Source organism: Streptomyces sp. MAI_2237 (genome assembly GCF_054189285.1).
Genome location: NZ_JAJPGQ010000002.1, coordinates 853,576 through 911,246 on the forward strand (window position 1 = coordinate 853,576; position 57,671 = coordinate 911,246).

At 71.1% G+C, this 57,671-nt stretch carries 47 protein-coding genes and 1 pseudogene (2 of these 48 only partly in view); 21 read left to right on the plus strand and 27 right to left on the minus strand.

From position 1 onward, the window contains the following. The 4 genes from LN251_RS08635 to LN251_RS08650 form a co-directional block, all read right to left on the minus strand. A protein-coding gene (locus LN251_RS08635) for a glycosyltransferase family 2 protein (RefSeq protein ID WP_458243883.1) crosses the window boundary here: on the minus strand, window positions 1–886 show its 5' portion. 602 nt of this gene lie to the left of the window's left edge; only the first 886 of its 1,488 coding nucleotides appear in the window; its start codon is at window positions 884–886; its stop codon lies off the left edge, out of view. Further along, window positions 883–1,983, minus strand: coding sequence for a HEAT repeat domain-containing protein (locus tag LN251_RS08640; RefSeq protein ID WP_458243884.1), 1,101 nt, complete (start codon window positions 1,981–1,983; stop codon window positions 883–885). The genes LN251_RS08635 and LN251_RS08640 overlap by 4 nt, the downstream gene beginning before the upstream one ends. Next, window positions 1,980–2,354, minus strand: a complete 375-nt coding sequence (locus LN251_RS08645) for a response regulator transcription factor (RefSeq protein ID WP_142152091.1) — start codon at window positions 2,352–2,354, stop codon at window positions 1,980–1,982. The genes LN251_RS08640 and LN251_RS08645 overlap by 4 nt, the downstream gene beginning before the upstream one ends. Window positions 2,355–2,521: 167 nt before the next feature. Continuing rightward, complete coding sequence (locus LN251_RS08650) at window positions 2,522–3,712, minus strand: MFS transporter (RefSeq protein ID WP_458243885.1); 1,191 nt, start codon at window positions 3,710–3,712, stop codon at window positions 2,522–2,524. A 387-nt stretch (window positions 3,713–4,099) separates the two neighbouring features. Between LN251_RS08650 and LN251_RS08655 the strand changes: the two genes are divergently transcribed. The 3 genes from LN251_RS08655 to LN251_RS08665 all read left to right on the plus strand — a co-directional run bounded on the left by LN251_RS08655 (window position 4,100) and on the right by LN251_RS08665 (window position 11,419). Further along, the gene (locus LN251_RS08655; RefSeq protein WP_458243886.1) at window positions 4,100–7,276 is read left to right on the plus strand and encodes a putative bifunctional diguanylate cyclase/phosphodiesterase; all 3,177 of its coding nucleotides are present in this window, start codon (window positions 4,100–4,102) and stop codon (window positions 7,274–7,276) included. A gap of 70 nt (window positions 7,277–7,346) precedes the next feature. Continuing rightward, window positions 7,347–10,640: an amino acid adenylation domain-containing protein gene (locus LN251_RS08660; protein ID WP_458243887.1), complete on the plus strand. Its 3,294-nt coding sequence runs from the start codon at window positions 7,347–7,349 to the stop codon at window positions 10,638–10,640. Continuing rightward, window positions 10,637–11,419 (plus strand): leucyl/phenylalanyl-tRNA--protein transferase, encoded by a 783-nt coding sequence (locus tag LN251_RS08665; protein ID WP_458243888.1) that lies wholly within the window; start codon window positions 10,637–10,639, stop codon window positions 11,417–11,419. Before LN251_RS08660 ends, LN251_RS08665 begins: the two co-directional genes overlap by 4 nt. An 865-nt stretch (window positions 11,420–12,284) precedes the next feature. Here LN251_RS08665 and LN251_RS08670 read toward each other — a convergent pair. From LN251_RS08670 to iolC, 6 genes are all read right to left on the minus strand, one after another. Then, window positions 12,285–13,685: an APC family permease gene (locus LN251_RS08670; RefSeq protein WP_458243889.1), complete on the minus strand. Its 1,401-nt coding sequence runs from the start codon at window positions 13,683–13,685 to the stop codon at window positions 12,285–12,287. Window positions 13,686–13,927: 242 nt separating this feature from the next. Beyond that, complete coding sequence (gene mmsA, locus LN251_RS08675; protein WP_458243890.1) at window positions 13,928–15,430, minus strand: CoA-acylating methylmalonate-semialdehyde dehydrogenase; 1,503 nt, start codon at window positions 15,428–15,430, stop codon at window positions 13,928–13,930. 14 nt (window positions 15,431–15,444) lie between these two features. Further along, complete coding sequence (iolD, locus tag LN251_RS08680; RefSeq protein WP_458243891.1) at window positions 15,445–17,340, minus strand: 3D-(3,5/4)-trihydroxycyclohexane-1,2-dione acylhydrolase (decyclizing); 1,896 nt, start codon at window positions 17,338–17,340, stop codon at window positions 15,445–15,447. After that, window positions 17,337–18,152, minus strand: a complete 816-nt coding sequence (gene iolB, locus LN251_RS08685; RefSeq protein WP_458243892.1) for a 5-deoxy-glucuronate isomerase — start codon at window positions 18,150–18,152, stop codon at window positions 17,337–17,339. Before iolB ends, iolD begins: the two co-directional genes overlap by 4 nt. 7 nt (window positions 18,153–18,159) lie before the next feature. Beyond that, window positions 18,160–19,044 (minus strand): Cgl0159 family (beta/alpha)8-fold protein, encoded by an 885-nt coding sequence (locus tag LN251_RS08690; protein ID WP_058928403.1) that lies wholly within the window; start codon window positions 19,042–19,044, stop codon window positions 18,160–18,162. A 65-nt stretch (window positions 19,045–19,109) separates the two neighbouring features. Further along, the gene (iolC, locus tag LN251_RS08695) at window positions 19,110–20,060 is read right to left on the minus strand and encodes a 5-dehydro-2-deoxygluconokinase (RefSeq protein ID WP_458243893.1); all 951 of its coding nucleotides are present in this window, start codon (window positions 20,058–20,060) and stop codon (window positions 19,110–19,112) included. A 126-nt stretch (window positions 20,061–20,186) separates the two neighbouring features. On the opposite strand from iolC, the gene LN251_RS08700 reads away from it, so the two are divergent. Then, complete coding sequence (locus tag LN251_RS08700; RefSeq protein ID WP_458243894.1) at window positions 20,187–21,104, plus strand: sugar phosphate isomerase/epimerase family protein; 918 nt, start codon at window positions 20,187–20,189, stop codon at window positions 21,102–21,104. Between the two features lie 268 nt (window positions 21,105–21,372). Next, window positions 21,373–21,576: a helix-turn-helix transcriptional regulator gene (locus LN251_RS08705; RefSeq protein WP_458243895.1), complete on the plus strand. Its 204-nt coding sequence runs from the start codon at window positions 21,373–21,375 to the stop codon at window positions 21,574–21,576. Window positions 21,577–21,594: 18 nt separating this feature from the next. On the opposite strand, the gene LN251_RS08710 is transcribed toward LN251_RS08705, so the two are convergent. After that, window positions 21,595–22,647: a zinc-dependent alcohol dehydrogenase family protein gene (locus tag LN251_RS08710; RefSeq protein WP_458243896.1), complete on the minus strand. Its 1,053-nt coding sequence runs from the start codon at window positions 22,645–22,647 to the stop codon at window positions 21,595–21,597. 172 nt (window positions 22,648–22,819) lie between these two features. Between LN251_RS08710 and LN251_RS08715 the strand changes: the two genes are divergently transcribed. The 3 genes from LN251_RS08715 (at window position 22,820) to LN251_RS08725 (ending at window position 25,727) form a co-directional block, all read left to right on the plus strand. Continuing rightward, complete coding sequence (locus LN251_RS08715; protein ID WP_458243897.1) at window positions 22,820–22,987, plus strand: hypothetical protein; 168 nt, start codon at window positions 22,820–22,822, stop codon at window positions 22,985–22,987. Between the two features lie 129 nt (window positions 22,988–23,116). After that, the gene (locus tag LN251_RS08720; RefSeq protein ID WP_058925188.1) at window positions 23,117–23,356 is read left to right on the plus strand and encodes a heavy-metal-associated domain-containing protein; all 240 of its coding nucleotides are present in this window, start codon (window positions 23,117–23,119) and stop codon (window positions 23,354–23,356) included. Between the two features lie 91 nt (window positions 23,357–23,447). Beyond that, window positions 23,448–25,727: a heavy metal translocating P-type ATPase gene (locus LN251_RS08725; RefSeq protein ID WP_458243898.1), complete on the plus strand. Its 2,280-nt coding sequence runs from the start codon at window positions 23,448–23,450 to the stop codon at window positions 25,725–25,727. A gap of 696 nt (window positions 25,728–26,423) precedes the next feature. On the opposite strand, the gene LN251_RS08730 is transcribed toward LN251_RS08725, so the two are convergent. From LN251_RS08730 to LN251_RS08745, 4 genes are all read right to left on the minus strand, one after another. Next, window positions 26,424–27,713, minus strand: coding sequence for a citrate synthase (locus LN251_RS08730; protein ID WP_362989399.1), 1,290 nt, complete (start codon window positions 27,711–27,713; stop codon window positions 26,424–26,426). Between the two features lie 232 nt (window positions 27,714–27,945). Beyond that, window positions 27,946–30,177: an SF1B family DNA helicase RecD2 gene (recD2, locus tag LN251_RS08735; RefSeq protein ID WP_458243899.1), complete on the minus strand. Its 2,232-nt coding sequence runs from the start codon at window positions 30,175–30,177 to the stop codon at window positions 27,946–27,948. Between the two features lie 29 nt (window positions 30,178–30,206). Further along, window positions 30,207–30,392, minus strand: coding sequence for a DUF397 domain-containing protein (locus tag LN251_RS08740; RefSeq protein WP_458243900.1), 186 nt, complete (start codon window positions 30,390–30,392; stop codon window positions 30,207–30,209). A gap of 8 nt (window positions 30,393–30,400) precedes the next feature. Next, on the minus strand, window positions 30,401–31,237 hold the full coding sequence (locus LN251_RS08745; protein WP_458243901.1) for a helix-turn-helix domain-containing protein: 837 nt from the start codon (window positions 31,235–31,237) through the stop codon (window positions 30,401–30,403). Between the two features lie 175 nt (window positions 31,238–31,412). Between LN251_RS08745 and LN251_RS08750 the strand changes: the two genes are divergently transcribed. The 7 genes from LN251_RS08750 to rbsD all read left to right on the plus strand — a co-directional run bounded on the left by LN251_RS08750 (window position 31,413) and on the right by rbsD (window position 38,872). Beyond that, window positions 31,413–31,829 carry an ATP-binding protein gene (locus tag LN251_RS08750; RefSeq protein ID WP_458243902.1) on the plus strand — a complete coding sequence of 139 codons (417 nt, stop codon included), beginning with the start codon at window positions 31,413–31,415 and terminating at the stop codon, window positions 31,827–31,829. Between the two features lie 32 nt (window positions 31,830–31,861). Next, entirely contained in the window at window positions 31,862–32,734 is an 873-nt protein-coding gene (locus LN251_RS08755) for a hypothetical protein (protein WP_458243903.1), read from the plus strand. Window positions 32,735–32,943: 209 nt separating this feature from the next. Further along, complete coding sequence (locus tag LN251_RS08760; protein ID WP_458243904.1) at window positions 32,944–33,963, plus strand: LacI family DNA-binding transcriptional regulator; 1,020 nt, start codon at window positions 32,944–32,946, stop codon at window positions 33,961–33,963. Beyond that, window positions 33,960–35,489, plus strand: a complete 1,530-nt coding sequence (locus tag LN251_RS08765; RefSeq protein ID WP_458243905.1) for a sugar ABC transporter ATP-binding protein — start codon at window positions 33,960–33,962, stop codon at window positions 35,487–35,489. Before LN251_RS08760 ends, LN251_RS08765 begins: the two co-directional genes overlap by 4 nt. Continuing rightward, on the plus strand, window positions 35,479–37,428 hold the full coding sequence (locus LN251_RS08770; RefSeq protein WP_458243906.1) for an ABC transporter permease/substrate-binding protein: 1,950 nt from the start codon (window positions 35,479–35,481) through the stop codon (window positions 37,426–37,428). Before LN251_RS08765 ends, LN251_RS08770 begins: the two co-directional genes overlap by 11 nt. Before the next feature lie 68 nt (window positions 37,429–37,496). After that, on the plus strand, window positions 37,497–38,486 hold the full coding sequence (locus LN251_RS08775) for a ribokinase (RefSeq protein ID WP_458243907.1): 990 nt from the start codon (window positions 37,497–37,499) through the stop codon (window positions 38,484–38,486). Next, on the plus strand, window positions 38,483–38,872 hold the full coding sequence (gene rbsD / locus LN251_RS08780) for a D-ribose pyranase (RefSeq protein WP_362989421.1): 390 nt from the start codon (window positions 38,483–38,485) through the stop codon (window positions 38,870–38,872). Before LN251_RS08775 ends, rbsD begins: the two co-directional genes overlap by 4 nt. A 207-nt stretch (window positions 38,873–39,079) precedes the next feature. Here the strand turns inward: rbsD and LN251_RS08785 are convergent, their stop codons facing one another. From LN251_RS08785 to LN251_RS08795, 3 genes are read right to left on the minus strand one after another with little or no spacing between them, the layout of a single operon-like run. Beyond that, window positions 39,080–39,877, minus strand: coding sequence for a sugar phosphate isomerase/epimerase family protein (locus tag LN251_RS08785; RefSeq protein ID WP_458244156.1), 798 nt, complete (start codon window positions 39,875–39,877; stop codon window positions 39,080–39,082). Window positions 39,878–39,912: 35 nt separating this feature from the next. Beyond that, the gene (locus LN251_RS08790) at window positions 39,913–41,064 is read right to left on the minus strand and encodes a dihydrodipicolinate synthase family protein (RefSeq protein WP_458243908.1); all 1,152 of its coding nucleotides are present in this window, start codon (window positions 41,062–41,064) and stop codon (window positions 39,913–39,915) included. Further along, window positions 41,061–42,218 (minus strand): Gfo/Idh/MocA family protein, encoded by a 1,158-nt coding sequence (locus LN251_RS08795; protein WP_458243909.1) that lies wholly within the window; start codon window positions 42,216–42,218, stop codon window positions 41,061–41,063. Before LN251_RS08795 ends, LN251_RS08790 begins: the two co-directional genes overlap by 4 nt. A gap of 277 nt (window positions 42,219–42,495) precedes the next feature. Here LN251_RS08795 and LN251_RS08800 point away from each other — a divergent pair, with 277 nt between their 5' ends. The 3 genes from LN251_RS08800 to LN251_RS08810 all read left to right on the plus strand — a co-directional run bounded on the left by LN251_RS08800 (window position 42,496) and on the right by LN251_RS08810 (window position 45,517). After that, window positions 42,496–43,545, plus strand: coding sequence for a LacI family DNA-binding transcriptional regulator (locus LN251_RS08800; protein WP_058925172.1), 1,050 nt, complete (start codon window positions 42,496–42,498; stop codon window positions 43,543–43,545). Window positions 43,546–43,740: 195 nt separating this feature from the next. Next, the gene (locus LN251_RS08805) at window positions 43,741–44,673 is read left to right on the plus strand and encodes a bifunctional helix-turn-helix transcriptional regulator/GNAT family N-acetyltransferase (protein WP_458243910.1); all 933 of its coding nucleotides are present in this window, start codon (window positions 43,741–43,743) and stop codon (window positions 44,671–44,673) included. A gap of 43 nt (window positions 44,674–44,716) precedes the next feature. Then, window positions 44,717–45,517: a sugar phosphate isomerase/epimerase family protein gene (locus LN251_RS08810; RefSeq protein WP_458243911.1), complete on the plus strand. Its 801-nt coding sequence runs from the start codon at window positions 44,717–44,719 to the stop codon at window positions 45,515–45,517. Here the strand turns inward: LN251_RS08810 and LN251_RS08815 are convergent. From LN251_RS08815 to LN251_RS08840, 6 genes and pseudogenes are all read right to left on the minus strand, one after another. After that, on the minus strand, window positions 45,501–46,082 hold the full coding sequence (locus tag LN251_RS08815) for an RBBP9/YdeN family alpha/beta hydrolase (protein ID WP_458243912.1): 582 nt from the start codon (window positions 46,080–46,082) through the stop codon (window positions 45,501–45,503). The two genes, LN251_RS08810 and LN251_RS08815, sit on opposite strands and share 17 nt — an antisense overlap. A gap of 31 nt (window positions 46,083–46,113) precedes the next feature. After that, window positions 46,114–46,743: a GNAT family N-acetyltransferase gene (locus LN251_RS08820; protein ID WP_458243913.1), complete on the minus strand. Its 630-nt coding sequence runs from the start codon at window positions 46,741–46,743 to the stop codon at window positions 46,114–46,116. A 14-nt stretch (window positions 46,744–46,757) separates the two neighbouring features. Continuing rightward, entirely contained in the window at window positions 46,758–47,438 is a 681-nt protein-coding gene (locus LN251_RS08825; RefSeq protein ID WP_458243914.1) for an HAD family hydrolase, read from the minus strand. Then, window positions 47,428–47,832, minus strand: a pseudogene (locus LN251_RS08830) (3-phosphoshikimate 1-carboxyvinyltransferase); the annotation flags it as partial. The gene LN251_RS08825 and the pseudogene LN251_RS08830, both read right to left, overlap by 11 nt. Beyond that, window positions 47,823–47,990, minus strand: a complete 168-nt coding sequence (locus tag LN251_RS08835; RefSeq protein WP_458243915.1) for a hypothetical protein — start codon at window positions 47,988–47,990, stop codon at window positions 47,823–47,825. The pseudogene LN251_RS08830 and the gene LN251_RS08835, both read right to left, overlap by 10 nt. A 3-nt stretch (window positions 47,991–47,993) precedes the next feature. Beyond that, window positions 47,994–48,908 (minus strand): EamA family transporter, encoded by a 915-nt coding sequence (locus LN251_RS08840; protein ID WP_458243916.1) that lies wholly within the window; start codon window positions 48,906–48,908, stop codon window positions 47,994–47,996. Window positions 48,909–48,996: 88 nt separating this feature from the next. Between LN251_RS08840 and LN251_RS08845 the strand changes: the two genes are divergently transcribed. The 3 genes from LN251_RS08845 (at window position 48,997) to LN251_RS08855 (ending at window position 52,882) form a co-directional block, all read left to right on the plus strand. Next, window positions 48,997–49,914: a LysR family transcriptional regulator gene (locus LN251_RS08845; RefSeq protein WP_458243917.1), complete on the plus strand. Its 918-nt coding sequence runs from the start codon at window positions 48,997–48,999 to the stop codon at window positions 49,912–49,914. Between the two features lie 409 nt (window positions 49,915–50,323). Continuing rightward, the gene (locus tag LN251_RS08850) at window positions 50,324–52,108 is read left to right on the plus strand and encodes a glycoside hydrolase family 3 protein (protein WP_458243918.1); all 1,785 of its coding nucleotides are present in this window, start codon (window positions 50,324–50,326) and stop codon (window positions 52,106–52,108) included. A gap of 129 nt (window positions 52,109–52,237) precedes the next feature. Then, a complete protein-coding gene (locus tag LN251_RS08855; protein WP_458243919.1) occupies window positions 52,238–52,882 on the plus strand; it encodes a hypothetical protein in 645 nt (214 codons plus the stop codon). A gap of 24 nt (window positions 52,883–52,906) precedes the next feature. Here the strand turns inward: LN251_RS08855 and LN251_RS08860 are convergent, their stop codons facing one another. The 3 genes from LN251_RS08860 to LN251_RS08870 form a co-directional block, all read right to left on the minus strand. Further along, window positions 52,907–54,334: a S28 family serine protease gene (locus LN251_RS08860; RefSeq protein WP_458243920.1), complete on the minus strand. Its 1,428-nt coding sequence runs from the start codon at window positions 54,332–54,334 to the stop codon at window positions 52,907–52,909. 99 nt (window positions 54,335–54,433) lie between these two features. Then, window positions 54,434–54,823: a hypothetical protein gene (locus tag LN251_RS08865; protein ID WP_249838346.1), complete on the minus strand. Its 390-nt coding sequence runs from the start codon at window positions 54,821–54,823 to the stop codon at window positions 54,434–54,436. Window positions 54,824–54,901: 78 nt separating this feature from the next. After that, window positions 54,902–57,671: the 3' portion of an ABC transporter ATP-binding protein gene (locus LN251_RS08870; protein WP_458243921.1), read on the minus strand. 950 nt of this gene lie beyond the right edge of the window; the window shows 2,770 of its 3,720 coding nt (coding positions 951–3,720); its start codon lies off the right edge, out of view; the stop codon is at window positions 54,902–54,904.

The window sequence follows — 57,671 nt, forward strand, 5'->3', positions numbered from 1 at the left end:
CCAGTTCGGCGTCCTCCCCGATGCAGTCCCGGTCCATCCCGCCGACCGCCACGACCGCGTCCCGGCGGAAGAGACCGAAGGCGCCGGCGATGATCAGCAGGCTGCCGACCTTGGACCATCCGGTGCGGCCGAGGAAGAAGGCGCGCAGATACTCGACGACCTGAACCCGTCCGAGGAGGTCCCGGGGCACATGCGGCTCGACGACCCGTCCGGCCACGACGGTGCAGCCGTTGGCGAGACCCACCACGCCGCCCGTGGCCACCACCCGCATGGGGTCGTCGCTGAAGGGTCTGGCAACCGCGAGCAGCGCCTGCGAGTCGAGGATCGAGTCGGCGTCCACCATGCACAGCAGCGGATAGCGTGCCAGGTTGATCCCCACGTTGAGCGCGTCGGACTTGCCTCCGTTCTCCTTGCGGGCCACCACCAGGGGCACCGGCCCGCCTCTGGGCAGATGGACCGAGGTGATCCTGCCGCGTACGGGGACATCGTCGGGCACCACGTACTCCACCTCAACCAGGTCGAAGGCGTCCCGCAGAGCGTCCAGCGTGCCGTCGGTGGAGCCGTCGTCGACCACGACCACCTCGAACATGGGGTAGCGCAGCAGCAGCATGGCCCGGATCGCTTCGACGATGCCGACCGCCTCGTTGTGGGCGGGCACGATCACGGAGACGGGCGGGGTGAAGGGGCTGCTGGAGGCGTCGTCATACCCGGCGAAGGACGCCCGCCGCAGCCGTCCGACGAACTCCACGACTGCAATCAGGATCAGCACCAGGTAGGAGGTGTTGATGGCCAGGAAGTAGACGATCACCACTTCGTCGCAGACGGCGATCAGGCTGTGCGCCGGGCCGGTCAGCCACGCCCACGGATCCGCGGCGACTGTACTCACAGCGCCACCTCCGCACGGACGTCGTGGTGTGCCCCACCGACCGCCGATTCGGCCAGGACGGCCCTGGCCTGGGCGGCGGCCGGACCACCGGAGGGATCGTCCGCCGCCGCGCGCAGCGCCGCACGCCCTGTCGGGCCGAGCCGTAGCAGCGCTCGGGCTGCGGTGCCCGCCACATGTGGGTCGGGGTCGTCGAGCAGGTCCGCGAGCGGGCCGGTCGCGGCGACGGCGCCCAGATTGCCGAGTGCCCCGGCGGCCACCATGCGCAGGGCGACCGGCCGTCCCGGCCGGACGGCCGCGAGCAGCGGCCCCAGGCCCTCGGGCATGCCCAGCCTGCCCAGCGCCCGCGCAGCTTTGATCCGCACCTCGATGGAGGGGTCCTGGTGCTGCGCGCGAGCGATCCGGGAGGTGTGGGAAACCGCGCCGGTCGCGCCGAGAACCTCGATCGCCACGGCCCTGACGAGCGGCTCCCGGTGCTCCAGTCCAGCCGCGACATTCCGCTGTGCCTCCGGTCCCAGGGAGACCAGCGCCATGGTGATCACGCCGGGGGGTTGCCTCCGCGCTCCGCAGAGGGACTCCAGAAGGTGCGGGACGGCCGCCGGTCCCCCGCACCGGCCCAGCGCCCGTGCGGCGGCCAGGCGTACATCCGGGTCACGGTCGGTCAGCAGTCGGCACAGCGACTCGGCCGCCGGGCGGTGGGAGAGTTGCCCGAGCACCTGTGCTGCGCGTCCCCGCCGAACCGCGCTGCGGCTTCCCAGGTCGGCGACTGCGTCCACGGCGGCCCCACGCAGCTCGTACAGCCGGATCAGCGCGGTGCGGGCTCCTCCGGAGACTTTCTCCAGCAGCGCCGTCAAAGTCGGCTCCAGAGCGATCCAGGTCCTTTTGTCGATCCCCGCCAGCAGGTGCAGCAGCTCGGTCTGCTCGTCCTCCTCGGCGCACAGGAACTGCAGCAGGGGACCGCGCACAGGTGCCACGATCCGCTGGCGTCTGGCCTGCCGGTGCTTGCGGAAGCCGCGGGCACAGACGATCAGCAGGCACATCGTCAGGATGACGGCCGTGAGGCACAGCACCGCTCTGATGACGAAACCCGTGGGGATCATCGCTCGACCCGGCTGAGCACCGCGATGACGCGGCTGGACAGCTCCCGTGGGCTGAACGGCTTGATGATGTAGTCGTCGGCGCCCGCCGCGAATCCGACCTCGACGTCTCCTTCCTGGGACCGGGAGGTGATCATGATGACGGGGAGGGAGGCGGTCTCGGGCGTGGCGCGCAGTTCCCTGCAGACGTCCAGACCTGACATCCCCGGCATGCGTATGTCGAGCAGGGCCAGTTCAACCGGCTGTTCGCGCACCGCGCGGAGCGCGGCCATGCCGTCCTCCACGGCCGTGACCCGGTGACCGTTCTGCGTCAGCTTGAAGGCCACCAGATCCCGGATGTCCGCGTCGTCGTCGGCTATCAGGACATGCGCCATTGTTCTCCCTGGGGCTCCTGGGCCACGGAACCCCGGTACGACCCCCGGGGGGCGCACGGCGGCCGGCAGCCGGAAAGGGTTGGGTCAGGTCTCCATAGACAAATTAGAGTCAATTGTCTACTTCCACCACATATGCCGCATCGTTCGAGCGGCCGTGCCCGGCCTGCTCACCGTGCGCCTGCGCGGGTCAGCCGTGGCAGGGCGAGACAGACCGTCGAGGCGGCGAGCAGAGCCGCCGCGCACGGCACCCGATAGCCCGCCGCCGCCCCCGCGGCGTCGACCACCCACCCGGCCGTGGCGTAGCCCAGCGCCACACCGACGGAGAGGCCGGAGACGATCCAGGTGATGCTCTCGGTGAGTTGGGCGGCAGACGCCAGGTGGTCCACCAGACCCATGGTGGTGATCAGGGTCGGCGCGACGGCCATGCCCGCCACGAAGAGCATCCCCGCCAGGGCAGCGAGACCTGACGCGAACAGCAGCGGTGCCGTCGCCGCCACCATCGCGCCGACGCTGAGCAGCAGTCGCCGCGTGAGCGCTCCCCGCGGCCCGATCGCGCCGACGACCGCGCCTGCCAGGCCCGAGCCGAGTGCGTACAGGCCCAGCAACAGCCCGGAGAGCGCCTTGTGGTGGTGTTCGCCGGCGAACGCCACCGTCGCGACGTCCACCGCACCGTAGGACGCGCCCACCGACGTAAGCGTCAGCACGAGCAGGCCGAGGCCCGGAGTGCGCAGCGCCGAGCCTCTGGCGTGTCGCGGCCCTGAGCGCACCGGCGGCTCCGTACGCCGCTGCACGGCGAACAGCAGCACGCCGACGCCGAGCAGTACCGCGGCCGCCAACGGCCCGGCCCCGGCACGGACCTTGGAAGACAGTGCGATCGCCAGGATCGGGCCGACGACGTAGATCAACTCGTCGAGAACCGACTCCAGCGAGTACGCGGTGTGCAGCAGCCACGGCGAGTCCCGGTGGATCTCCGCCCAGCGGGACCTGACGAGCGCGCCCATGCTCGGCATGCAGCCCGCCACCGCCGCCGCCACGAACAGCGTCCAGTCCGGGGCGGCGAAATGTGCGCAGAGCAGGAGCGCACAGATGGCGGCGACCGTCACCGCCGTGGCCGGGAGGACGACGCGACGCTGACCATGCCGGTCGACGAGCCTGGAGATCTGAGGCCCGACAGCGGCGGCGGCGAGCGCCTGTGTGGCGGAGACGGAGCCGGCGAGCCAGTACTGACCGCCGAGTTGCGACAGCATGGTGAGGATGCCGACGCCGATCATCGACAACGGAAGGCGTGAAATGAAGCCCGCGGCAGAGAAGAGAAGACTGCCCGGAGGAGAGAAGATCCGACGGTAATCGGAGAGCATGAGACTCCACGCTCCGTCAGGAGCCGATCGTCACTGTGGGATCCGGTGCGGTTTCTGCGTCCTCCATCCTCAGGCATGCGGCGGTGACTCGCGACGCGACCCGGAATCCGCCGTCCAGGTGCGTGAGAGTGCGTGAAATGGTGAGCCGGGTTAGCTTGATGGAAGACACGCAGATGTGAAGACACGTCGATGTCCCGGCGAGAAGGAGCCCGCACCAACCGGCGCCCGCGATAGGCGCCCACGATTTCGCAGGCGGCGCGTAGCGATTCCCGGACCCGGAGAATTCTCAATTACCAGCTGGTCCCACGGGTTTCTCCGTCGCAGCCGGGTGCTGTTCGCCCAGCTCCGTCCGCCCCGTCACGTCGCCCTACAGGGAGGTGAGTTGGGGTGATACCGCGATTGGGCCGCCAGGCCGTGACGGCCGTGGTCTACGCATCCATCGTCGCACTGACCGCGTTCTACTACTCATTTCCTGAACAACGGATGATCTTCGTCGCCATTGGCGCGACCGGTGTCATCGGCATTATTCTTGGGATCGCCATCAACCATCCCGCGCATCGACTCCCGTGGCTGCTGCTCGCCGTGGGAAATCTCGCATTCGCCGCGGGCCAGGCCACCCAGATCATTCTCATCCAGCTCAAACAGACCGCATTCCCGTCGATCGCCGACGGCTTCTATCTTGCGGCATATCCGCTCTATGCGGCCGGGCTGCTGGGCTTCGTCCACTGGCGCACGGGGCGGCGCGACCGCGGGAGCCTCGTCGACGCGCTGACGCTGACCATCGGCCTGGCACTGCTGTCGTGGCTCTTCCTCATCGAGCCGTACACCCACGCGGCCGGCCTCACCTGGGTGCAGAAGGCGTTCTCCATGGCCTACCCGCTGGGCGACATCCTCGTCCTGGCGATGCTGCTGCGCCTGCTCGCCAGCCGGGGCGGCAAGAGCCCCTCACTCATGCTCCTGACCGCGGGCACCGTCGGCCTGCTCACCGCGGACGTGCTGTACGGCCTGATTCAGCTGCACGGGACGTGGCGCACGGGTACCGCGGTCGAACTCGGCTGGGTCGTCCTGTACGGCGCCTGGGCGGCCGCCGCGCTCCACCCCTCCATGCGGTCGGTGACGCAGTTCGTGCCATGGCGGGCCGAGACGGGCGCGGGCGGCCGGCTCAGCCTGCTCACGCTGGCATCGCTCATCGCGCCGGCCACCCTCCTGGTCGAGGCGGTGCGCGAGGGGAGCGCCAACATCGGCGTCATCGGGGTGTTCTCCGCGGTGCTCTTCCTTCTCGTGCTCTACCGTCTGGCCGGCGTGGCGACGACCCACCGGCAGGCGGTCGGCCGGGAGAAGGTCCTGCGTATCACGGTGTCGTCGCTGGGCGGCGCGAGCGATCTGGGGGAGGTGGCAGCCGTCGTCCACTCCGCGGTGACGGAACTGGTGCCGCACGGTCCGCCGCGTTCGGCGCTCCTCATCGTGCCGGACGACGCCCTCTGGGTGAACGGGGAGCACGGCGGCGCGGCCGGGCCCGTGTCCGAGCAGGTGACCGCGACCATACGCGAACTGACCGCGCCCGGCGAGAGCCGCCTGGTGGCCCTGGACGGCGTGGGGCCCGATCTCGCCGCCCGCCTCACGGATCTGGGCGAGGAGCCGCCCCACACGGTCCCCGCGCTCGTCTGCCCGCTCGTCTCGCAGGACCACCCTTCGGGAGATCCGCTGATCGGGGCGCTCGTCCTGGCCGGGCCCGAGCAGAACCTGCTCATGGTCCGTGAGACGCTGGCGACTCTCGCCGCGCAGGCGGCACTCGCCGTGGCACGGATCTCCCTCGCCGACGAGGTCAACCATCGCAACAGCGAGGCGTACTTCCGCACGCTGGTGCAGAACGCCTCTGACGTCATCCTGATCCTCGACGACGAAGACCGGATCCGCTACGCCAGTCCCTCCGCCGACCAGCTGCTCGGCGTTCCGGAGCTGGAGGGCACCCACCTCATCGGCCTGGTGCCGCCGCAGGACAGCCGCAGGGTGGTCGAGACGCTCGGCCGGATACGCAGCGGCGACTACCAGACCAGGCGCGAGCACTGGCGCATGATCCGCGTCGACCGGGCGACCATCGAGGTCGAGGTGAGGTGGAGCGACCTGCGCGAGGAGGCGACCGTAGGCGGGGTGGTGCTCACCCTGCGGGACGTGACCGAACAGCGCAAACTCGAACGCCAGCTCACCCATCAGGCCTTCCATGACTCGCTCACCGGCCTGGCCAACCGCGTGCTCTTCCAGGAGCGGGTCAACCACGCCCTGGTACAGGCTCAGCGCGACGGCACGGTGGTCGGCGTACTCTTCCTCGACGTGGACGACTTCAAGGTCGTCAACGACATACACGGCCATGGTGTGGGCGACGAGCTCCTGGTCGCGCTGTCGCTCCGGCTACAGACCGCCGTCCGTGCCTCCGACACCGCCGCGCGCATCGGCGGAGACGAGTTCGCACTCCTGGTGGAGGGTTCCGCCGCAAAGGACGGCGTGGAGCGATTCACCGAAAACCTGATGTCCGTGTTCGTCGAGCCGTTCCGGCTCAGCGTGGGGCCGGTGAGCACCTACGCCAGCGTCGGCGTGGCGACGACGGAAGACAGCGTCGACTCGGTCGAACTGCTCACCCACGCCGATCTCGCGCTGTACGCGGCGAAGACAGCAGGCAAACGCCAGTGGCGTCACTACCGCCCCGAACTGCAGAGCGGCATGGCCGAGCGGGCCATGTTGCAGGAAGGGCTGGACAGTTCGTCGATCGAGACGTCGTTCATGGTGCTTTACCAGCCCATCGTGGAACTGACCAGCGGTCGGATCGCCGGCTTCGAGGCGCTCGTTCGCTGGCCGCACTCCCCGCACGGCATGATCTTGCCGGAGCAGTTCATCACGCTGGCCGAGGAGAGCGGGCAGATCGTCCCGCTGGGCGCCTGGGTGCTCGATCAGGCTGCGACCGAGGCTGTCCGGTGGCGGGGCTCCATGCGACGCCAACTGACAGCCGACCGCAAGGAACCCTACGTCAGCGTCAATGTGTCGCCGCGTCAGTTCCGGGACCAGGATTTCTACAACGTGGTCCGGCGCGCCCTGGATCTCTCCGGCATCGCACCGTCGTCCCTGGTATTGGAACTGACCGAGAGTGTGCTGCTGTACAACGACGAACGTATTCTGCGTGAGATGAGTTCGCTCACCGACCTCGGGATCCGCATCGCGATCGACGACTTCGGGACCGGCTACTCGTCGCTGAGCTATCTGCGTGAGTTCCCCATCTCGATCCTCAAGATCGACAAGTCGTTCGTGGACGAACTGGGGCGCTCACCCGAACACTACGCCCTGGTCGAGGGCATCACGCATCTCGCGGACTCGCTCGGCCTGACGGTGATCGCCGAAGGAGTGGAGAACGTGAGACAGCAGGAGCTGTTGATCTCCATGGGCTGCCCGCTCGGCCAGGGGTACTTGTTCGCCGAGCCGATCAGCGCCGAGGAGGCGGAACGGCTCGTCCTCGCAGCGCCGCTCGGCCGCCTGGCCGCGCTGCCTGCGGTGCCCGAGGAACGGAACCCGTGATGGCGGGGCCTCTCCCGCGAGGGGTTCGGGTCGTGCTCAGCAGAACGCCGCGCGAGGCAGGAGACGCAAGGTGTTGAAACCTGAGGACCCGTCGGCAGAGCTGGCTGAGCTGTGCCTCGTGCTGCGCAACGACGAGGACCAGTACGCGATCTGGCCCGCCGGGCGTCGTATCCCGGCCGGATGGTGCCAGCTCACCGGACCGGCGTCCACCGCGAGGTGTGCGCGCCTGGTCGAGCGCCTGTGGACCGACATGCGGCCCGTAAGCGCCCGCACCGAGCGGCAGCCCCCGGGATCCGGGCCGGCTACGGTGCCCGAGCTGGTCCGGGAGCGGGCGCGACAGGCCCCGTCCGATCTCGCCGTGCTCTCGGACGAGGGGAGGCTGACCTACCTCGAACTGACCGACCGCGCCGACCGACTGGCCCACGAACTGCGGGAGTCCGGCGTCGAGGCGGAGTCCGTCGTCACCGTGTGCCTCGACCGCGTGCCCGAGCTGATCGTCGCGCTGCTGGCGGTGCTGAGCTCCGGCGGCGCGTTCCTGCCCCTCGACCCGGCGACTCCGCGGCAACGGATCGTCGGGCTGGTAGGGGAGACCGGTTCGCGTCTCATCGTCTCGAGCCACGAGCATGCCCCGATGTTCGCCGACTGCGAGGCCCGGATCCTCGACCCCGGGGCCGCCGGCGAACCGGCCACGCGCACCCCGCCGCGGGGAGCCCGAAGGGCACATGGTTCCCGCCCGGACGACCTCGCCTACGTGATCTACACCTCCGGATCCACCGGCCCTCCCAAAGGGGTGATGATCACCCACCGGTCGCTCGCCCACTCCCTCACGGCGGTGGCCCGGGCCTACCAACTGGGGCCCGGCGACCGGGTGCTGCATGCCGCGGCGCTCGGCTTCGACACCTCCCTGGAGCAGATCTTCGCCACGCTCATCAGCGGCGCGACGCTGGTCCTCGCGGGCACCCAGACGTGGGCGCCCACCGAACTGCTGCACCGCTTCCCGGAGTACGGGATCAGCGTCGCCGACCTCACCCCCGGCTACTGGCAGCAGACCGTCTCCGTAGCGGACCGTGGCGAGAGCCTCGCGTCGCTGAGACTCGCCATCGTCGGCGGCGAGATCGTCACCGCGAAGGACTGCCGCGCCGTTCTGCGCCGGATCCCCGGCGCGCGGCTCGTCAACGCCTACGGGCTCACCGAGACCACCATCACCTCCACGCTCTGCGAACTGAACGAGGAGGTGCTCGCGGCGCCGGACAGCGCGGTCGCCCCGGTCGGCAGGCCCCTGGAGGGGACTCACATCCATCTGCTCGACGCCGAACTGCACCCTGTGCGCCTGGGCGAGCGCGGCGAGATCTACCTCGGCGGCCCGGGGCTGGCGCGCGGTGTCTGGCGGCAACCCGCCCTGACCGCACAGCAGTTCCTCCCCGACCCGCACGGCTCCGCGCCGGGCGACCGGATGTACAGGACCGGGGACCTGGGCCGCCTGCGCGCGGACGGCAACCTGGAAATCCTGGGCCGGGTCGACGACCAGATGAAGATCCGCGGGTTCCGGGTCGACCCGGCCGAGATCGAGGCCGCGCTCGTCTCCCGCCCCGAGATCGGCCAGGCGATGGTGGTGGCCCGGGCGCGCGAGCACGGCGAGCCGGAGCTCATCGCGTACTACACGCCGGCCTCGCCGTCGGCCGGCTGCGAGACGGCGCTGCCCGCACGGCTGCGGTCGGCACTCGCCGAGGTCCTACCGGGTTACATGATCCCGGCAGCCTTCCGCCTGATGGAACGGCTGCCCGTCGCGCCCAGCGGAAAGCTCGACCGCCGAGCCGTGCCGGACCCCGGAACCGCGGCGACCGCGGCCGCCGCGGACACCGACACCAGCGAGCGTCCGGTGCCGCAGGGGATGGCCCAGTTGTGGTGTCAGATCCTGGGTGTGGACTACGTCCGTCCGCACGACGACTTCTTCGAACTGGGCGGCAACTCACTGCTGGCCATGGAGATGCTCGCCCGGACCCGCGTCATCTTCGGAATCGGCGTCACGCAGATCCGCGACCTGACCCGGTCACTGCTACGGCAACCGATGCTCGCGGCGTTCGCCGAGTCGGTGCGCCAGGCGCGCGCCGGCACGCTGGCGCACCCGGACGGCGGGAGTGTCGACTTCGCGGCCGAGACCGAACGGCCCGTTCCGGCGGTCGGCAGCGACGCGCCGAGTCCACATCCTCAGCACCCCGGGGACGTGCTCCTCACGGGGGCGACGGGGTTCTGCGGCGCCTACATGATCGACGAACTGCTGCGCACGACGACGGGACGGGTCCTTTGCCTGGTCAGGGCCTCCGACGAGCAGGAAGGAATGAAGAGGATCCGCGCGAGCCACCAGCGGTACGTCCTCAGCGACCTGTCCAGCCCACGCGTCCAGGCGGTCGTCGGCGACCTGGCCAAGCCCCGACTGGGGCTGTCTGCAGACCGGTTCGAGGAGCTGGCAGCGACCATCGACGCTGTCTACCACTTCGGCGGCCAGGTCAACTTCATCTACCCGTACCACGACTTGCGCGCGTCCAATGTCGACGGCACATACGAGATCATCCGCCTCGCCGCCCGCCGGGCAGTCCCCGTCCACTTCACCTCCAGCATGGCCGTGCTCGCCGGCTTCGGGCCGGCTGGGGTGCGCGAGGTGACGGAGAGCACGCCGTTGCGCTTCCCGGAGTACCTGTCGGTGGGATACGTGGAGACCAAATGGGTGGGCGAGGTGCTGCTCAAGAAGGCCTCCGACGCGGGCCTGCCGGTCACCGTCTACCGCTTGATGGACATCACGGGCAGCAGCGGTACCGGCGTGATGAACACCGGAAGCGAGATGGCCGCCCTCATCGACTTCATCGCGCGAACCGGGCTGTGCCCCGACATCCAGCTGCCGCTGGACTTCCTGCCGGCCGACTGCCTCGCCCGCGCCATCGGACACATCTCCACCCGGCATCCCGCGCGCGGCGTGGTCTACCACCTCACCAACCCCCGTCCCACGCTGCTGGCCTCGCTCGCCGAGCGCCTGCGCGGACGGGGTTACCCGATCCAGGAGATCCCGTATGCCGAGTGGATCGCCATGCTGGTGGGGTACGCGACGGGGCACCCCACCGACCCGATGACCGCGTTCGTCCCGCTCTTCGTCGACCGCTGCGCGCACGCCGACATGACCGTGAGCGAGATGTACTTCCACGACGTCTTCCCGAAGTTCACCCGCGACAACGCGGAACGGGAGCTGAAGGACGCCGGCATCTACATTCCTCCGGTGGACGCGGAGATGCTGGACCGCCACGTCGACTTCCTCCAACGCGACGACCTCCAGCGGGTGCAGAGGCGAGAACGCGGAGCGCCACGGTGGTGAGCCGATGCGCTGACTGGGAGGCACTGGACGTGCTGGAAGCAGCACCCGACGGTCCGGTGGCCTTCTCCGCCGACCTCAGTCCCACCGGCCTCCTGGCGGCCTACCGCGCCGGGGCCTACCCGTTCCCGGCGGCCGACGAATACACCCGCGCGCTCAACGAGGTGCTGTTCGACGATCAGGTCCAGGCGGGCCGTATCCGGCTCGTGGGGGCGGATTCGGCCGATCCCTACGCCGTCTCCTGGTGGTCTCCCGACCCCAGGCCACTGCTGCCCGTCTCGGCCACTCACCTCGGTCGCAGCCTCGCCCGACGGCTGCGCAACCGGCTGCCGTGGTCGACCAGCCTGGACCGGAGCTTCGAGCGGGTCGTCCGCGAATGCCGGGCCGGCCGCACCCCCCTGTGGCTCACCGACGAGCTGATCGAAAGCCTCGTCCGCCTGCACGATCTGGGGCATGCTCACAGCGTCGAGGTGTGGGAGGACGGCGAGCTGATCGGCGGCGTCTTCGGCATCCAGATCGGGACGGTCTTCAGCATGGACTCGATGTTCTTCCACCGTTCCGATGCCTCGAAGGTCGCGGTGGCCGACCTCGCGGCGCGCTTCGCACAGGCCGGCGGTGTACTGCTCGACGCACAGCGGGACAGCCCGCACGTCCACGGCCTGGGCGGCATTCTCGTACCGCGACAGCAGTACGTGCGAAACCTGCGCGGCACCGGGCGCGACAGCCTCCCGATGTCCACCGCCACCTTGCCGGCTCGCCGCCTCGTCCAGCCGAGGGGATGACGCTGACCGTCTTCGTCGAGCGGCACGGCGCAGAGCTTTGCCCGATGGCCGCATGGCCCCGAACGGGGGATGCAATCTCATCCAATACGGGCGATGCCCGTATACAGGCGTATCACCGGCATACGACGGCGCGTTGCCGATGCATGGATTACACCGTCACCACCGAATGTCTCTTCTTCGAGTGGGAAGAACAGCCGCCGTACCGAGAGCGGCCCCGGGCGGGCCAGGAAGACCCGCCCATCTACGCCGCCCTGGTCAGGGAGTGGCGGGCCCGCGGCCAGATGGTCCCGGGCACCTGGGACGCGCGATGGACCGCCCTGGTATCCGCGAGTTCACCGACCGGGCGGCACCGACGCTCGATCTGCGTTCCGCCTCCGGTCCTGTGGGAACGTGTCGCCAAACCACCCCTCGTGAGTCGCGACGAGATGGTGCCCGCTCCCAGAAGCGCACGGTGATCCGCGGACGCCGACGTCGACGGGCCCGTGTGGCGGTGCGGCTCGAAGGAGTGGCGACGGGCGAGTCACAGGCGGGCACCGCCGCTTGATGCCGGCCCGCGCGGCACATCTTCCGAGCGCCCGCTGCGGGCCGGTTTCACAGCCGCGGAAGCGAACAGGATGCCGATGCCGTCGGGCGGAACCGGTCAGTGCAGACGCCCCGCCATCCGATCGCGGACACCGTCGACGGCCATGTTGCGGTCGGTCTCGTCCACCAGGGGCTTGCCGTCCGAGGCGACAGCCGGCCACGTTCCCGCGCCCGCGAGTGCGACGACGGCGGCCCCGGCGGCCAGCAGCCGTCAGGGCCTCCGCAGCAGCCCTCGCGGGCGGGGCAGTCGAAGATCCATGCGTCAACCGAGCGGTAGGAAGAGCTATGCCCGGGCGTCCTCCGGGATCGATACCAGCCACCTCGTGTCCTTGCGGGGGCGGAGGTACAGGGCCCAGTACAGGGTCGCGGCCGCGGTGATGCCGCCCGTCCAGAGCAGGTAAGTCGTCTCCTGCTGGGTCAGGATGTACGCCAGGACCGCGATCAGCAGGATCGGCATCGTGGGCCACAGGGGCATCCGCCAGGCCGGGGTGTGCTTGTGGGAGCCGCGGCGGGAGAGCAGGGCGGCGACGGCGACCAGGAGGTACATGCCGGTCACCGAGACGCCCGTGACGCCGTACAGGGTGTCGAGGTTGACGAAGCAGAGCAGGGCGCCGGGGACGCCGACGGCGAGGGTGGCGACCCAGGGGGAGCCGAAGCGGCCGAGCCGGGAGAAGGCGGTGTTGACCGGGGTGGGCCAGGCCTTGTCGCGGGCGGAGGCGAACAGGACACGGGAGTTCTGGATGACCATGACGATGCCCGCGTTGATGATCGCGAGGGCCACGCAGAGGCTGACGAAGGTGCCGACCGCGGAGTTGGACCAGGCGGTGACCATGGAGCTGATGTCGCCGCCGCTCAGTTCGGCGATGTTCGAGGCGCCCATGGTGATCGCCGCGACCGGGACCAGGATGATCACCGTCGAGATGGCGAGGGTGGCCAGGACCGTACGGGCGACGTTGCGGCGCGGGTGCTCCAGCTCCTCGGAGAGGTAGACCGCGGTCGAGAAGCCCTGGGTGACGAAGAGGGCGATGGCGAGGCCCGAGACGACCAGCATCGCCGTGACGGTGTCGGTGTGCCCGTGCGCGTCGGCCACCTGCATCGACACCAGGCTGCCCGCGCCGCGCTCGCTGTGGGCGAAGCCCAGGATCGCCACGACGGCCGCCGCGATGACCTCCAGGACCAGGAAGATGCCGGTGATCCAGGCGTTGGCGCGCAGGTCGAGCAGACCGGCGAGGGTGGCCAGCAGCATCACGCCGGCGCCCGCGATCGAGGGGTCGAGGTGGACGACCGGGGCGAGGTAGTCGGCCGTGCCCATGGCGATCACCGGCGGGACGATCATCACCACCAGCAGCGACAGGACGAAGACCAGCCAGCCCGCGAGCCGCCCCGCCATCGTCGAGACCATCGCGTACTCGCCGCCCGCGCTGGGGATGAGGGTGCCCAGCTCGGAGTAGCAGAACGCCACGGCGATACAGAGGAGGGAGCCGATGGCGATCGTCAGGGCGGTGGCGGTGCCGAGGGTGCCGAACAGGTCCGGGACGACCACGAAGAGGGTGGAGGCCGGGGTGACGCAGGAGAGGGTGAGGAGGGTTCCGCCGACGACCCCGATGGAGCGCTTGAGCGCCTTGGGATGGCCGTCCGTTGCCTCGGGGACGGCGGTGTCGACAGGGCGGAGCGTGTCGGTCATGAAGCGGTTCCGATCGACTGGCGCGGATTCCTCCGGCGGCTGGGGTTGCTGCATGGAACCCCGACGAAAACCAGCGAGTCAATAGGTGTTTACCTACGGAATCCGTTGATCGATCGCCCTCGAAGACCCGAATACATCAGTCCGCTCCGACTGGTCACCGAATTTGGCCCGTACGGGAACCGCAGCGCGCGCGGACAAAAAAATGGGGCCGTCCGCAGTGCGGACGGCCCCGGGCGCCTGCGTCAGTGGTTGCGCGGGAAGCCGAGGTCGACGCCGGCGGGGGCGTCGGCCGGGTCGGGCCAGCGGGTGGTGACGACCTTGCCGCGGGTGTAGAAGTGCGTGCCGTCGTTGCCGTAGATGTGGTGGTCGCCGAAGAGGGAGTCCTTCCAGCCGCCGAAGGAGTGGTAGCCGACGGGGACCGGGATCGGGACGTTCACGCCGACCATGCCGGCCTCGATCTCCAGCTGGAAGCGGCGGGCGGCGCCGCCGTCCCGGGTGAAGATCGCGGTGCCGTTGCCGAACGGCGAGTCGTTGATGAGGGCCACGCCCTCGTCGTAGGTGTCCACGCGCAGGACGCACAGCACCGGGCCGAAGATCTCGTCCTGGTACGCCTTCGCCGAGGTGGGCACCTTGTCCAGCAGCGAGATGCCGATCCAGTGGCCGTCCTCGAAGCCCTCGACCGTGTGGCCGGTGCCGTCCAGGACGACCTCGCAGCCCTCGGCGGCGGCGCCGGAGACGTAGGAGGCCACCTTGTCGCGGTGGACCTTGGTGATCAGCGGGCCCATCTCGGAGGCCGGGTCGTTGCCGGGACCGATCTTGATCTTCTCGGCGCGCTCGCGGATCTTCTCCACGAGCTCGTCGCCGATCGCACCGACCGCGACGACCGCGGAGATGGCCATGCAGCGCTCGCCCGCGGAGCCGTAGGCGGCGGAGACGGCCGCGTCGGCGGCGGCGTCGAGGTCGGCGTCCGGGAGGACCAGCATGTGGTTCTTGGCGCCGCCCAGGGCCTGCACGCGCTTGCCGTTGGCGGAGGCGGTGGTGTGGATGTAGCGGGCGATGGGGGTCGAGCCGACGAAGGAGACGGCCTTGACGTCCGGATGCTCCAGGAGGCGGTCGACGGCCACCTTGTCGCCGTGGACGACGTTGAAGACGCCGTCGGGCAGGCCGGCCTCGGCCAGCAGCTCGGCGATCTTGACGGAGGCCGAGGGGTCCTTCTCACTCGGCTTGAGCACGAAGGTGTTGCCGCAGGCGATGGCGAGGGGGAACATCCACATCGGCACCATCGCCGGGAAGTTGAACGGCGTGATGCCTGCGACCACGCCCAGCGGCTGACGGATCGAGGAGACGTCCACGCGGCTGGCGACCTGCGTCGACAGCTCACCCTTGAGCTGGACGTTGATGCCGCACGCGAGGTCGACGATCTCCAGGCCGCGGGCCACCTCGCCGAGCGCGTCGGAGTGGACCTTGCCGTGCTCGGCGGTGATCAGCTCCGCGATCGCGTCCCGGTTGGCGTCCAGCAGCGCGCGGAAGCGGAAGAGGATCTCGGTGCGCCTGGCTAGCGAGGACTGGCCCCAGGACAGGTAGGCGTCCTTGGCGGCGGCGACCGCCGCGTCCACCTCGTCGACCGAGGCGAAGGCGACCTTCGTCGTCACCGCGCCGGTCGCGGGGTCGGTGACCGGGCCGTAGTTCCCCGACGTGCCCTCGGCGGTCTTGCCGCCGATCCAGTGGTTGACGATCTTCGTCATGCCCAGTTACTCCTTCACAGATGGCGGCGTCGGGTGGAGACGTGCCGTTCGTAGAGCTCACGTGCCTTGACCGCCGACGGCCTGGTCGCGGTCTCGGCCACAGGTACATCCCACCAGGCCTGCGCCGGAGGCGCGCCCGACACTGTGTCTGCCGTTTGGGTCTCGACGTAGACACATGTGGGAGTGTCGGCGGCCCGGGCCTCGGCGAGCGCGTCCCTGAGGTCGCTCACCGTCTTGGCGCGCAGCACGCGCATGCCCAGGCTGGCCGCGTTGGCGGCGAGGTCGACGGGCAGCGGGGCGCCCGTGAAGGAACCGTCGGCAGGCGAACGGTGGCGGTACGCCGTGCCGAACCGCTCGCCGCCCACCGACTCGGACAGGCCGCCGATGGAGGCGTACCCGTGGTTCTGGATCAGTACGACCTTGATCGCGATGCCCTCCTGCACGGCCGTCACGACCTCCGTCGGCATCATCAGGTAGGTGCCGTCGCCGACCAGCGCCCACACGGGGCGGTCGGGCGCCGCCAGTTTCACCCCGATCGCGGCCGGGATCTCGTAGCCCATGCAGGAGTAGCCGTACTCCACGTGGTACTGGTCCCGCGAGCGGGCCCGCCACAGCTTGTGCAGGTCGCCGGGGAGGGAGCCGGCCGCGTTGATCACGATGTCCGACTCGTCGACGACCGCGTCCAGCGCGCCCAGCACCTGCGGCTGGGTCGGCCGTACGTCCGGCTCCTCGGCCTCGTAGCAGGCGTCGACGCGCTGCTCCCAGCGCTCCTTGTCCTCGGTGTACTCGGCGAGGTAGGAGGCGGTGACCCGGTGGCCGTGCATCCCCAGCGCCTCGGTGAGCTCCTGCAGGCCCGAGCGGGCGTCCGCGATCAGCGGCAGGCCGGCGAGCTTGTGGCCGTCGAAGGGCGCGATGTTGACGTTCAGGAAGCGCACGCCCGCACCGGTGAAGAGGGTGCCGGAGGCGGTGGTGAAGTCGGTGTAGCGGGTGCCGACGCCGATCACCAGGTCGGCGGTGCGGGCGAGTTCGTCCGCGGTGGCGGTGCCGGTGTGGCCGACCCCGCCGACGTCCTGGGGGTGGTCGTGGCGCAGGGAGCCCTTGCCGGCCTGGGTGGAGGCGACCGGTATGCCGGTGCTCTGCGCGAGCTCGGCGAGCGCCGCCTCGGCGCGGCTGTGGTGGACGCCGCCGCCGGCGATCACCAGCGGCCTGCGCGCGTTCCTGATCGCGGTCACGGCCTCGGCGAGCTCGGTCGGATCGGCGCCCGGACGCCGTACGACCCAGGTGCGCTCGGCGAAGAACTCCTCGGGCCAGTCGTACGCCTCGGCCTGCACGTCCTGCGGCAGGGCCAGCGTGACGGCGCCGGTCTCGACGGGGTCGGTCAGCACGCGCATGGCGTTCAGGGCCGACGGGATCAGCGCCTCGGGGCGGGTGATCCGGTCGAAGTACCTCGACACCGGGCGCAGGCAGTCGTTGACCGACACATCGCCCGCGTACGGGACTTCGAGCTGCTGCAGGACCGGGTCGGCGGGGCGGCCGGCGAAGGTGTCGCCGGGCAGCAGCAGGACCGGGAGGTGGTTGATGGTGGCCAGGGCGGCGCCGGTGACCAGGTTGGTGGCGCCAGGGCCGATGGAGGTCGTCACCGCGTGGGTGGACAGGCGGTTCGACTGCCGGGCGTAGCCGACGGCCGCGTGCACCATGGCCTGTTCGTTGCGGCCCTGGTGGTACGGCATGTCGTCCGCGTACTCGACGAGCGCCTGGCCGATGCCGGCCACGTTGCCGTGGCCGAAGATGCCCCAGGTCGCGCCGATCAGCCGCTGCCGTACGCCGTCGCGTCGGGTGTACTGCGCGGACAGGAAGCGCACCAGCGCCTGGGCGACCGTCAGCCTCGTCGTCGAGGTGGTCGGAGTCATCGGTAACCCTCCGTGTGGTCCGGGTGGAAGCAGATCCGCCACTCCCGTGTCTCGCCCGGCCCCGCCATGACGTTGAGGTAGTACATGTCGTGGCCGGGCTGGGCGATGGACGGGCCGTGCCATCCGTCGGGGACGAGGACGGCGTCGCCGGAGCGGACCTCGGCGAGGACGTCGGATCCGCCCTCACGGGAGGGAGATACGCGCTGATAGCCGAAACCGTTCGGGCCGTCGATCTCGAAGTAGTAGATCTCCTCCAGCTCCGCCTCGACGCCCGGCCGGTGCTCGTCGTGCTTGTGCGGCGGGTACGAGGACCAGTTGCCGCCGGGGGTGATCACCTCGACGGCGATGAGCTTGTCGCAGTCGAAGGCGTCGGCGGAGGCGAAGTTGCGGACGTGCCGCAACTGGGCGCCGCTGCCGCGCTGTTCGACGGGGACCTCCGGCGCGGGGCCGTAGCGGGCGGGGAGTCGTCGCTCGCACTTCGCTCCTGCCAGGGCGAAGCGGCCTCCCGCGCCGGAGGCGATCTGGACCCGGGCGTCACGGGGAACGTACGCGAAGTCGGTGACCGACGCGAAAACGCTTCCCCTGCCCAGGAGTTGGAACTGTTCGTCCGCCGTTCGCACGGTACAGCCGCCCTCCAGCGGAAGCACGATCCACTCGCTGTCACCGGTGGTGAACGTGTGGGTGCCGCCCGGCGGCAGGGCGACGATCCGCAGACTGCAGTACTCCCAGCCTGCCCGCTCGGGGCCGATGTCGAGCACGTGATCGGCGTCGGCGGTGGCGCCCCGCGGAACGTACAGCTCCTTGCTGCTCATGCGGCCCTCACAGCAGTCCTACGGCGGTGTCCACGGCGGCGGCCACATCGCCGTCCGCCGGGTACAGCAGTGAGCGGCCGACCACCAGGCCGCGCACGGTGGGCAGTTGCAGGGCGCCGCGCCACTTCTCGTACGCGCCGTCCTGGTCGTCGCCGACCTCCCCGCCCAGCAGCACGGCCGGGAGGGTGGAGGTCTGCATGACCTCGGCCATGTCGTCGGGGTTCTCGGTGACCGGCAGTTTCAGCCAGGTGTAGGCCGAGGTGCCGCCGAGCCCGGAGGCGATGGCGATGGACCGGGTGACCGCCTCGGCGGACAGGTCGTTCCGCAGCCGGCCCTCGTCCGTGCGGCGGCTGAGGAACGGCTCGACGAACACGGGGAGCCGGCGCGCCGCCATGTCGTCGATGGCGCGGGCGGTGGACTCCAGGGTGGTCAGGGAGCCCGGGTCGGAGTAGTCGATGCGCAGCAGCAGCTTGCCCGCGTCGAAGCCGAGCCGCTCGATGTCCTCGGCGCGGTGGCCGGTGAAGCGGTCGTCGAGTTCGAAGCTGGCGCCCTGCAGTCCGCCGCGGTTCATGGAGCCCATGACGACCTTGCCGTCCAGGGCGCCCAGCAGAAGCAGGTCGTCGAGGATGTCGGCGGTCGCGAGGACGCCGTCGACGCCGGGCCGGGACAGCGCCAGGCAGAGGCGTTCGAGCAGGTCGGCGCGGTTGGCCATGGCGAAGGCGCGCTCGCCGACGCCGAGGGCGCCGCGGGCCGGGTGGTCGGCTGCGACGATCATCAGCCGGCCGGAGTCGTTCAGCAGCGGACGGCGGACCCTTCGGGCGGCGGCCTCGGCGATCGCCTCGGGGCGCTGGGCCCGCAGCCGGACCAGCTCGCCGACGTCGACGCTGCGCACGGCCGGTGCGCCGCTCGCGCCGCTGTCCGTCCTCTCGCCCTCGGTCCCGCCGACCCGGCCGGCCCTCACTGGACCGCTCCGGCCTTGAGGGCGGCCTCGATCTCGTCCGCCGTCGGCATGGCGGAGGAGCACTCCAGCCGGGAGGCGACGATCGCCCCGGCGGCGTTGGCGCGGCGCATGATCGTCTCCAGGTCCCGGCCCGCGAGCAGGCCGTCGCAGAGGGAGCCGCCGAACGCGTCGCCGGCGCCGAGGCCGTTGAGGACGTTCACCGGCAGCGGGGGCACCTCGGCCGACTCGCCCTTGCTGTCGACGGCGAGGACGCCCTTGGGGCCCTGTTTGACGACCGCGAGTTCCACGCCCGCGTCCAGCAGCGCCTCGGCGGCCGCCCGGGGTTCGCGGACGCCGGTGGCGACCTCCACCTCGTCGAGGTTGCCGACCGCGACGGTGGTGTGGCGCAGGGCCTCCTTGTAGAAGGGGCGGGCCGAGGCCGGGTCGCTCCAGAACATGGGGCGCCAGTCGAGGTCGAAGACGGTCGGGCCGGCCTTGGCGCGGTGGGCGAGCGCCGCCAGCGTCGCCGTACGGCTGGGTTCCTCGCTCAGACCGGTGCCGGTGACCCAGAAGAGGCGGGCCTCGCGGACGGCGTCGAGGTCGAGGTCGTGGGCGTCGATCTCCAGGTCGGGGGCCTTGGGCTGCCGGTAGAAGTAGAGCGGGAAGTCGTCGGGCGGGAAGACCTCGCAGAAGGTGACCGGTGTGGGCAGGCCCGGTACGGGGGTGACCCAGCGGTCGTCGACGCCGAAGTCCCGCAGCGCCTCGTGGAGGTAGGTGCCGAAGGGGTCGTCGCCGGTGCGGGTGATCACCGCGGTCCGGTGTCCGAGGCGGGCGGCGGCCACCGCGACGTTCGTCGCCGAGCCGCCGAGGAACTTGCCGAAGCTCGTCACCTGCGGCAGCGGAACGCCGGTCTGCAGTGGATACAGGTCCACCCCGATCCGCCCCATGGTGATCAGGTCGTACGCCATCGGCTTCCCTTCGTCACGGCTCTCCCCGCCGTTTGTAGCCCTGTCCGCGCGGCCCTGTCAATGTTTTGTCCAGACATTCGGACGAGAGCTTGACAGCGCTTACTGGTGCCGCTGAAGCTGACCGGCATGACGCCGATGTCCTCCCAGTCCTCACTGTCCCGCATCCGGATCGGGTCGGCTCCCGACTCATGGGGTGTGTGGTTCCCCGACGACCCCCGGCAGGTGCCCTGGCAGCGGTTCCTCGACGAGGTCGCCCAGTCCGGCTACGAGTGGATCGAGCTGGGCCCTTACGGCTACCTGCCGACCGATCCCGCGGTGCTCACCGAGGAGGTGAACCGGCGGGGGCTGAAGGTCTCGGCGGGCACCGTCTTCACCGGCCTGCACCACGGCGAGTCCGTCTGGGACAAGACCTGGGCGCACGTGGCGGACAACGCGGTCCTCGCGCAGGCCATGGGCGCGAAGCACCTGGTCGTGATCCCGTCCTTCTGGCGGGACGACAAGACCGGCGAGGTGCTGGAGTCCTCCGAGCTGACGCCCGAGCAGTGGGGCAACCTCACCTCCCTGACCGAGCGGCTCGGGCAGCGGGTGCGGGAGGAGTACGGGCTGCAGATCGTCGTGCACCCGCACGCCGACACGCACATCGACAGCGAGGAGAACGTCGTCCGCTTCCTGGACGGCACCGACTCGTCCCTGGTCTCGCTCTGCCTGGACACCGGGCACTACGCCTACTGCGGCGGCGACAGCGTCAAGCTGATCGAGACCTACGGCGAGCGGATCGGCTATCTGCACCTGAAGCAGGTGGACCCGGAGATCCTGGCGGACGTGCGGGCCAAGGGGACGCCGTTCGGGCCGGCCGTCGCCCAGGGCGTGATGTGCGAGCCGCCCTCCGGGGTCCCCGAGCTGGGTCCCGTGCTGGAGGCGGCGCAGCGGCTGGACGTCGACCTGTTCGCGATCGTCGAGCAGGACATGTACCCCTGCGAGCCGGACAAGCCGCTGCCCATCGCCCAGCGGACCCGGGCGTTCCTGAGGTCCTGCGGGGCCTAGCCGTCACGAGGGGGTTCGTCCGCCGATGTCAACGCGCCGCGCCCAGAAGCCCGCGTACGCCCGTGCACCACTTCTGTCACGAACGCCCCCTTCGTGTCACACATGTCGCGAGTACGCGGGTCTTGCGTCACGCCTGGCGCACAGACCCTGACCGGCTTTCGGACCCCCTCGTTCACCGGACGCAGGCTTTGTGATCGCCAGCGCAGCGCCCGGCTCCCCCGACGGCCCTCCACGGCCGCCCCGCGGCGCGCGCAGGGAGGTGCGACTCGTGTCAGACCGACGGCTGTGGTCCTACAAGGAGATCGCCGCGCACATCCGGGTGCAGCCCGACACGGTGCGCTCCTACCGCAAGCACGGGCTGCTGCCGCCGCCCGACCACGTCGAGGGCGGCAAGCCGTTCTGGTACGCCGACACCGTGCGGGCCTGGGTGGCCTCCCGGCCCGGCAACCGGGGCGCCCGCAGGGACGAGTGAGCGGCGGGCGCGCGGGTCCTACGGGCGCCCGCCCCACGGTTCGATCACCGTCACCCCCGCTCCCTCCGCCGTGCCCAGCGCCGCCAGGGCGGCGGGGGCGGCGTCCAGGCCGATGGTGGAGGTGACCAGCAGGTCGGGGCGCAGGACGCCCGCGCGGACCAGCTCCAGCATGGGCGGGTAGGTGTGCGCCGCCATGCCGTGGCTGCCGAGGAGTTCCAGCTCCAGGCCGATCGCGCGGGCCATGGGGACGGGGGTGGTGCCGTCCGGTGAGGGCAGCAGGCCCACCTGGACGTGCCGGCCACGACGGCGCAGGCCGTTCACGGAGGCCGCGCAGGTGCCGGGCGAGCCCAGGGCGTCGAGCGACAGGTGGGCGCCCCCACCGGTCAGTTCGCGGATCGCCGCGGCGGTGTCCGGCGTACCGGAGGCGTCGACGACGTGCGCCGCGCCGAACGTCCGCGCCAGCTCCAGGGCCGCGGGCGACACGTCGACGGCGACCACGCGCGCCCCGGACGCCGCCGCGATCATCACCGCCGACAGGCCGACTCCCCCGCACCCGTGCACCGCGACCCACTCCCCCGCGGCCACCCGGCCCTGCTGCACCACCGCGCGGAACGCCGTGGCGAACCGGCAGCCCAGGGAGGCGGCCGTGGCGTACGACAGGTCCTCGGGGACGGCCACCAGGTTCACGTCGGCGTGATCCAGTGCGACGTACTGCGCGAACGAGCCCCAGTGCGTGAAGCCGGGCTGGGTCTGCCGCTCGCAGACCTGGTGGTCGCCGGCCTGGCAGGACGGGCAGGTCCCGCAGGCGCACACGAAGGGCACGGTGACCCGGTCGCCGGGGCGCCAGGCGGTGACCCGCTCGCCGGCCGCCTCGACGACACCGGCGAGTTCGTGGCCCGGCACGTGCGGCAGCGTGATGTCCGGGTCGTGGCCCTGCCAGCCGTGCCAGTCGCTGCGGCACAGGCCGGTGGCCTCGACCCGGACGACGACCCCGTGGGGCGCCGGGCGGGGGTCGGGCAGGTCGCGTACCTCGGCCGGCTCGCCGTACCGCTCGAACACCACAGCCCGCATGCCTGCTCCCGTCGTCGTCCGCGTGTGCGCGTACAGGATGCCCGGCGGGGGCGCCCGCATGGCCGGGGGTGTGATCACAACGGGCGCCCCGGACTGCGCCGTGGGCGGTATCTCCATAAGGTTCCGGTAAATCCGTCCTGTATGTGCATGTACGAGTATGAGGGGATCCACCGTGACCCACTTCTCGCCGCCCGGCGCCCCGCGGGCCCGCATCCCCTCTCCACGGCAGCCCCGGCGGCCGGACCCGCGCATCCGCTCGCGGCTGCGCACCCTGTTCCTGTGGGGCGGGCTCACCGTGTCGGGGCTGGCCCTGCTGCTGGCGTACGCGGCACGGCCCTGAATGTGAGGCGGTCCGCGTCCTCCGGCGCCGCCAGCCCTTGGATCGATACCCCCTAGGGGTATAGTGTGGAGAGTGCGGGGGTCCACCGTGGGTCCCGGCAACCCCATACGCCTCCTTGAGGAGAACGACATGACCGCGCAGAGCGACACCCAGGGCACCGTCACCGCCGTCTACAAGGTGAGCGGGATGAGCTGCGGGCACTGCGAGGGGTCCGTCTCGAGCGAGATCTCCGAGATCGCCGGTGTCACCTCGGTGAAGGCCGTCGCCTCGTCCGGCGAGGTCACCGTGGTCTCCGAGGCCCCCCTCGACGAGGCCGCGGTGCGCGCCGCGGTGGACGAGGCCGGCTTCGAGCTCGTCGGCCGGGCCTGAGCCGGCACTTGCGTTCCTGTTCTCCGACCGGCCGTACCGACCAGCTGATACTGGCTCCGCACGGTCCCGGTCCGATGTCTGGAGTCCGGACATGACCAGCACGACAAGCACCACCGGCAGCACCGGCAGCACCGGCAGCACCGAGACACCGATAGCCGACGCCTCCGAGGTCGAGCTGCAGATCGGCGGGATGACCTGCGCCTCCTGCGCGGCCCGCGTCGAGAAGAAGCTCAACCGCATGGACGGGGTCACCGCCACGGTGAACTTCGCGACGGAGAAGGCGAAGGTGACCTACCCCGCGGGCATCCAGGTCGCCGACCTGATCGCGACCGTGGTGAAGACGGGGTACACAGCCGAGGAGCCGCCCCCGCCGCAGCCTCCCGCCGAGGCGGCGCCCGGCGCAGCGAAGGACGCGGAAGACCCCGAACTCAACGCCTACCGCGAGCGGTTCACCGTCTCCGCGCTGCTGGCGCTCCCGGTCGTGCTGCTGTCGATGATCCCGGCCCTGCAGTTCGACAACTGGCAGTGGCTGTGCCTCACCCTGGCCGCGCCGGTGGTGGTGTGGGGCGCGCTGCCCTTCCACCGGGCCGCCTGGACGAACGCCCGGCACGGCGCGGCCACCATGGACACGCTGGTCTCGGTGGGCACGCTCGCCGCGTTCGGCTGGTCGCTGTGGGCGCTGTTCTTCGGCGACGCGGGCATGACGGGCATGCACGACGAGTTCCGGCTGACCGTCTCCCGCATGGACGGCGCCTCCACGATCTATCTCGAAGTGGCCTCCGGGGTCGTGGCGTTCATCCTGCTGGGCCGCTATCTGGAGGCCCGCGCCAAGCGCCGCTCCGGAGCCGCGCTCAGGGCCCTGATGGAGCTGGGCGCCAAGGACGTGTCCGTGCTGCGGGGCGGGCGCGAGGTCCGGGTGCCGGTGTCCCAGCTGGCCGTGGGCGACCGTTTCGTCGTACGGCCCGGGGAGAAGGTCGCCACCGACGGCACCGTCGTCGAGGGCGCGTCCGCGGTGGACGCGTCGATGCTGACCGGCGAGTCGGTGCCGGTGGACGTGGGGGTGGGCTCCGCCGTCACGGGCGCGACCGTGAACGCCGGCGGGCGGCTGGTCGTCGAGGCCACCCGCGTGGGGGGCGACACCCAGCTGGCCCGCATGGCGAAGCTGGTGGAGGACGCGCAGAACGGCAAGGCGGAGGTGCAGCGGCTCGCCGACCGCATCTCGGCGGTCTTCGTGCCGGTCGTCATCCTGATCGCGCTCGGCACCTTCGGGGTCTGGCTCGGCGTCACCGGCGACACGGTCGCCGCGTTCACCGCGGCCGTCGCGGTCCTGATCATCGCCTGCCCGTGCGCGCTGGGCCTGGCCACGCCGACCGCGCTGATGGTCGGCACCGGTCGGGGCGCGCAGCTCGGCATCCTCATCAAGGGCCCCCAGGTGCTGGAGTCCACGCGCCGCGTCGACACCGTCGTCCTGGACAAGACCGGCACGGTCACCACCGGCCGGATGGCCCTCCAGGAGGTGTACGTCGCCGACGGCGCCGACGAGAAGGAGGTGCTGCGGCTGGCGGGTGCCGTCGAGCACGCCTCCGAGCACCCGGTGGCCCGGGCGGTCGCCGTGGGCGCCGAGGAGCGGGCCGGACGGCTCCCGGAGGTCGAGGGCTTCGAGAACGTCCCCGGACGGGGTGTGCGCGGGCGCGTGGAGGGCCGCGAGGTGGCCGTGGGGCGGCTCTACGACGAGCTGCCGCCGGAGCTGGCCCGCGCCAAGGACGAGGCCGAGCGGGGCGGCCGTACGGCCGTCGTGGTCGGCTGGGACGGCGCGGCACGCGGTGTCGTCGCCGTCGCGGACGCCGTGAAGGAGACCAGCGCCCAGGCGGTACGGCAGCTGCGGGCGCTCGGACTGACGCCGGTGCTGCTGACCGGGGACAACCGGGCGGTGGCCGAGGCGGTGGCCCGGGAGGTCGGGATCGAGCAGGTGATCGCGGAGGTCCTGCCCGAGGACAAGGTGGACGCCGTACGGCGGCTGCAGGGCGAGGGGCGGGTCGTCGCCATGGTCGGCGACGGCGTGAACGACGCGGCCGCGCTGGCCACCGCCGACCTCGGGCTCGCCATGGGGACCGGGACCGACGCGGCGATCGAGGCCGGCGACCTGACGCTGGTGCGCGGTGACCTGCGGGTGGCCGCGGACGCGATCCGGCTGTCCCGCAGGACGCTGTCGACCATCAAGGGCAACCTGGTGTGGGCCTTCGGCTACAACGTCGCCGCGCTGCCGCTGGCCGCCGCGGGGCTGCTGAACCCGATGATCGCCGGCGCCGCGATGGCGTTCTCGTCGGTCTTCGTGGTCACCAACAGTCTCAGACTGCGGACCTTCCGATGAACTCCTGAGAAGTTACTGGCGGTTACTCCGAAGTCGTGACCAGTGGACCTCTGGAGTCCGGCGCCGGGCTCACATAAGCTCTTCACAAGGCTCGCGCATCATCCTTACGCCTGAGTCCCGATCGCTGCGTCGGGGCTCTTGCGTATCAAACGGACAAATGCAAGAGACGCAGATCACAGTGATGCGAACGTAACCATCGAAGGGGTTCGAAGGTCTAAGTTGGCGATGTCGGTAAGCGTCTTGGGGGGCGCGAACTGGCATCTGGGGATGTCTTGGGGGACTTCCTCAGAGATGCGTTGCCGGGGCACGCACCTCGGGAAGCTTTGAGCGGCCCTCCCGAGCGTGCGTTGTCCCGGCAGACCGCACACACGAGTAGTACGGGCACTTTTGCTCGTTCTGCTCAACGGCAGTACCAGCAGCAGTGAAAGAACAGCGATTCAGGCGCTGTCCTCTCAGACGCCCGGCCGGATCCCGTGGGGGGAATCCGCACCGGGACATGGGAAGGCGCCCTGGACGTCGGCCCGTGGGGGGACCGGCGCCAGGGCGCCTTCCGCTTTTGTTCAGCTCTTGAGGCGGGTTCAGGGCAACGCCCTCAAGGGGCGCGGGGAACTGCGCGACCAGCCACAACGGACCTGCAGCCGCCCGCCGCCTCCGGGGCACCGACCTCCTAGGCGATCGGCACCCCCGCCGGAGGCGTCAGCGCTGCTCGACGGGGACGAAGTCCCGCTCCACCACGCCCGTGTAGATCTGGCGCGGACGCCCGATGCGCGAACCCGGCTCCTTGATCATCTCGTGCCACTGGGCGATCCAGCCCGGCAGGCGACCGAGGGCGAACAGGACCGTGAACATCTCGGTCGGGAAGCCCATCGCCCGGTAGATCAGACCGGTGTAGAAGTCGACGTTCGGGTAGAGGCTGCGCGAGACGAAGTAGTCGTCGGAGAGCGCGTGCTCCTCCAGCTTCAGCGCGATGTCGAGCAGCTCGTCGGACTTGCCGAGGGCCGAGAGGACGTCGTGCGCGGCGGCCTTGATGATCTTCGCGCGCGGGTCGAAGTTCTTGTAGACCCGGTGGCCGAAGCCCATCAGACGGACGCCGTCCTCCTTGTTCTTCACCTTGCGGATGAAGGAGTCGACGTCGCCGCCGGAGGACTGGATGCCTTCGAGCATCTCCAGGACGGACTGGTTGGCGCCGCCGTGCAGCGGGCCCCACAGCGCGTTGATGCCGGCCGAGATCGACGCGAACATGTTCGCCTGGGACGAGCCCACCAGGCGGACCGTGGACGTGGAACAGTTCTGCTCGTGGTCCGCGTGCAGGATCAGCAGCTTGTCGAGCGCGGAGACGACGACCGGGTCGGGCTCGTACTCCTGGGCCGGGACCGAGAAGGTCATCCGCAGGAAGTTCTCGACGTAGCCGAGGTCATTGCGCGGGTAGACGAACGGGTGACCGATCGACTTCTTGTACGCGTACGCGGCGATCGTCGGAAGTTTGGCGAGCAGGCGGATCGTCGAGAGGTTGCGCTGCTTCTCGTCGAAGGGGTTGTGGCTGTCCTGGTAGAAGGTGGACAGCGCGGAGACGACCGAGGACAGCATGGCCATCGGGTGGGCGTCGCGCGGGAAGCCCTTGTAGAAGTTCTTGACGTCCTCATGCAGCAGGGTGTGCTGCGTGATGTCGTTCTTGAACACCGAGAGCTCGTCGACGGTCGGCAGCTCGCCGTTGATCAGCAGGTAGGCGACCTCCAGGAACGTGGAGCGCTCGGCCAGCTGCTCGATCGGGTAGCCGCGGTACCGGAGGATGCCCGCCTCGCCGTCGAGGTAGGTGATGGCGGATTTGTATGCGGCCGTGTTGCCGTAGCCGCTGTCCAGGGTGACCAGCCCGGTCTGGGCGCGGAGCTTCCCGATGTCGAAGCCCTTGTCGCCGACGGTGCTGTCGATCACCGGGTAGGTGTACTCGCCGTCGCCGTACCGCAGTACTACAGAGTTGTCGCTCACGTCTTCCCTCACCGACGTAGTGCCTCATCTTCGAGGTTGCCCTGACTGTCTCTACCATCCCCCAATTGGCTCAGGAGAGTGCACTCGGGGTCGACCATCGGGCCTATTGACGGCACTGAGTGCCGCCAACTTGCACATCCTGCCCCCTTGACTCCCCATCCGGAAGTGCTCTGTGACCTTCGCGACTCATTTGATCGATCATTTTTTGTGATGCCTGCCTCAGCGCCCGGTCTCACGGCTCCAGGGGGCGGGGTGAGAGCCGGAAGTCGAGCGCGGTGCAGCGCCGTCCCGCCGAGACCGTCCGCACCGCCTGGCCGATGGCCTTGCGCGAGCCGACGAGCACGACCAGCCGCTTGGCCCGGGTCACGGCGGTGTAGAGCAGGTTCCGCTGCAGCATCATCCAGGCGCCGGTGGTGACCGGGATCACCACGGCGGGATATTCACTGCCCTGCGAGCGGTGAATGGTCACCGCGTACGCGTGTGCCAGCTCGTCCAGTTCGTCGAACTCGTACGGCACCTCCTCGTCCTCGTCCGTCAGCACCGTCAGGCGCTGGTCGACCGGGTCGAGCGCGGTGACCACGCCCACGGTGCCGTTGAAGACACCGTTCTTTCCCTTCTCGTAATTGTTGCGAATCTGGGTGACCTTGTCGCCGACCCGGAAGACCCTGCCGCCGAATCTCTTCTCCGGCAGATCGGGCCGGCCCGGGGTGATGGCCTGCTGGAGCAGACCGTTGAGGTTGCCGGCGCCCGCGGGGCCCCGGTGCATGGGGGCGAGCACCTGGACGTCCCGGCGCGGGTCGAGCCCGAACCTGGCCGGGATCCGCCGGGCCGCCACGTCCACGGTGAGCCGCCCCGCCTCCTCCGTGTCGTCCTCGACGAACAGGAAGAAGTCCTTCATGCCGTCGGTGACGGGGTGCTGCCCGGCGTTGATCCGGTGCGCGTTGGTGACGACCCCCGACTGCTGGGCCTGCCGGAAGACCCGGGTGAGGCGGACGGCCGGGACGGGGCCGCCGTCGGCGAGGAGGTCGCGCAGCACCTCGCCCGCGCCCACGGACGGGAGCTGGTCCACGTCGCCGACGAAGAGGAGATGGGCGCCGGGCGGTACGGCCTTCACCAGTTTGTTGGCGAGCAGCAGGTCCAGCATCGACGCCTCGTCGACGACCACCAGGTCGGCCTCCAACGGGCGGTCCTTGTCGTACGCCGCGTCGCCGCCGGGCTTCAGCTCCAGCAGGCGGTGGACGGTGGAAGCCTCGGCGCCGGTCAGCTCGGCGAGACGCTTGGCGGCCCGCCCGGTGGGCGCGGCGAGGACGACCCTGGCCCGCTTGGCGCGGGCCAGCTCGACGATCGAGCGCACGGTGAAGGACTTGCCGCAGCCGGGGCCACCCGTCAGCACAGCGACCTTCTTCGTCAGCGCCAGCCTGACGGCGGCCTCCTGCTCGGGGGCGAGGTCGGCGCCGGTGCGGGCCTTGAGCCAGCCGAGAGCCTTGCCCCAGTCGACGTCCCCGAACCCCGGCATCCGGTCCTCCTCGGTGCGCAGCAGCCGCAACAGCTGGCTGGCGAGGGAGAGTTCGGCCCGGTGGAAGGGGACCAGATAGACGGCGGTGACGGGCTCCCCGTGCTCGCCGGGGACCTTCTCCCGCACGACACCGGGGTCCTCTCCGTCCTCGGGCGGCTCGGCCAGCTCGGCCAGGCACTCGATCACGAGCCCGGTGTCGACCTGGAGGAGCTTCACCGCGTCGGCGATCAGCCGCTCCTCCGGGAGGTAGCAGTTGCCCTGGTCCGTGGCCTGCGACAGCGCGTACTGCAGGCCCGCCTTCACCCGCTCCGGGCTGTCGTGCGGGATGCCGACGGACTGGGCGATCTTGTCGGCGGTCAGGAAGCCGATGCCCCAGACGTCGGCGGCGAGGCGGTACGGCTGGTTCTTGACGACGGAGATGGAGGCGTCCCCGTACTTCTTGTAGATCCGCACGGCGATGGACGTCGACACCTCGACCGTCTGGAGGAACAGCATCACCTCCTTGATCGCCTTCTGCTCCTCCCAGGCGTCGGCGATCTTCTTCGTCCGCTTCGGACCGAGGCCGGGGACCTCGATCAGGCGCTTCGGCTCCTCCTCGATGATCCGCAGGGTGTCCAGGCCGAAGTGCTGCGTGATGCGGTCGGCGAAGACGGGACCGATGCCCTTGACGAGCCCCGAGCCCAGATAACGCCGGATGCCCTGGACAGTGGCCGGCAGCACGGTCGTGTAGTTCTCGACGGTGAACTGCTTGCCGTACTGGGGGTGCGATCCCCAGCGCCCCTCCATCCGCAGGGACTCCCCCACCTGCGCACCGAGCAGCGCACCGACGACCGTGAGGAGGTCGCCGGCGCCCCGGCCGGTGTCGACACGGGCGACGGTGTAGCCGTTCTCCTCGTTGGCGTAGGTGATGCGCTCCAGGACGCCCTCGAGCACCGCCTGATTGGACATGATCCGACGGTACTGGTGCGCACTGACAGTCAGCGAAGGGATATGGATTTCAGAGCTTCGAGGAAGGAGGTGAAGGCGGGGGCGGGGAAGGTGAGGATGGCCCGGGCGGGGGCCTTGGAGTCGCGGACGACGGTGTGGGTGGGGGTGGCGGCTATCTCCACGCAGTCATCGCCATCGCCTTCACCTGAGTAGGACGACTTCCGCCAGTTGTCCATGAGGTCCCTCACAGCTCTTTCGTCAGGTTGTGGATGAAGTCACGCGACCGCGCGGGTTCGAGAGATACAGCCTCCACCCTACGGAAGCGCGTTCGATAGACGTTGAGCTGTGCCTCAGAGTCGATGAAGACGGAGCCATGGGGCGCGTCACGCACCACGGTGTCCAGCTTGGGTACGGGCCCGCCCACGTAAGTCATCGTGCTGGAGGCGGTCGCGAAGTCGTCAAGGTCGAAGGGGATGACTCGCAAGGTGATGTGGCCCGCTTCGGAGCGCTCCAGAAGCCTGGCGAGTTGGGCTCGGGAAGCGGCACGGTCACGGACCCTCATACGCAGGGCCGACTCGTGGATCACCAACTTGTACGGGATGGTGAGCTGCTGTCGCCTCATACGGTGGCTTACGCGCAACTCAAGCTCTTCGGTGGTGAGTTCCGGCAGCCTGGCGGAGAAGACCGCGCGGGCGTAGTCCTCCGTCTGCATAAGGCCCGGCACGTACAGGATGGCCACCTCATGACGGAACGAGCCATGGTGGTCCAGCTCTGCGAGATCCAGGAACGGCGTAGGCAGTTTCCACCGATACTCCTCCCACCAGCCGCGCGTTCGGTCGGTGGCCATGGCCACGAGGGCGTCGATGAACTCTGTGTCCAGACACGCGTAGTGAGACGCCAGGCGGCGCAACCGCTCCTCGCTCACGCCGGCGAGTCCGGACTCGATGTGGCTCATCTGGACGCGATTCGCTCCCAGTAGCGCCGCCGCTTCGATGGCGGTGAGTCCTGCGGCCTCACGGAGCCTGCGCAATTCGCAGCCCAAGCGCACCTGACGTGCGGTTGCTTCGCGCCTCAGGACCATCAACTGCTCCTCGTTCGGGGGTGAATTACGCGATCGGCTTGTCCGGGACAACATGTTAGCCCTACCGTCAGTGACGAAGCATTGACTCTGCGGAAGTGCACCGCTCCGTCCTGCCCACCCTGACGGCCGCGGCGAAGCCACCGCCAACCCCCCACCACCGAAACGGAGTTGCCGCATGCCCGAAAACACCCCCGACCCCTGGGAGTACTGCCTCTCCATCCCCAACGACCCCCGGGCCGTCACGGTGAGCCGCCGCACCCTGCGTCTGATCCTCACCGCGCACGGTCTGATCGGCCTCGTCGACGTGGCCGAACTCCTCGCGACCGAGCTGATCACCAACGCCGTACGGCACACGAAGGGCCCCGCCGCCCTACGGGTCCGCTGGGCGCCGCCCGGCACGCTGCGGATCGGCGCGTGGGACGCGGACCCCGAACCCCCCGAGCCGCCGGTGCCGTTGGCGCGGCTCGGCGAGGCGGAGGAGGGCCGGGGGCTGCTGCTGGTGCGGGCCTGCGCCCAGGTCTGGGGCTGGCACCCCCTGTCCCGGCACGGCAACCGCGGCAAGTACGTGTGGTGCGAACTCCCGGCGGCGTAGCTCGTTGATCAGCGCGATGGAAAGGAGAGCTGATGGTCGGCTCGTCGCATGAGGCGCTGCACCGGATCTTCCAGAAGGATCCGACGCTGCTGACGAAGGCATTACAGAAGGTGCTGCACGTGCCCTTCCCCGAGCCTCGGGAGATCGCCGCACTGAACGTGGACCTCACCGAGATCGAACCGGTCGAGCGCCGCGTGGACACCCTGCTGCGCGCGGAGACGGACGAGGGCACCTACCTGCTGGTGGTGGAGTCGCAGGGGAAGGTGGACGAGCGCAAGCGGGGGAGCTGGCCTTACTACCTCTCCTACCTGTACGAGAAGTACCGCTGCGAGCCCGTGCTCATCGTCATCACACAGAGCAGCAAGACGGCCGAGTGGGCTTCCAGGCCGATCCGGTTCGGCTTCCGTGACTGGCACTCGCTGACCGTACGGCCCCTGGTGCTCGACCCCGACAACGTGCCGATGATCGCGGACGAGCGGCAGGCCGAGAAGGACGTACCCCTTGCGGTGCTCTCGGCCATGACACACGGCCGCGGACCGCAGGCTCCGGCCATACTGGAGTCGCTGGCCGCCGCCCTGCGGACCATCGACCCGGACAGCGCCGCTGTCTTCGTGCAGTTCGTCGACTCCTGCCCGGCCGACCCCCAGGCGAAGCAGATGTGGAGGGACCTGATGACGGCGGTCCAGTACTTCTGGCGACACCCACTGGCGGAACAGGTGCGCGAGGAAGGACGGGTCCAGGACCGCCAGGAAATGACCCTGCGCATCCTGGAATGGCGCGAGATCCCCGTTTCCGATGCCGTGCGCGAGCGCGTCCAGTCCTGCACGGACCTCGATCAGCTCGAAGCGTGGGCCCAGCGCGCCGTACACGCCGAGGATGCGGCGGAACTGTTCGCCGACGACTGAGCCGCCGCCCGTTCACTCAGTCCCTGTTCGTGAGCCCCCTGCCTGCGGCTACCCGCCGCCGGGCCGGGGGCGCGCCCATGCAGACGCCGTCTCCGCTTCATCACGATCCGGTCTCAGGGTCTTGTCAAGCGCTCGTGTAATCGATTCCAATCCCTCTGCACGAAGTCGTGTAATCGATTCCACGAGTTCCACGAGGAGGTGGAGCGGCGATGGCGAGCATCAAGGACGTTGCCGCCGAGGCGGGGGTATCCGTCGCCACGGTGTCGCGTGTCCTGAACGACCATCCGTCGGTCAGCGACGACGCACGCACGCGCGTGCTGGCCGCCGTCGAGACGCTGGGCTACCGCCCGAACGCCGTCGCCCGTTCGCTGCGCACCGACCAGACCCGCACCCTCGGCCTGGTCATCAGCGACGTGATGAACCCCTACTTCACCGAGCTGGCCCGCTCCGTCGAGGAGGAGGCCCGCGCGCACGGCTACAGCGTCATCATCGGCAACGCCGACGAGCGGCCCGATCTGCAGGACCACCACGTGCGGACACTGCTCGACCGGCGGATCGACGGGTTGCTGGTCTCCCCCACCGACGGCGGGTCCCCGCTCATGCTGGACGCCGTCCGCAGGGGCACCCCCATGGTGTTCGTCGACCGGTGGATCCCGGGCGTCGACGTGCCGGTGGTGCGGGCCGACGGCCGGGCGGCGGTACGGGACCTCGTCGCGCACCTGCACCGGCTGGGGCACCGGCGGCTCGCGATCATCGCGGGACCGGCGGCCACCACGACCGGACGGGAGCGCGTAGAGGTCTTCCGGGAGGCGCTCGCCGAGTACGGGCTGGAACTGCCCGACGCCTACATCGGCCAGGGCGACTTCCAGGCCGAGAGCGGGCGGCGGGTCACCGAGGGGTTCCTCGACCTGCCCGAGCCGCCCGAGGTCGTCTTCGCCGCCGACAACCTGATGGCGCTGGGCGCCCTGGACGCCGTACGCGCGCGGGGCCTGCGGGTCCCGCAGGACATCGCGCTCGCCGCGTTCGACGACATCCCGTGGTTCGTGCACACCGATCCGCCGATCACCGCGATCGCCCAGCCCACGGGCGAGCTGGGCCGGGCCGCCGTACGGGCCCTGGTCGACCGCATCGAGGGACGGCCTCCCCAGTCCGTCACCCTCCCCGCCCGGCTCGTCGTACGCCGCTCGTGCGGCGAGAACCCCACCCAAGTGCAAAGGAGCACGTCGTGAGCAACCGGGACGAGTTGCTGCGCATCGAGGGCATACGGAAAACCTTCCCCGGCGTGGTCGCGCTCGACGGCGTCGACTTCGACCTGCGCCGGGGCGAGGTGCACGTACTCCTCGGCGAGAACGGCGCAGGCAAGAGCACGCTGATCAAGATGCTGTCGGGCGCCTACCGCCCCGACGAGGGCCGTGTCCTGGTGGACGGGGAGGAGGTCCGCATCCGCGGGGCGCAGGATGCCGAGCGGCTGGGCATCGCCACCATCTACCAGGAGTTCAACCTCGTACCGGACCTGACCGTCGCCGAGAACATCTTCCTGGGGCGGCAGCCGCGCCGGCTCGGGATGATCGACCGCAAGCGGATGGAGGCCGACGCCGAGGTGCTGCTGAAGCGCGTCGGGGTGAGCGTCTCGCCCCGCGCGCGGGTGCGTGAACTGGGCATCGCGCGGCTGCAGATGGTCGAGATCGCCAAGGCGCTCAGCCTGAACGCGCGCGTGCTCGTCATGGACGAGCCGACCGCCGTGCTGACCTCGGAGGAGGTCGAGAAGCTCTTCGCGATCGTGCGGCGGCTGCGCGAGGACGGCGTCGGCATCGTCTTCATCACGCATCACCTGGAGGAGATCGCCGCCCTGGGCGACCGGGTGACCGTCATCCGCGACGGGAAGTCCGTCGGGCAGGTGCCCGCCACCACGGCCGAGGACGAACTCGTACGCCTGATGGTGGGACGGTCGATCGAGCAGCAGTACCCGCGTCAGCAGCCCGACAAGGGCGCCGCGTTGCTCACCATCGAGGGGCTCACCCGGGACGGCGTCTTCCACGAAGTCGGCTTCGAGGTGCACGCCGGTGAGGTCGTCGGCATCGCGGGGCTCGTCGGCGCCGGGCGCACCGAGGTCGTGCGGGCCGTGTTCGGCGCCGACCCGTACGACAAGGGCGCCGTGAAGGTCGCCGGGGCCGCGGTGCGACGCGGTGACGTCAACGCCGCCATGGCCGCCGGGATCGGGCTGGTGCCCGAGGACCGCAAGGGCCAGGGGCTGGTGCTGGACGCGTCCGTGGAGGAGAACCTCGGGCTCGTCACCCTGCGGAGCGCCACGCGCGCGGGACTCGTCGACCTCAAGGGGCAGCACGCGGCCGCCGAGCGGATCGCCGGTCAGCTCGGCGTGCGGATGGCCGGACTCGGGCAGCACGTGCGCACCCTGTCCGGCGGCAACCAGCAGAAGGTCGTCATCGGCAAGTGGCTGCTCGCCGACACCAAGGTGCTGATCCTCGACGAGCCCACGCGCGGCATCGACGTCGGCGCGAAGGTCGAGATCTACCAGCTGATCAACGAACTGACCGCGGCCGGGGCCGCCGTACTGATGATCTCCAGCGATCTGCCCGAGGTGCTCGGCATGAGCGACCGGGTGCTGGTGATGGCCCAGGGCCGGATCGCGGGCGAGCTCACGGCCGGCGAGGCCACCCAGGACGCCGTGATGGCCCTCGCGGTCAGCAACCCCACGAACGAGAAGACCGGAACGGAGGCCAGCCGTGGCCACTGACACGCTGGGGAGCACCACGGGCGCCGGTGGCGCCACCGGCGGCCTGCGCCGCCTGCTCCTCGACAACGGCGCGCTCACCGCGCTGATCGTCCTCCTCATCGCCCTGTCGGCGCTGTCCGGGGACTTCCTGACCACCGACAACCTGCTCAACGTCGGCGTCCAGGCGGCCGTGACCGCCGTCCTCGCCTTCGGCGTCACCTTCGTGATCGTCTCGGCGGGCATCGACCTGTCGGTCGGCTCGGTGGCCGCGCTGTCCGCCACCGTCCTCGCCTGGAGCGCCACCTCGCACGGCGTGCCGGTCGTCCTCGCGGTCGTGCTGTCCGTGGCGACCGGTCTCGTGGCCGGGCTGGTCAACGGCTTCCTGATCGCGTACGGGAAGCTGCCGCCGTTCATCGCGACGCTCGCCATGCTGTCGGTGGCCCGCGGTCTGTCGCTGGTGATCTCCGAGGGCTCCCCGATCCCCTTCCCGGACTCCGTCTCCCACCTCGGCGACACGCTCGGCGGCTGGCTGCCGGTGCCCGTGCTGGTCATGGTGGTCATGGGGCTGCTCGCGGCGTTCGTGCTGGGGCGGACGTACATCGGCCGTTCCATGTACGCGATCGGCGGCAACGAGGAGGCCGCCCGGCTGTCCGGGCTGCGGGTGAAGAAGCAGAAGCTCGCGATCTACGCCTTCTCCGGGCTGTTCGCGGCGGTCGCGGGCGTCGTGCTCGCCGCCCGGCTGTCCTCCGCGCAGCCGCAGGCCGCCGACGGCTACGAGCTGGACGCGATCGCCGCGGTCGTGATCGGCGGGGCCTCGCTGGCGGGCGGCACCGGCAAGGCGTCCGGCACGCTGATCGGCGCGCTGATCCTGGCGGTGCTCAGGAACGGCCTGAACCTGCTGAACGTCTCCGCGTTCTGGCAGCAGGTCGTCATCGGTGTCGTCATCGCGCTGGCGGTGCTCCTCGACACGCTGCGGCGCAAGGCGGGCGCCACGCCGGTGGCCGCGGGTACCGGGGGCGACAAGTCAAAGCAGGCGGGGACCTACGCGCTCGCGGCGGTCGTCACCGTCGCGCTGGTCGGCGCGACCTCCTTCCTGCACAACGGCGGCTCGTCCTCCACCACCCCGAAGATGGGCCTGTCGCTGTCCACCCTCAACAACCCCTTCTTCGTGCAGATCCGCTCGGGCGCGCAGGCCGAGGCGAAGAAGCTGGGCGTGGACCTGACCGTCACCGACGCGCAGAACGACGCCTCGCAGCAGGCCAACCAGCTGCAGAACTTCACCAGTTCGAGCCTGGGCGCGATCATCGTCAACCCGGTGGACTCGGACGCGGCGAGCAACTCCGTGAAGGCCGCCGACAAGGCGAACATCCCGGTCATCGCCGTCGACCGCGGCGTCAACAAGGCGACCGTGGACGCCCTGGTGGCCTCCGACAACGTCAAGGGCGGTGAGCTGGCGGCGAAGACGATCGGCGAGAAGCTGGGCGGCAAGGGCAAGATCGTGATCCTTCAGGGCCAGGCGGGCACGTCGGCGGCGCGCGAGCGGGCGGCGGGCTTCGCGGCCGGCCTCAAGGCCTACCCCGACATCCAGGTGGTCGCCCAGCAGCCGGCCGACTTCGACCGCACCAAGGGCCTCGACGTCATGTCGAACCTGCTCCAGGCGCACCCGGACGTCCAGGGCGTCATCGCCGCCAACGACGAGATGGCCCTCGGCGCGATCAAGGCGCTGGGCTCCAAGGCCGGCAAGTCGGTCCAGGTCGTCGGATTCGACGGCACCCCGGACGGTCTGAAGGCCGTCGAAGGGGGGACGCTGTACGCGTCCGTGGCGCAGCAGCCCTCGCAGCTGGGCAGGATCGCCGTGGACAACGCCCTCAGGGCCTTGCAGGGCAAGAAGGTCGAGGAGACGGTGAAGGTGCCGGTGAAGGTCGTCACGAAGGAGAACGTGGCCGGCTTCACCGGCTGACGACGGGGAACGGGCGGGCGGCCAGGGGGACCGCCCGCCTCTGATCATTCATCTGGGGAGTCTTTCTGATGTACGACTACGACCTGCTGGTCGTGGGTTCGGCCAACGCCGACCTGGTCATCGGTGTCGAGCGCAGGCCGGAGGCGGGCGAGACCGTGCTCGGTTCCGACCTGGCCGTCCACCCGGGCGGCAAGGGCGCCAACCAGGCGGTGGCCGCCGCCCGCCTCGGGGCCCGTACGGCCCTGCTGGCGCGGGTCGGCGACGACGCGTACGGCCGGCTGCTGCTCGACTCGCAGCGGGCGGCCGGCGTCGACACGGTGGGCGTGCTGGCCGGCGGGGCGCCCACGGGGGTCGCGCTCATCACCGTCGACCCCTCGGGGGACAACAGCATCGTGGTGTCGCCGGGCGCGAACGGCCGTCTGACACCGGCCGACGTCCGGGCGGCGGCCGGCCTCCTCCAGCGCTCGCGGGTGGTGTCGGCGCAGCTGGAGATCCCGCTGGAGACGGTCGTGGAGGCGGTACGGAGCCGGGCTGAGGGCAGCCGGTTCGTGCTCAACCCCTCGCCGCCCCGGCCGCTGCCGGCCGAGGTGCTGGCGGCCTGCGACCCGCTGATCGTCAACGAGCACGAGGCGAAGGTCGTCCTGGGCGAGGCGTGCGTGTCGGAACGTCCGGAGGACTGGGCGCGGCTGCTGCTCGCGAAGGGTCCGCGGTCGGTGGTGATCACCCTGGGCGCGCAGGGCGCGCTGGTGGCCTCGGCGGAGGGTGTGGAGCGGGTGCCGTCGACGAAGGTGGACGCGGTCGACACGACGGGCGCGGGCGACGCGTTCACGGCGGGACTGGCGTGGCGGCTGGGCACGGGCTCGGCCCTGGCCGAGGCCGCCGCCTACGCGGCCCGGGTCGGCGCGGCCGCCGTCACCAGGGAGGGTGCGCAGGAGTCCTTCCCCACCGCCGAGGAGGTCGAGGCGCTGTGCCGTGCCGACCCGGGGGACGACCCCCGGACCCCCGGCAGTGGGTCGGACGACGCATCCGGCACCGGCTTGGGAGGTGAGTCCCGGTGAAGAAGGCGGGGATCCTCAACCGTCATCTCTCCGGCGCGCTGGCCGAGCTGGGGCACGGGGACGGGGTGCTGGTGTGCGACGCGGGCATGCCGATCCCGGACGGCCCCCGCGTGGTCGACCTCGCCTTCCGTGCCGGGGTGCCGTCCTTCGCGACGGTCCTCGACGGGCTGCTGGCCGAGCTGGTGGTGGAGGGGGCCACGGCGGCCGCGGAGGTCCAGGACGCCAACCCCGGTGCCGCCGCCCTGCTGAAGGGCGAGTTCCCGAAGCTGGAGCTGGTGTCGCACGAGCGGCTGAAGGAACTGTCGGCCGGGGCCCGGCTGGTGGTCCGCACCGGGGAGGCACGGCCGTACGCGAACGTGCTGCTGCGGTGCGGGGTGTTCTTCTAGCCGCCCGCCGGAAGAAATTCGAGGGGGCCCGATCCGTCGACCGGGCCCCCTCGGCTTTTCCCCTCCTGCATCAGAACCCCCGCGATCCCCCCAGATCCCCCTCCAAGAGTCCTGACACCAAGTACGACACGCCAGGTGGGGGAAGGGTTGTACGCCATTTCCAAGATTTTTTCGCGGGGTCGTTCCAGGTGTCCTACAGGCCCGGGATCAGGCGGTGTGCTCCACGAAGCGCCGGGCCGTCTCGGTGAGGACCTCGCGGCCGTCCCTCGCCCAGAGGGCGTCGTTGAAGAGCTCGACCTCGATGGGGCCGGTGTAGCCCGCGGACTCGACGTATCCCTGCCACTCCCGCATGTCGATCGCGCCGTCGCCGATCTGGCCGCGGCCGTTGAGGACGCCCTCCGGCAGCGGGGTGGTCCAGTCGGCGAGCTGGAAGGTGTGGATGCGGCCGCCCGCCCCGGCGCGGGCGATCTGCGCGGGCGCGGTGTCGTCCCACCAGATGTGGTACGTGTCGACGGTGACGCCGACCTGGTGGGCCGGGAAGCGTTCCGCGAGGTCGAGGGCCTGGGCGAGGGTCGAGACCACGCAGCGGTCGGAGGCGAACATCGGGTGCAGCGGCTCGACGGCCAGACGGACCCCGTGCCGCTCTGCATACGGGCCCAGTTCCGCGAGCGCGTCGGCGATCCGCTCCCGGGCGCCGCGCAGGTCCTTCGAGCCGGCCGGGAGGCCGCCCGAGACCAGCACCAGGGTGTCGGTGCCGAGGGTCGCCGCCTCGTCGACGGCGCGGCGGTTGTCGGCCAGGGCGGCGGCGCGCTCGGCCGGATCGATCGCCGTGAGGAAGCCGCCCCGGCACAGGGTAGTGACCGTCAGGCCCGCGTCGCGCACCAGCTTGGCGGTCGCGTCGAGGCCGTGCGCCCGCACGGGCTCGCGCCACAGGCCGACGTTGCCGATGCCCAGCTCCCGGCAGGCGTCGACCAGTTCAGGCATCGACAGCTGCTTGACCGTCATCTGGTTGATGGAGAAGCGCGTCAGGTCGAGGTCGGTCACTGGGTCACTCCGTACAGGGCGAGCAGGTTCCTCATCCGCTCCTCCGCGAGCTTCGGGTCCGGGAACAGGCCCAGGCCGTCGGCGAGTTCGTAGGCGCGGGCGAGGTGCGGCAGGGAGCGGGCCGACTGCAGGCCGCCGACCATGGTGAAGTGCGCCTGGTGACCGGCCAGCCAGGCCAGGAAGACCACGCCGGTCTTGTAGAACCGGGTGGGCGTCTGGAAGAGGTGGCGGGACAACTCGACCGTGGGGTCGAGGAGTTCACGGAACCCCTGGACGTCCCCGGTGTCCAGGACGCGCACCGCCTGCGCGGCCAGCGGGCCGAGCGGGTCGAAGATGCCGAGCAGGGCGTGGCTGAAGCCCTTGTCGTCACCGGCGATCAGCTCGGGGTAGTTGAAGTCGTCGCCCGTGTAGCAGCGCACGCCCTGCGGGAGGCGGCGCCGGATGTCGATCTCCCGCCGGGCGTCCAGCAGCGAGACCTTGATGCCCTCCACCTTGTCGGGGTGGGCGGCGATGACCTCCAGGAAGGTGTCGGTGGCCGCGTCGAGGTCGGCGGAGCCCCAGTAGCCCTCCAGCGCCGGGTCGAACATCGGGCCGAGCCAGTGCAGGACCACCGGCTCGGCGGCCTGGCGCAGCAGGTGGCCGTAGACCTCCAGGTAGTCCTCGGGGCCGGACGCGGCCGCGGCGAGCGCTCGGGAGGCCATCAGGATCGCCTGGGCGCCGGAGGACTCCACGAGGGCGAGCTGCTCCTCGTAGGCCGCGCGGACCTCCGCGAGGGTCCCGGCGGTGATCTGGTCGGTGCCGACGCCGCAGGCGATCCGGCCGCCGACCGCCCTGGCCTCGGCGGCGCTGCGGCGGATCAGCTCGGCCGCGCCCGCCCAGTCCAGGCCCATACCGCGCTGGGCGGTGTCCATGGCCTCGGCGACGCCGAGCCCGTGGGACCACAGGTGGCGGCGGAAGGCGAGGGTGGCGTCCCAGTCGACGGCCGCCGGGGAGTCGGGCGTGGTGTCGGCGAACGGGTCGGCGACGACGTGCGCCGCCGAGAAGACCGTACGGGAGGTGAAGGGGGCACCGGGGGTGACGGCGAACGGCTCGGGGCGGGGTTCGTACGTCCGCAGCCCGCCGGTGGAGTCCGGGAGTCGGATGGTCACAGCTGGATCTCCGGTACGTCGATGCGGACGCCCTCGGCCGAGGACTTCAGGCCCAGCTCGGCGAGCTGGACGCCACGGGCGCCGGCGAGCAGGTCCCAGTGGTAGGGGGCGTCGGCGTAGACGTGCCGCAGGAACAGCTCCCACTGGGCCTTGAAGCCGTTGTCGAAGTCGTCGTTGTCCGGGATCTCCTGCCACTGGTCGCGGAAGGAGTAGGTGGCCGGGAGGTCGGGGTTCCACACCGGCATGGGGGTCATGGAGCGGTGCTGGACACGGCAGTTGCGCAGCCCCGCGACCGCCGAGCCCTCGGTGCCGTCGACCTGGAACTCGACCAGCTCGTCGCGGTTGACGCGGACGGCCCAGGACGAGTTGATCTGGGCGATCGCGCCGCCGTCGAGCTCGAAGATGCCGTAGGCGGCGTCGTCGGCGGTGGCGTCGTAGGGCTTGCCGTTCTCGTCCCAGCGCTGCGGGATGTGGGTGGTGGCGATGGCCTGCACGGACTTCACGCGGCCGAACAGCTCGTGCAGCACGTACTCCCAGTGCGGGAACATGTCGACGACGATGCCGCCGCCGTCCTCGGCGCGGTAGTTCCAGGAGGGGCGCTGGGCGGTCTGCCAGTCGCCCTCGAAGACCCAGTAGCCGAACTCGCCGCGCACGGACAGGATCCGGCCGAAGAAGCCACCGTCGATGAGCCGCTTGAGCTTGAGCAGGCCGGGCAGGAACAGCTTGTCCTGGACGACGCCGTGCTTGATGCCGGCCGCGTTCGCGAGGCGGGCCAGTTCCAGGGCGCCGTCCAGGCCGGTGGCCGTCGGCTTCTCGGTGTAGATGTGCTTGCCCGCCGCGATCGCCTTCTTGATCGCCTCCTCACGGGCCGAGGTCACCTGGGCGTCGAAGTAGATGTCGACGCTCGGGTCGGCGAGCACCGCGTCGACGTCGGTCGCGATGTTCTCCGCGGCCAGGCCGTGCTGCTCGGCGAGCGCCCTGAGGGCGTGCTCACGGCGGCCCACCAGGATCGGTTCCGGCCACAGCACGGTGCCGTCGCCGAGGTCGAGGCCGCCCTGCTCACGGAGGGCCAGGATCGAGCGGACCAGGTGCTGGCGGTAGCCCATGCGTCCGGTCACGCCGTTCATGGCGATCCGCACCGTCTTGCGTGTCACGTCATTCCCTTCGTACGCGGGGTCCGCGCCGCGTACGCCCCCGTCTTTCACTGACGAGCGCCACAGCAAGCGCTTTCTATGACATAAGAAGCTAGCCTCTGACAAGCGGTCTGGACAAGACCGTGACGGGGTCGAGTTGTTCGAGGGGGCGAACAACCAGGGGGTGTGGCCGTAAGGTCTGGTCGAAAACCATGGCCGGGGTCCCCGCGAAACCGCGGCCGTGGCCTGTGCGTGTACAACGAGGTACGACGATGATGCGCGACCGGAGGACGACGAGATGACGGTGACCCTGGCGGACGTGGCGGCCCGCGCGCAGGTCTCGCCCGCGACGGTGTCGCGCGTGCTGAACGGGAACTATCCCGTGGCCGCCTCCACCCGTGAGCGGGTGCTGAAGGCCGTGGACGAGCTGGACTACGTACTGAACGGGCCGGCGAGTTCGCTGGCCGCCGCCACGTCGGACCTGGTGGGAATCCTCGTCAACGACATCGCGGACCCCTTCTTCGGGATCATGGCGAGCGCCATCCAGTCGGAGATCGGGGGTCCGGGCGGCCGGGCCGGCGGTGAGCGGCTCGCGGTGGTCTGCAACACCGGCGGTACGCCGGAGCGCGAGCTGACGTATCTGACGCTGCTGCAGCGGCAGCGGGCGGCGGCGGTGGTGCTGACCGGCGGGGCGGTGGAGGACGAGCCGCACGCGACGGCCGTCGCGGCGAAGCTGCGCAAGCTGGCGGAGGCCGGGACGCGGGTGGTGCTGTGCGGGCGTCCGCCGGCGCCGGAGACCGGGGCGATCGCGCTGACCTTCGACAACCGCGGGGGCGGGCAGCGGCTGACCGAGCACCTCATCGGGCTCGGGCACCGCAGGATGGGCTACATCGCCGGCCCCGAGGAGCGGACCACGACCCGGCACCGGCTGGAGGGCCACCGGGCGGCGCTGGCCGCGGCGGGCATCGAGGAGGACCCGCGCTGGACGGTGTGGGGGCGCTACGACCGGCAGGCGGGGTACGAGGCCACGCTGGAACTGCTGCGCCGGGACCCGTCGCTGACGGCCGTGGTCGCCGCGAACGACTCCGTCGCGCTGGGGGCGTGCGCCGCGCTGCGGGAGTCCGGGCTGCGGATTCCCGAGGACGTGTCGGTCGCCGGGTTCGACGATCTGCCGTTCAGTGTGGACGCGGTGCCGGCGCTGACGACCGTGCGGTTGCCGCTGGCGGAGGCGGGGGCCCGGGCGGGGCGGATCGCCATGGGGCGGGAGGAGCCGCCGCCCGGGGGGATCGCGACGGTTCGGGGGGAGTTGATGGTGCGGGGGTCCACCGGGGGGCCGCGGGTGTCTTGAGGCGCCGGTCGTTGTGAGGGGCCGCTTGTTCGTGCTGACGTCGGCTGGGGGCTTGCAGCCCCCAGACCCCCGCGTCGGCCCTGAACGGGCCTCGTCCTCAAACGCCGGACGGGCTGAAAACGGCTGGCCGCCCCCCGCTTGAGTGACTTACTCTCGGTATCTCTGACTCAGTCAACCATCCGGGGGTCGACGATCATGACCGTCCAGGACATCCGGGCCTTCAACCGCTTCTACACGAACGTGATCGGTGCGCTCGACTACAGCCGGCAGCTGTATGCGCCGTACACCCTCACCGAGTCCCGTGTGCTGTACGAGCTCGCGCACTCGCCGCGGACCGACGCGGCCGATCTGCGGGCCGAGCTCTCGTTGGACGCGGGGTATCTGAGCCGGATCCTGAACAAGTTCGAGGAGGCCGGGCTGATCGAGCGCACCGCCTCCCCGTCCGATCCCCGGCGGCGGCGCGTCGCCCTCACCGCGAAGGGGCGGGAGACCGCCGCGCTGCTCGCCGAGCGGGCCGACGAGTCGGTCGGCGCGCTGCTCGCCACCGTTCCGCCCGGCGACCGGCCCCGTCTCGGTGAGGCGATGCGGACCGTGCGGACGCTGCTGTCGGACGGGCGGCCGCCCAGGCGGCAGGACGTGCTGCTGCGCGAGCCCGGTCCCGGCGACCTGGGCTGGATCGTGCAGCGCAACGCCGCGCTGTACGCCGCCGAGTACGGGTGGAACACCGACTACGAGGGCCTGGTCGCCCGGATCGTGGCCGACTTCGCCGAGGACCACGACCCGCATCTGGAGCGGGTGTGGATCGCCGAGCTGGACGGCCGGCCGGTGGGGTGCGTCATGTGCGTGCGCGACGAGGCCCCGGCCACGGCTCGGCTGCGGTTGCTGCTGGTCGAGCCCGAGGCCCGCGGGCTCGGCATCGGCGACCGGCTGGTGCGGGCCGTGATCGACTTCGCGCGCGGGGTCGGCTACCACGAGCTGGTGCTGTGGACCAACGACGTCCTCGCCACCGCCCGCCGCATCTACCAGCGCCACGGCTTCGTCCTCGCCGCCGAGAAACCGCACCGCTCCTTCGGAAAGGATCTCACCGGCCAGGACTGGCGGCTGGACCTGAACGGCACGCGAGAGTGACACAGCAGGGTTGGTTCGCGCATTCCCGGTGACAATAGGGACCATGCGACTGGCCTTCTCCACCCTCGGCGTCCCCGGTCTGCCCGTCCCGGACGTGGTCCGGCTCGCGGCCACCCACGGCTACCACGGCGTCGAGCTGCGCGCCCATCCCGAGGAGCCCGTCCACCCCGGCATCGGCCAGGGCGAACGGGCCGACGTGGCGAGCGAGTTCAAGGCGGGCGGCATAGAGATCCTGGGCGTCGCGGGATACACGCGGGTGGCCGCGCCCGGCGACGACGGCCCCGTGATCGACGAGATCCGCGAACTGCTCGACCTCGCCCACGACCTCGGCGCCCCGTACGTCCGGGTCTTCCCCGGCGCCGACCGCGAACAGACCTCCGAGCGCGCCGACGCCATCGCCGCCCGCCGGCTGGGCACCGCCGCGGAGTACGCGGGCGACCTGGGCGTCCGCATCCTGCTGGAGACGCACGACTCGCACCGCACCGCCGCCGACGCGATCCGCGTCCTCGGCCTGGTCGGCCACCGGCACGTCGGTGCCCTGTGGGACGTCATGCACACCTGGCTGGGCGGCGAGCAGCCCGCCGAGTCGTTCGCGGCCCTCTCCCCCTACCTCGGCTACGTCCAGGTCAAGGACATCGCCTCCGCCGACGACACCACCCCGCTGCCTCTCGGCGCGGGCGTGCTGCCGCTGTCCGACACCGTGGAGGTGCTCTCCCGCCACGAGTGGGACGGGTGGCTGTGCTGGGAGTACGAGAAGCGGTGGTACGAGGACGCGGCGCCCCTGGAGGGCCTGCTGGAGGCGGGGCGCGCGCATCTGGGGCGCCTGCTCAACGATTCGGCGTGATCCGGGCGGCCGGGTCCAGGCACCAGTCCAGGACCGCCGGCCACTCGCCGTAACCGGCGTCCAGGTCGAGGTGGGCGGCGCCGGGGAGGATGTCGGTGGGGATGCCCAGGGGGTCTCCGTAGAGTGCGCGAGCGCCCTCCGGGCAGTAGGGGTCGTCGTCGCCGGCCACCAGCCTGGTGGAGGCGGGGAGGGTGAGGTCGAGGGCGGGCGGCGCGAAGGCGGCGATTTCCGCGTGGCGCAGGAGGACGGAGGCGGAGGGCGGGGCGACCAGCAGGACGCGGTCCACGGCGCCGTCCGGCACCAGCCCGCGCGCGACCGCGTGCAGCCACAGCACCGCGGAGGCGCTGTGCGCGACCACGACCCGTTCGGCGTCCGCGCGCAGACCTGTCAGGTGGCGGGTGAGCTCCGACAGCCAGGTCTCGAGGTCCGGGTCGTCGGGGTCGGGGAGCTGGGGGTAGGTCACCGGGTGGCCGAGCGCGGCGAGGCGGTCGGCGAGCCGGTGCTGCCAGTGGGCCTCGGGGCGGCGGTTCTGCCAGCCGTGCAGGATCAGGACGTGCGAGGTCATGGGTTGCCCTTCGTGCTCGGGATCGTGGTGCTCAGGCTCGCGTCAGGAGCCCCGCCACCCGCTCGCGCAGCCGGTCGCGGCACTGCGGCCACTCCTCGGCCGTGATGGAGAAGATCGCCGAGTCGCGCAGCCGGTCCTCCTCCCCCGGCGCCCAGGACCGCGACCAGTTGCGCAGGACGCCCTCGAATCGGGCACCCACGCTCTCGATCGCCGCCCGGGAGCGGGCGTTGCGGGCGTCCGTCTTCAGGTCGACCCGCGACACGCCCCACACCTCGAAGGCATGGCCGAAGAGCAGCAGCTTGGCCTCGGCGTTCACGCCGGTGCCCTGCATCGAGCGGGCCAGCCAGGTGAAGCCGACCTCGACCGCGTCGAGCCGGTCGTCACTGTGCCAGCACCGCGGCTCCCAGTACGCCGTCGCGCCCACCGCCCGCCCGGTCACGCGCGACACCTGGGCGTAGGGCGCGAGCCGTCCCGTCGCCGCCCGTTCCAGCTGGGCGTCGATGTAGGCGCCCACCTCGTGGGCCCTCGGCACCCAGGTGAAGCCGTAGGTGTCCCGGTTCTCCTCGGCCGCCGCGGCGAGGTCGGCGGCATGACGGGCCTCCAACGGCTCCAGGCGCACCGACGCGCCTTCGAGCAAAGGCCCCTGAAGCCTGTGTCCCATCGGGCCGGCCCCTCTCAGTCGTGGAACAGGTCGATGATCTCGGTGAGCGAGCCGATCGACGCGACGTGCGGTCGGCCGCCGGGGGGTGCTCCTTCCCGGAGCAGCGCCCTTCCCGTGTAGCCGAGTTCGATGGCCGCGACCACCAGTGCCGGGTCGTCGTCGACGAACACGCACTCCTCCGGCCGCAGTCCCAGCGCGTCACTGGCATGCCGGTACATGCGCGGGTCGGGCTTGCGGCAGCCGAGGACCGCCGAGACGGCATAGGCCTCGAAGTAGTCGTCGATGCCCAGCTCGGCGTGCAGCTCGGGCAGTCCGGCCCAGGCGTCGGAGACGACCGCCATCCGCACGCCCCGGCGCCCGAGCTCCTCCAGGGTCGGAATCACGTCCGGGAAGACCTCCAGCACCGAGGCGGCCGGCACCTCGCGGCTCAGGTCGGCCAGCAGAGCGGGCGTCGGTTCGAGGCCGAGATGGCGCAGCAGCACCCGGTGGTAGTCGTCGTAGTCCGGCGTCGACTCGGAGGCGGCGAAGAACGCCTCCCCCGCCGTCATCGCCGCCGCGAACCGCTCCGCCGTGATGCCCGGGTCGTACGCCAGAACGGTCTCCTCGAAGTCGGCCCTCGGATTCCACCGTCCGCCGATGGGGCGCATCAGCACACCGCCCGAGTCGAAGAGAACCGCCCGCAGCTCAGCCGCCATCCCCCAGCCCGCCCCTCAACTCCGTCGCGAACTCCGCGAACGCCCTGTGGAAGCCGGGGAAAGTCTTGCGTACGCAGTCGGGGTCGTCGAACGAGATTCCCGGTGCGCGCAGCCCGGTGACCGCGAAGGACATGACGACGCGGTGATCGCCGTAGGAGGTGATCTCCGCCGGTGCGGGCCGGGTGCCCGGGCGGATCTCGATCCAGTCCGGGCCGGTGGCCACGTCCACGCCGAGCCGCCGCAGGTTGTGCGCGCAGGCCTCCAGCCGGTCGCACTCCTTGACCCGGGTGTTCGCCACGTCCTCGATGCGCACGGGGCCGGAGGCGAAGGGCGCGATCGCCGCCGGTGTCGGCATGGTGGCGGAGATGTCCCGCATGGCGACCGTCAGGCCGCGCCGACCCGGTAGCCGAGGCGCGTGAGGCCTTCGGCGAAGCCCTCGGTGTCGTCGGAGCGCAGCGGCCGGACGAGGGTGGTGACACCGTCGGCCGCGGCGGCCAGGAAGAGGGCGCGGGCGGTGAGGGACTTGGAGCCGGGGAGGTGCGCAACGGGCATGGTTCATGATCGGCCGAGCACCGGCTCGGGCGCTGCCCCGTCCGCGGGATGGACCGCCTCGCGTCGCCGCCGCGGCACCGACGCGAGCGCCACCCCGCCGACCAGCAGTGCCGCCGCGCACCAGCGCAGGCCGCTCACCGACTCGCCGAGGAACAGCGCCGCCGACGACATGCCGAAGACCGGTACCAGGAGGGAGAAGGGCGCGACCGTGGACGCCGGGTGCCGGCGCAGCAGCCAGCCCCACGCCCCGAAGCCGAAGACCGTGGTGACCCAGGCGACGTAGACGACGGTGCCGGCGCCCTGCCAGTCGAGGGCGCGCAGGGCGTCGTAGTCCCGGCCGGGGCCCTCCAGCAGGAGGGACAGGGCGAGGAGCGGGAGGACGGGGACCGTGCTGACCCAGACCATGAAGTTCAGCGCGTCGGGCGGGGCCGCCTTGCGGGTGAGGACGTTCGAGACGCCCCAGCAGGCCGCCGCCGCGATGACGAGGGCGAACGCGCCGAGCGGTCCCGAGGCCCCCTCGTCCACCGCGGCGACGCCGATGCCGGCGAGGGCGACCGCCATGCCCACCACCCGGATGCGGGAGGGGCGTTCGCCGAGCGCGACGAAGGCCACGGCCGCCGTGAACACCGCCTGGATCTGCAGCACGAGGGACGACAGGCCGGCCGGCATGCCCGCGTCCATGCCCACGAACAGCAGGCCGAACTTCGCCACTCCCAGCACCAGTCCCACCGCCAGCACCCACTTGAAGGCCACCTTCGGGCGGCCCACGAAGAAGACCGCCGGGAGCGCCGCCGCGAAGAAGCGCAGGGCCGAGAAGAGCAGCGGCGGGAAATGGGCGAGGCCGATCTCGATGACGGTGAAGTTGACGCCCCAGACGGCGGCCACGAGGACGGCGAGGGCGAGGTGCGCGGGTCTCATGCGTCGAGCATCACTTCCCCCGACCGTGAAGCACCAGCGATGATTGCTGCATGGTCGGATGAAGCATCGCTGATGAATGGGGGTTCCCGTGCTCGATCTCCAGCGGCTGCGCGCCCTGCACGCCGTGTCCGTCCACGGCACCGTGGGCGCGGCGGCGGCCGCCCTCGGGTACACGCCCTCGGCGGTGTCCCAGCAGATCGCCAAGCTGGAGCGGGAGACCCGGACCGTGCTGCTCGAACGGGAGGGGCGCGGGGTGCGGCTGACGGCCGAGGCGCACCGCCTGGTCGACACGGCGCAGGAGTTGCTGGCCATCGTCGAGCGGGCCGAGACCGAGCTGGAGGAGCGGCGCGGGAGGCCGGCGGGGCGGCTGACGATCGCCGCGTTCGCGTCGGCCGCGCGCGGGCTGATGCCCGCCGTGCTGGCCGACCTCGCGGCCCGGCATCCGGCCCTGGACGCCCGGCTGTCCGAGATCGACCCGCATCTGTCGGTGGACCTGGTCGCCAAGGGCGCCGTCGACCTGGCCGTGGCGCACGACTGGGACATCGCGCCGATGCCCGTGCCGCCCGGCGTGGAGCACGCGGCGATCGGCGACGACCGCAGCACACTGCTGGTGCCGGAGGGGCATCCCCTCGCCGGGCGGGAGTCGGTGCGGCGCGAGGAGCTGGGCGGGCAGCGGTGGGTGTGCCAGCCGCCGGGCCGGGTCTGCCACGACTGGCTGCTGCGCACGATGCGCGCGGCCGGGCACGAGCCGGAGATCGTGCACCAGGCGGACGAGAACCCCACGCTCGTCGCCCTGGTCGCCGGCGGCCTCGGCATCTGCCTGGTGCCGCGCCTGGGCCGCGGCCCGCTGCCGCCCGGGGTCGTCGAGGTGCACCTGGACCCGACCCCGGTGAGGCACCTGTACGCCCTGTGGCGCAAGGGAGCCGCTCGTCGTCCGGCGATCGCAGAGACCGTACGCACTCTGCAGGAGAAGTGGCCGGAAGTGGCGGCACTTCCGTCCCGCTGATCCCTCCGTCACCAACTTCCGGAATTCGGGCGGAAGGCGGGAACCCACCCCGAACACGGTTCGTCCAACCCGCAGGCTGCCGGATGAGTCTCCGCCGTGCGGTGTCGGCCCTCGCTGCTGGCTGCGATCGCTGACCTACCCTCTCCGCCGTGCTGCGGCCGGCAGCGAAGCCGCCATCGGCGCGCCCCCCTCCAACAGCGCCGATGGCGGCCCCTCTGCGATCCAGGGCCCGCCGTTCGGATCAGCTCGGCGCCGCGGGCCCGAGTCGGCCACGACGCACCGTCCCCTGCAGCCGACCCGATCCGAACGACAGGCCCAGCGTGCGCACTGTCTTGACTGGCAGAAACTTTCTGGATATCTCATCTCCACGGAAGTTTCCTTCAGCGGATCTTCTCCGGAAGGAGCGCACGTGCCCTCCAGACGTACCGTTCTCGCCGCGACGATGGGTGTCACCGCCGCCCTCGCCGTCGGCGGCACCGCCCGGGCCGACGACGAGAGGCTGCGCGCCCTCGTCTCCCGTATGACCCTCGAGGAGAAGGTCGGCCAGCTCTTCGTCATGCGGGTCTACGGCAATTCGGCCACCGACCCCGACCAGGCCGACATCGACGCCAACCTCAAGGAGATCGGCGTCCGCACCGCCGCCGAGCTGGTCGCCAAGTACCGCGTCGGCGGCATCATCTACTTCACCTGGGCGCACAACACCGAGAACCCGCGCCAGATCGCCGCCCTGTCCAACGGCATCCAGCGCGCCTCCCTCGGCGCGCCCCGCGGCCTGCCCGTCCTGATCGCCACCGACCAGGAGCACGGCATCGTCTGCCGCGTCGGCAGGCCGGCCACCCTGTTCCCCGGCGCCATGGCCATGGGCGCCGGCGGCTCCCGCGGGGACGCCCGCACCCTCGGCCGCATCTCCGGCGGCGAGTTGCGGGCCATCGGCATCAACCAGGACTACTCCCCCGACGCCGACGTGAACGTCAACCCGGCCAACCCGGTCATCGGCGTACGGTCCTTCGGCGCCGACCCGGACGCGGTGGCCGCGCTGGTCGCCGCCGAGGTCCAGGGGTACCAGCGCTCGCGGGTCGCCGCGACCGCCAAGCACTTCCCGGGGCACGGCGACACGGCCGTCGACAGCCACTACGGCTTCCCGGTCATCACCCACACCCGGGAGGTGTGGGAGAAGCTGGACGCGGTGCCGTTCCGGGCGGCGATCAGGGCGGGCATCGACTGCGTCATGACCGCGCACATCCAGTTCCCGGCCCTGGACGACTCCGGTGACCCGGCGACCCTGTCCCACCCGATCCTCACCGGCATCCTGCGCGGCGAACTCGGCTACGACGGTGTGGTGGTGACCGACTCCCTGGGCATGGAGGGCGTCCGCACCAAGTACGGTGACGACCGCGTCCCGGTCCTCGCCCTCAAGGCCGGCGTCGACCAGCTCCTCAACCCGCCGGACCTCGCCGTCGCCTGGAACGCGGTCCTGAAGGCCGTACGGGACGGGGAGCTGACGGAGGCGCGGCTGGACGAGTCGATCCTGCGCATCCTGCGGCTGAAGGCGCGGCTGCGGCTGTTCGACGACCCGTACGCGCGGGAGGCGGACGTGGACCGCAGGGTGGGCACGAAGAGCCACCTGGAGGCCGCCGACCGCATCGCCGAACGGACGACGACCCTGCTGGTCAACGAGGGCGGCCTGCTGCCGCTGTCCCCGCGCACCCGGAAGAAGGTCCTCGTCGTCGGCGCGGACCCGGCCTCGCCGTCCGGCACCACGGGCCCCCCGACGGGCGTCCTCGCGGCGGCCCTCACCGAACTGGGCTTCGCGGCGACGGCGTTGTCGACGGGCACGGCCCCGTCCGCGGCCACGATCGCCAAGGCGGTCGCGGCGGCGGGTGACGCGGACGCGGTGGTCGTCGGGACCTACAACCTGACCGCGACCAGTTCCCAGAAGACCCTGGCCGAGCAGCTGGTGGCGACCGGGAAGCCGGTGGTCGCCGTCGCGATCCGCAACCCCTACGACGTGGCCCAGCTGCCCTCCGTACCGGCCGTCCTGGCCGCGTACTCGTGGACGGACGTCGAACTGCGGGCGGCGGCCCGGGTGATCGCCGGGAAGGTCGCGCCGCGCGGACGGCTGCCGGTGCCGGTGCAGCGGGCCGACGACCCGGCGCAGGTGCTCTACCCCATCGGCTACGGGCTGTCCTACTAGGCGGGGCGTAGCCCCCGTACGTCGCACAACCGGCGTACGCCCCCCAAAGGGCTCAAACCATCCCGCGCGTCTGGCGTGCGCCCGCTGTCGCGGGTCACGCTGGGGCCGGGGGTATGTGGGGGGAATGCGATGCGTGCGAGATGGTCGGCGGGGGTGCTCGGCGTGCTTCTGGTCGCCGGGATGTCGAGCGGGTGCGGGATGCTGTCCGGGTCCGGCGCGGCCGGGGACGGAGGAACGAGCGGGCCGCCGACGGGCAGCGGAACGGCCGCCTCGGCGCGCCCGTCGGGGTACGGCGCGGTGTTCCTCGCGGTCGACGAGTGCAGTTCCTTCGGCACGAGCAGCTTCACCGAGGTGCCGTGCACCAGTGAACGGGCGGCGGCCCGGGTCGTGGCCCGCTTCGACGGCACGGTCGCCCAGGGGCCGCTGTGCCCGGCGACCACCGACTTCGTGCTGCACATCAGCGAGCGGAGCCCGTCCTCCGACGAGGACGGCGACGGCACGGTGCCGCAGGGCTACGCCTGCATGCGCAACCTGGAGCCGCCGCATCCCGGCGACCCGGGCGGCGGGGGCGGCCCGCGCACCATCGTCGGCGACTGCGTCTACGGCTCCGGCGACGGCCAGGTGCGCGAGACGGCGTGCGACGGCAGCGGGAAGAGGAAGCCGCAGTACGAGGTGGTGAAGGCGGCGGCCACGCGGGGCGCGTGCCCGCGGGACACGGCCCTGTACGTACGGCTGAGGGGGGCGGACCCGGTGGGCTGCGCCCGGCGGCTGTGACGACCGCCGGGCGCGGCACGGGGGTTACGGTCGCAGCGCAGGCTCGCGCTCGACGTCCCGCACGTCCAGCCGGGCGTCGAACCGGGCCAGCGGCTTCGCCTGGGCCGGGGACGCGGCCGGGACACCGGCCCACTGGAGGATCCGGGCGGTCGCGAAGGCCTTCTGGTCGGCGACCAGACCGGCCACGTTCGCGCCGTGGTTCATGCCGGGCGCGGTGAAGACGTACGAGTCCTTCGCGCCCTTGTCGACGCGGAACCGCTCCGAGCCCCACGGGTCGTTCTGGCCGTAGACGTAGAGCGTGTGCCGGGCGTGCCGGCGCACCCAGCTGTCGACGTCCCGCATGGCCCGCGGCTGGAACCGGGTCGGGATCTCGCGCGGGACGAAGTTCCGGGGCGGCTGGTAGCCGTAACGGATGTACCGCTTCTCGATGGACGGGAAGTGGATGGTGGGCGCGCCGAGTTGGGTGGCCGCCTGGTAGTAGTACGGCGTGTACGGCTCCAGGCCCTGGTCGGCGTAGGCGGAGAAGCCGGAGATCGTGTCGACGGAGTCCCAGATCTGGTCGTCGGTCGCGCGCTTCGCGTCCGGCGGGATCAGGCTGTCGTCACCGCAGTTGGCGAGCAGGTTGTACTGCCAGAAGCCCCAGACGTAGTCGAGGACGACCGCCTCGTACGCCTTGTCGAGGCTGCCTACGGTGGTGAAGGTGTAGCCGTTGTCGGCCGCGTACGCCGCGTACTTCTTCTCCAGCGGCTCCCGGCGCACCAGCGCCTCGCGCTGCACCGCGTTCAGCCGGTCGCGGCACTGCTCGGTGCCGACCTTGGTGAAGAAGCGGTCGTAGGCGGAGTCCTCGTCGTTGACGACGTCGTTCGGGGCGACGTAGGCGACGGTGCCGTTCATGTCGCCGGGGTAGAAGCGCTCGTAGTAGGTGGCGGTCATGCCGCCCTTCGAGCCGCCGGTGGCGATCCAGTGGGCGGAGTAGATCGGTTTCAGCGCCTGGAAGATGCGGTGCTGGTCGCTCGCCGCCTGCCAGATGTCCAGCTTGGACCAGTCGGCCGGCGCGGGCCGGGACGGGGTGAAGAAGCGGTACTCCATGGAGACCTGGTTGCCGTCCACGATCTGGGTGGGCTCGCGGCGGCCGGCGTTCGTGGAGACGTTGTAGCCGCTGGTGTAGAAGACCGTCGGGCGGCTGACGTCCTTGTGCAGCACGGTGATCCGCTGCTGGAAGGTGCCCTTGGACGGGTGCCGGTGGTCGACCGGCTGGGTGTAGTTCAGGACGAAGAAGCGGTAGCCGGGATACGGCTTCTCCTCGATCAGGCTCATCCCCGGTACGGAGAGCAGCCGATCCTTGATGTCGGTGCCGGTGGCCTCCGGCTGGGCGGCGGTGGCCGCCCCGGCCGTGCTCAGCGTGCCTATCAGCACCGTGAGCGCGAGCAGCCATCTGAGCGCCTTGCGCATGCACCCTCCCCTGTGAGTACAGATGTCCGCCGGAAGCTAGCCCAGCAACGGACGCCTGCGAAAGGGGAGTTCAAGAAATACCCGGGAGAATCCCGTGACTCAGCAAAGAATCCAGCCGGAGCTGACCGTGCCCCGCCCCACCGAGCCGGTGATCCACACGCACCGGTGCCCGGCGTGCACGGTCACCGGGCCCGCGTGGTGGCTGTAGCGGCCCTTGTCGACGACGGGCCGGTTGCCGCGCGCCTGGACGCCGACGGACATCGAGCGCCGGGCGGCGGAGGGCTTGGCGGGGAAGGTGACGGCGCAGACGTAGCCGTCGTGCTTGTAGACGTGGACCACCCCGGTGGAGAAAGACAGGTCCCTCACCTTGCGCCCCCCGCAGTACGAAGCGGCCTGCGCGTTACCGGGCGCCGCGAGCGCGAGCAGTCCGGACGCGGTCAGCACGGCCATGCCGACCGCCACCCGCCGACGTATCGCACCAGTGTCCACTGTCGTCCCTCCCCAACCGCCGCCAACGAACGTACTGATGTACGGACGCATGACGTATGTCGGATGGTTGCACGACCGTCAGTGGGACGCGGCGACCGGCTCTCCGGGGTCCGGCTCTCCGATGAAGGTCCGCCACAGCTCGGCGTACCGCCCGTCCCGGGCGAGGAGTTCCTGGTGCGTGCCGTCCTCGACGACCCGCCCGTGGTCCATCACCACCACCCGGTCCGCGCGGGCCGCCGTGGTCAGCCGGTGGGCGACCACGAGTGTCGTACGGCGGCCGGCCAGCCGGTCCGTCGCCGCGTTGACCTGCGCCTCCGTGGCGAGGTCCAGGGCGGCGGTCGCCTCGTCGAGGAGCAGCACGTCGGGGTCGACCAGCTCGGCGCGGGCGAGGGCGATCAGCTGCCGCTGGCCCGCGGAGAGGTTGCGGCCGCGCTCGGCGACCTGGTGCAGGTAGCCCCCCTCCAGCGTGGCGATCATGTCGTGCGCGCCGACCGCCCGGGCCGCCGCCTCCACCTCGGCGTCGGTGGCGTCGGGGCGGCCGTAGGCGATGGCGTCGCGGACGGTGCCCTGGAAGAGGTACGCCTCCTGCGGGACGACGCCCAGCCGGTGGCGGTAGGCGGTGAGGTCCAGCGCCCTCACGTCGGTGCCGTCGACCGTCACCCGGCCGCCCGTGGGGTCGTAGAACCGGGCCACCAGCTTCACCAGCGTCGACTTCCCGGCGCCCGTCTCGCCGACGAACGCGACCGTCTGCCCGGCGGGGATCTTCAACTCGATGCCGGCGAGGGCCTCTTCGTCGTCGCCGTAGGCGAAGTGCACGTCCTCGAAGGCCACTTCGCCGCGCAGGGAGGGCACGTCGAGGGGTTTTTCGGCGGCCCGGGTGGAGGTCGGCTCCTGGAGCAGCTCCTGGATGCGGCCGAGGGAGACGGTGGCCTGCTGGTAGCCGTCGAAGACCTGGGAGAGCTGCTGCACCGGCGCGAAGAACAGGTCGATGTAGAGCAGGTAGGCGACCAGGGCGCCCGTGGTGAGCGTGGCGTTCTCCACCCGGCCCGCGCCCGTGAACAGCACGGCGGCCGCAGCGACGGACGACAGCAGCTGCACGAACGGGAAGTAGACCGAGATCAGCCACTGGCCCCGGATACGGGCCTGGCGGTAGCTGTCGCTGCGCTCGGCGAACCGCGCGCCGCCGTCCCGCTCGCGCCGGAAGGCCTGCACGATCCGCAGCCCGGAGACCGACTCCTGCAGGTCGGCGTTGACCAGCGCGACCCGCTCCCGGGCCAGTTCGTACGCCTTCACGCTCGCCCGGCGGAAGAAGTACGTGCCGACGATCAGCGGCGGCAGCGTGGCGAACACCACGAGCGCGAGCTGCACGTCGATCACCAGCAGGGCGACCATGATGCCGAAGAAGGTGACGACGGAGACGAAGGCGGTGACCAGGCCGGTCTGCAGGAAGGTGGAGAGGGCGTCGACGTCGGTCGTCATCCTCGTCATGATCCGGCCGGTCAGCTCCCGCTCGTAGTAGTCCAGGCCGAGCCGCTGGAGCTGCGCGAAGATCTTCAGCCGCAGCGCGTACAGGACCCGCTCGCCGGTGCGCCCGGTCATCCGGGTCTCGCCGATCTGCGCCGCCCACTGGGCGAGCACGGCGGCCAGACCGAGCAGCGCGGCCGCCCAGACCGCGCCGAGGGCCAGCGCGTTGACGCCCTTGTCGATGCCGTGCCGGATCAGCACCGGCAGCAGCAGGCCCATGCCGGCGTCGACGGCGACCAGGCCGAGGCTGATCAGCAGCGGCGGCCCGAAGCCCCGCAGCAGCCGCCGGAGCCCGTAGGACACCTCGGGCAGCACCGCCCGCGCCTCGTCGATGTCCGGGGTGTCGGTCGCCGGGGGCAGCGCCTCGACCTGCGCGAGGAGCTCGGGGGTGGCCGGCATGCCCTCCGTCGCCGTGTCCCGCGGGGTGCGCTCCCCCGCCCACAGCCGCGGGGTGATGCCCCGCTCGGCGTCGAACTCGGCGTCCAGCTCCTCCCGCACCGAGGTGTCCTCGCGCGGGCAGGCGGGCTGGGTGTGGCCGGGCGAGACCCCGCCGAGCTCGTCGGGGTCGGTGAGCAGGCGGCGGTAGAGGGCGGAGCGTTCCTGGAGCTCCTCGTGGGTGCCCAGGTCGGCGAGCCGGCCGTCCTGCAGGACGGCGATGCGGTCGGCGAGGTTCAGGGTGGAGCGGCGGTGGGCGATGAGCAGGGTCGTACGGCCCCGCATGACCTCCTTGAGTGCCTCGTGGATCTCGTGCTCGACCCGGGCGTCCACGGCGGAGGTGGCGTCGTCCAGGACCAGCAGCCGGGGGTCGGCGAGGATCGCGCGGGCGAGAGCGACGCGCTGGCGCTGACCGCCGGAGAGGGTCAGGCCGTGCTCGCCGACCTTGGTGTCGTAGCCGTCGGGGAGCTCGGCGATGAAACGGTCCGCCTGGGCGGCGCGGGCGGCCGTCAGGATCTCCTCCTCGGTCGCGTCGGGGCGGCCGTAGGCGATGTTGTTGCGGACCGTGTCGGAGAAGAGGAAGGAGTCCTCGGGGACCAGGCCGATCGCGGCCCTGAGCGAGTCGAGGGTGAGTTCGCGGACGTCGTGGCCGCCGACGAGGACGGCGCCGTGGGTGACGTCGTAGAAGCGCGGCAGCAGCAGGGAGACGGTGGACTTGCCGGAGCCGGAGGAGCCGACGACCGCGAGGGTCTCGCCGGGGCGGATCTCGAAGGACAGGCCCTTGAGGACGGGGCGCTCGTCGTCGTAGCCGAAGGACACGTCGTCGAACTCGACGGTCGCGGGCGCGTCGGCGGGCAGCTCCTTCGTGCCGTCCGTCATGGACGGCTCG

What these genes read in the sequence shown, in the direction of transcription:
- LN251_RS08640 (WP_458243884.1), bottom strand. Translation starts at nt 1,983, where the DNA reads ATGATCCCCACGGGTTTCGTCATCAGAGCGGTGCTGTGCCTCACGGCC.
- LN251_RS08645 (WP_142152091.1), bottom strand. Translation starts at nt 2,354, where the DNA reads ATGGCGCATGTCCTGATAGCCGACGACGACGCGGACATCCGGGATCTG.
- LN251_RS08650 (WP_458243885.1), bottom strand. Translation starts at nt 3,712, where the DNA reads ATGCTCTCCGATTACCGTCGGATCTTCTCTCCTCCGGGCAGTCTTCTC.
- LN251_RS08670 (WP_458243889.1), bottom strand. Translation starts at nt 13,685, where the DNA reads ATGACCGACACGCTCCGCCCTGTCGACACCGCCGTCCCCGAGGCAACG.
- mmsA (WP_458243890.1), bottom strand. Translation starts at nt 15,430, where the DNA reads ATGACGAAGATCGTCAACCACTGGATCGGCGGCAAGACCGCCGAGGGC.
- iolD (WP_458243891.1), bottom strand. Translation starts at nt 17,340, where the DNA reads ATGACTCCGACCACCTCGACGACGAGGCTGACGGTCGCCCAGGCGCTG.
- iolB (WP_458243892.1), bottom strand. Translation starts at nt 18,152, where the DNA reads ATGAGCAGCAAGGAGCTGTACGTTCCGCGGGGCGCCACCGCCGACGCC.
- iolC (WP_458243893.1), bottom strand. Translation starts at nt 20,060, where the DNA reads ATGGCGTACGACCTGATCACCATGGGGCGGATCGGGGTGGACCTGTAT.
- LN251_RS08700 (WP_458243894.1), top strand. Translation starts at nt 20,187, where the DNA reads ATGACGCCGATGTCCTCCCAGTCCTCACTGTCCCGCATCCGGATCGGG.
- LN251_RS08710 (WP_458243896.1), bottom strand. Translation starts at nt 22,647, where the DNA reads ATGCGGGCTGTGGTGTTCGAGCGGTACGGCGAGCCGGCCGAGGTACGC.
- LN251_RS08720 (WP_058925188.1), top strand. Translation starts at nt 23,117, where the DNA reads ATGACCGCGCAGAGCGACACCCAGGGCACCGTCACCGCCGTCTACAAG.
- LN251_RS08725 (WP_458243898.1), top strand. Translation starts at nt 23,448, where the DNA reads ATGACCAGCACGACAAGCACCACCGGCAGCACCGGCAGCACCGGCAGC.
- recD2 (WP_458243899.1), bottom strand. Translation starts at nt 30,177, where the DNA reads ATGTCCAATCAGGCGGTGCTCGAGGGCGTCCTGGAGCGCATCACCTAC.
- LN251_RS08740 (WP_458243900.1), bottom strand. Translation starts at nt 30,392, where the DNA reads ATGGACAACTGGCGGAAGTCGTCCTACTCAGGTGAAGGCGATGGCGAT.
- LN251_RS08745 (WP_458243901.1), bottom strand. Translation starts at nt 31,237, where the DNA reads ATGGTCCTGAGGCGCGAAGCAACCGCACGTCAGGTGCGCTTGGGCTGC.
- LN251_RS08750 (WP_458243902.1), top strand. Translation starts at nt 31,413, where the DNA reads ATGCCCGAAAACACCCCCGACCCCTGGGAGTACTGCCTCTCCATCCCC.
- LN251_RS08755 (WP_458243903.1), top strand. Translation starts at nt 31,862, where the DNA reads ATGGTCGGCTCGTCGCATGAGGCGCTGCACCGGATCTTCCAGAAGGAT.
- LN251_RS08760 (WP_458243904.1), top strand. Translation starts at nt 32,944, where the DNA reads ATGGCGAGCATCAAGGACGTTGCCGCCGAGGCGGGGGTATCCGTCGCC.
- LN251_RS08775 (WP_458243907.1), top strand. Translation starts at nt 37,497, where the DNA reads ATGTACGACTACGACCTGCTGGTCGTGGGTTCGGCCAACGCCGACCTG.
- LN251_RS08785 (WP_458244156.1), bottom strand. Translation starts at nt 39,877, where the DNA reads ATGACGGTCAAGCAGCTGTCGATGCCTGAACTGGTCGACGCCTGCCGG.
- LN251_RS08800 (WP_058925172.1), top strand. Translation starts at nt 42,496, where the DNA reads ATGACGGTGACCCTGGCGGACGTGGCGGCCCGCGCGCAGGTCTCGCCC.
- LN251_RS08805 (WP_458243910.1), top strand. Translation starts at nt 43,741, where the DNA reads ATGACCGTCCAGGACATCCGGGCCTTCAACCGCTTCTACACGAACGTG.
- LN251_RS08810 (WP_458243911.1), top strand. Translation starts at nt 44,717, where the DNA reads ATGCGACTGGCCTTCTCCACCCTCGGCGTCCCCGGTCTGCCCGTCCCG.
- LN251_RS08815 (WP_458243912.1), bottom strand. Translation starts at nt 46,082, where the DNA reads ATGACCTCGCACGTCCTGATCCTGCACGGCTGGCAGAACCGCCGCCCC.
- LN251_RS08820 (WP_458243913.1), bottom strand. Translation starts at nt 46,743, where the DNA reads ATGGGACACAGGCTTCAGGGGCCTTTGCTCGAAGGCGCGTCGGTGCGC.
- LN251_RS08825 (WP_458243914.1), bottom strand. Translation starts at nt 47,438, where the DNA reads ATGGCGGCTGAGCTGCGGGCGGTTCTCTTCGACTCGGGCGGTGTGCTG.
- LN251_RS08835 (WP_458243915.1), bottom strand. Translation starts at nt 47,990, where the DNA reads ATGCCCGTTGCGCACCTCCCCGGCTCCAAGTCCCTCACCGCCCGCGCC.
- LN251_RS08840 (WP_458243916.1), bottom strand. Translation starts at nt 48,908, where the DNA reads ATGAGACCCGCGCACCTCGCCCTCGCCGTCCTCGTGGCCGCCGTCTGG.
- LN251_RS08855 (WP_458243919.1), top strand. Translation starts at nt 52,238, where the DNA reads ATGCGTGCGAGATGGTCGGCGGGGGTGCTCGGCGTGCTTCTGGTCGCC.
- LN251_RS08860 (WP_458243920.1), bottom strand. Translation starts at nt 54,334, where the DNA reads ATGCGCAAGGCGCTCAGATGGCTGCTCGCGCTCACGGTGCTGATAGGC.